The sequence below is a fragment of the Streptomyces sp. BBFR25 genome (assembly GCF_044590125.1).
Taxonomy (GTDB): domain Bacteria; phylum Actinomycetota; class Actinomycetes; order Streptomycetales; family Streptomycetaceae; genus Streptomyces; species Streptomyces canus_D.
The window spans coordinates 3,357,630-3,415,300 of record NZ_CP172447.1 but is presented as its reverse complement, the minus strand read 5'-3'; the positions used below and the strand labels follow the sequence as shown (position 1 = coordinate 3,415,300).

Genomic DNA, 57,671 nt, shown 5'->3' with positions numbered 1-57,671 from the left:
GTGGGCGGCGGCCGGGTAGGGCAGCTGGTCCACGCCCATGCGCTTGAGCGGGGTGCCGTGGTGGGTCTGGAGGTGGACGGTGCCGGGGCGTTTGACCACCGCGTCCGGGAAGTTGACGTTGTTGACCAGGTACTTGGCGCGGGCCAGCACCTCCCAGTAGCGGCGGGTGCCGGGCACGACGTGGTCGGTGCCGGGCGGCAGCAGGGCCGCGCCCTGCGCCGTGACCACCCACACGGGGTGGACGCCCGGGGCGAGTTCGGTGAGCTTGGCGGCGATCGCGGCCGGGTTGCAGGCCACCCCGCGGTTCCAGTACGCCGAGAAGACCGCGAGGTGCGGGTCGAGGGGCCGGGCCAGGGCGGCGCGGTACTGGAGGGTGCGCAGCCGCGTGCCGGCCCGGCGTCTGCCGGTGCGCACGGCGGAGCGCACCCCGCGGCGGGCGTGGTTGGCGCTCTGGAGGGCGCGGTACTTGCCGTAGGCGCCCTCCTCCAGGAGCGACCGGCGTACGCCCTCCAGACCGGCCGGGCGCCGCGGTTTCTCGGGGCGGTGGCGCCGGGCGGTCACGGACGCCCGGTGGAAGAACTCGCGCGCCACGTCGTCCGGCATCCCGGCGCGGGCGAAGGTGTGCAGGCAGTCGCGGACCAGCAGGTCGTACAGGACCCCCTGGACGGCGGGCCGGTCGGCGGCCAGGCCCAGGAGCGCCTCGTAGCGGTCGACCAGCGCGTACCGCTCGGCGGGCGTGGGCGGCGGGAGGCTCTCGGGGCGCAGTCGGCGGTCCTCGTACGCCGGGAGCGGCAGGCAGGCGACGCGGTCGGCGAGCAGCAGCGCGGCGTACGCGGCGAACGGCTCGTCCTCGGTGGTCAGGAGCCGCTCGCGGGCCCGCCAGAAGGCGGCGCGCACGACGCGGTTGCCCAGCAGCGGGGTCAGCCGGAGCAGTGCCGCGCGGTCGTCCAGGGCGAGGTCGGCGCGGCCCGCGCGGGCCAGCCGGGGGCCGTCGGGGGAGGGCAGGCCCGAGGCCCGCCACGAGCTGCGGACATGGTCGAGGAGCAGGACGTCCACGGTGTCGGGCAGGCCGCCGACGTGCTCGGCGACGGCGGGCGGGGCGCCGACCGGCAGCCCGTCCTTGGCGTGCACGAAGTGCAGCCACCGGCCCCGCGCCCGGGCCGCCCCCGCCGAGCGGGCCGCGGCGTCCCCCGCCCCGTCCGGCAGGGGCAGCACGGTGAAGGCCGGTGCGTGCCGCTCGGCGACTTCGCGCGCCCAGTCGCCGACGGCGGCGACGATCACCTCGACGCCGGTGAGGGAGTGGGCGTCCAGGGAGTCGAGGAGGGCGGGCAGGTGGTCCTCGACGTTGCGGCCGTGGACGATGACGCTGAGGTCGGGGCCCGGCTGAGGGGCCGTCTCGGGGACCGTCTCGGGCATCGCGGGGACTCCTTCGCCTCGGCCTTCGCTGCGTCGCTCCCGGTCGCTCCTGTGGGTCGGGTTCTATTCGGTCATAGTGACATCAATCGCGCAAAAGGCTTAATCGTGGGCGCCGTGCGTACGCCTCCCGGGGGACGGAGGGCCGGTCACGCCACCGCCTTCGCCCCGGTGGCGGGCTGGGGAGCCGTCTGGGAGGTCGCCTTGGGAGTCGCCTTGGGGGTCGCCTTGGCTTTCGCGGCCCGGTCCGGCCCGCCGGTGAACTTCTCGTACTCCTTCAGCACCTCCTCCGTCGGCCCGTCCATGCGCAGCTCGCCGCGCTCCAGCCACAGCACCCGGTCGCAGGTGTCGCGGATGGACTTGTTGCTGTGGCTGACCAGGAACACCGTGCCGGCGTGCTGCCGCAGCTCCCGGATGCGTTCCTCGGAGCGCTTCTGGAAGGAGCGGTCGCCCGTGGCCAGGGCCTCGTCGACGAGGAGGACGTCGTGGTCCTTGGCGGCGGCGATGGAGAACCGCAGCCGGGCCGCCATGCCGGAGGAGTAGGTGCGCATCGGCAGGGTGATGAAGTCGCCCTTCTCGTTGATGCCCGAGAAGTCGACGATCTCCTGGTAGCGCTCCTTGATCTGCGCGCGGGACATGCCCATCGCCAGGCCGCCGAGGTACACGTTGCGCTCGCCGGTGAGGTCGTTCATCAGGGCGGCGTTGACGCCGAGCAGGGAGGGCTGCCCGTCGGTGTAGATCCTGCCGTTCTCCACCGGGAGCAGGCCGGCGACCGCCTTGAGCAGCGTCGACTTGCCCGAGCCGTTGGTGCCTATCAGGCCGATGGCCTCGCCGCGGTAGGCCACGAAGGACACGTTCTTCACGGCGTGCACCCGGCGTACGCCGGCGGCCTTCTCGGTCTGCTTCCGGCGCAGGATGCGGTTGAGGGCGGCGGTCGCGGAGCCGCGCCCGGCCCCGGTGCCGTTGACCCGGTAGACGATGTCGACGCCGTCGGCGACGACGGTGGGTACCCGCTCGGCGGGGGTGTTGTCAGCCACGACCGTACGTCTCCTCGGCCTTCCAGAAGTAGATGAAGCCGCCGATCCCGGCGACCAGGGCCCAGCCCACCGCGAGCGCCCACACGTGCGGCGGCAGCTGGCTGCCCCCGAAGGTGTCGATCAGGGCGAAGCGCATCAGGTCGATGTAGACGACGGCGGGGTTGAGCTGGAGGGCGGTGCCGACCCAGGACGGCAGGCCGCTGTCCGGGCCGGTCATGTGCTCGATGCTGAACATGACGCCCGAGGCGTACATCCAGGTGCGCAGCAGGAACGGCATCAGCTGGGCCATGTCGGGGATCTTCGAGCCCACCCGGGCCATGACCATCGCCACGCCCGCGTTGAACACGAACTGCAGCACCAGCGCCGGGACCGCGAGCACCCAGGACGGGGTGGGCGGCACGCCGAAGGCCAGCAGGATCACGAGCAGGGCCGCCATCGAGAACAGCAGCTGCTGGAGCTGCTGGAGGCAGAACGACACCGGCAGCGCCGCCCGCGGGAAGTGCAGGGCGCGTACGAGGCCGAGGTTGCCGGAGATGGCGCGGGTGCCCGCCATGATCGAGCTCTGCGTGAAGGTCCACACGAACACGCCGGTGACCAGGAACGGGACGAAGTCCTCCACGCCGCGGCTGGTGTTCATCAGCATGCCGAAGATGAAGTAGTACACCGCCGCGTTGAGCAGGGGCGTCATCACCTGCCAGACCTGGCCCAGCTTGGCCTGGCTGTACTGGGCGGTGAGCTTGGCGGTGGAGAAGGCGCCGATGAAGTGCCGGCGCGCCCACAGCTGACGCACGTACTGGGGCAGGGAGGGGCGGGCACCGCTGACCGACAGCCCGTGCCGGGCGGCGAGCGCCGCGAGGTCGTGGTCGGCGGCGGGGCCGGGTGCGGTGGCGGAGGGGGCGGCGGCCTGGGCCGATGCCCGGGTGGGGGGTGGGGGATCGAGGACCTGGCTCACATCCGGTGCTTTCGCTCGGGGGAGGGGGCGAGAGGGCGACGCCCGTCGTTCACCTGGGTGACCGTGTGAGTTCACTTACGTCGGGACGGCACCGTATCGTCGTAACGTGAGCGTAGGGCGTGGTGACGCCGGAACGCAACCGTTTCGTCGTGACGCCCTATGCTTGCCCCGTATGACGACCAACGCCGCCGCCGACGAGCCGACGCCGCGCCCGCGCCGCCGGGCCCCCGCGGGGGCGGCGGTGCTCCGCGAGGACGTGACGGAGGCCATCCGGGCGGCGGTCTTCGAGGAACTGGCCGCGGTCGGCTACGCCCGGATGTCCATCGAGGGCATCGCGCGCCGCGCGGGCGTCGGCAAGACCGCCGTCTACCGGCGCTGGCGCTCCAAGCTGCACCTGGTGCTCGACATCGTCTCCGCCCTCGCCGTGCAGGGCCTGCCCGCGCCGGACACCGGCTCCCTGGAGGGCGACCTGCGGCTGCTGTACGAGGTGACGTCCCGGGCCCTGCGCCACCCGGTGGCCTCGCAGGTCATCCCCGACCTCCAGGCGGAGGCGGCCCGCAACCCGGACATCGCCGAGGCGCTGCAGAAGACCCTGCGGGAGGGCCAGGACGGCGTCGCCAGCAGGATCCTCGCCGCGGCGGCCGAACGCGGCGAACTGGATCCCGCCCTCGACACCGACCTGGCCCTCGACCTGATCTCGGGCCCGCTGTACTGGCGCTCGGTGGTCGTCCGCACCCCGAAGCTGCCGAAGGGCTACCTGGGCTCGCTGGCCCGGGCCACGGCGGAGGGCCTGAAGGCGCTCTGAGCCGGGACCGGCTGTCAGTGGCTCCTGCCAGGATGCGCCCATGGAACGTACGGAACCGATGGATCCTACGGGGATCGTGCAGGAGTTCTGGGCCCGCATGCGGGCCCGTGACTGGGAGGGCCTCGGCGCGCTGCTCGCCGACGACCTGGTGGTGGAGTGGCCGGTCAGCGCCGAGCGGATCGAGGGCCGCGCGGACTTCGTGAGCGTCAACGCGCGGTATCCGGAGGGCTGGTCGATCGAGGTGCTGCGCGTCGTGGCCGACGGCGGGACCGTGGTCTCGGAGGTGGAGGTCCCGCACGAGACGATGGGCGTCCACCGGGCCGTGTCGCTGTGGACGGTCCGGGACGGGCGGATAGCGGGCGGCCGGGAGTACTGGACGGCACTGGGCTCGGACCCGTCGCCGCAGTGGCGGGCGCCCTTCGTGCGACCGCTGTAGACGATGCCCGCTCCCGGCTCCCGGGCCGCCCGCATACGATCGGACCGTGACGATCACCTACCGGTGGCGAGGAGACGTCGACAACGCCCTCCTCGACGCCCTCCACGCCGACGCCTTCGGCCACCCGGCCGACGGGACCGACTGGCGGGCGCGACTGGAGCGGCACAGCCTGGGCTGGGTCTGCGCCCGGGAGGGCGGCTCGCTGGTCGGCTTCGTCAACGTCGTCTGGGACGGCGGGGCACACGCCTTCCTCCTGGACACGGTGGTGGCCCGGCACCGCCGGTCCCGCGGGGTGGGCGCCCGACTGGTCTCGGTCGCCGCCGAACAGGCCCGGGCGGCGGGGTGCGAGTGGCTGCACGTCGACTTCGAGGACGACCTGCGCCCGTTCTACTTCGACACGTGCGGGTTCAAGGAGACGACGGCCGGTCTCATCGCCCTGTGAAGCGCCGGGCGGACGGCACACTGGTCCGATGATCCCAACAGACCCCAAGGCCACTCTCCGCTTCTACCTCCAGTCCGCCCGCGACGCCCTGCTCTGGAAGCTCGAAGGGCTCTCGGAGTACGACATACGGCGCCCGGCCACGCCGACCGGTACCAATCTGCTCGGGCTGGTGAAGCACGTCGCCACCGTGGAGCTGGGTTATCTCGGCGAGGTCTTCGGGCGGCCGCCGGAGGAAGCGCTGCCCTGGATGGCGGAGGGTGCCGAGGCCGACGCGGACATGTGGGCCACCGCCGACGAGTCGCGCGAGTACGTAGTGGGGGTGTACCGCCGGGCGTGGGCCCACGCGGACGCGACGATCGACGCGCTGGCGCTGGACACGGTCGGCAAGGTGCCCTGGTGGGCCGAGGGCAGGGACGAGGTGACGTTGCACCACGCCGTGATCCGCGTGATCGCGGACACCCAGCGGCACGCCGGGCACGCCGACATCATCCGGGAGCTGACGGACGGCGCCGTGGGGATGCGCGAGGACAACGTCGGGCTGCCGACGGGGGATGCCGCGCGGTGGGAGGCGTACCGGGCCCGGATCGAGCAAGCGGCTCGGGAGGCCGGACGCCGGGGGGACTCGGGGCGGGCCCGATGAGGCGGGCGTGGACGGGCCCGGTGCTGCTGCTGATCGCCGGAGCGGGGGCCGCGACCGGGCCGTTCGTCCAGGGGCGTCCGGGGACGGGTGCCGTGCTGTCGCTGGTGTTCGTGCTGCTGGCGGGGCTGACCTCGCCGCTGGTGTTCCCCAGGTCGATCGGTGCGCCGGAGGCGCGGCGGCGCAGTGCCGTCGACGGGCGGCCGGTCGTCTTCTGGCGCCCGGGGTGCGCCTACTGCCTGCGGCTGCGCATCCGGCTGGGGCACAGGGCCCGGCGGCTGCACTGGGTCGACATCTGGCGGGACGAGGCCGGGGCGGAGCTGGTGCGCGGGGTCAACGACGGCAACGAGACCGTGCCCACGCTGCTCGTGGCGGGCCGGCCGTACACCAACCCCGACCCCGCCTGGGTGCGTGAGCAGGTCTCCTCGCCGCGCTGACCGGGCGTCAGTCCCGGGCCGCCTCGGGGTGGAGCCGCACCCAGCCCGCCCAGGCCGACGTGATCATGTCCTCGACGTCGTACTTGGCCTTCCAGTCCAGTTCGACGGCGGCGCGGTCGGCCGAGGCGACGACGCGGGCCGGGTCGCCGGGGCGGCGGGGCGTGACCGTCGGCGGCTGGTCGTAGCCGGTGAGGGCGTTGATGCGGTCGATCATCTCGCGGACGGAGACGCCCTCGCCCCGGCCGATGTTGAGGGTGAGGGCGCGGCCCGGGGAGGACTGAAGAGCGCGGGCCGCCGCCACATGGGCCTCGGCCAGGTCCACGACGTGGATGTAGTCGCGCACGCAGGTGCCGTCCGGCGTCGCGTAGTCGTCGCCGAAGATCCGGGGTGCCGCGGACTCCGTCAGCTTCTCGAAGACCATCGGGACGAGGTTGTAGACGCCGGTGTCGGCCAGCTCCGGGCTCGCCGCGCCCGCCACGTTGAAGTAGCGCAGGGACGCCGTGGCCAGGCCCGCGGCCTTGCCGGTGGCCCGGACCAGCCACTCGCCGGCCAGCTTGGTCTCGCCGTAGGGCGACATCGGCACGCAGGGCGTCTCCTCGGTCACGAGGTCGACGTCGGGCATGCCGTACACGGCGGCGGAGGAGGAGAAGACGAAGGACGGGACACCGGCCTCCGTGACCGCGTCCAGCAGGACACGCAGGCCCTCCACGTTCTCCCGGTAGTAGTGCAGGGGCAGGTCCACCGACTCGCCGACCTGCTTCTTGGCGGCCAGGTGCACCACGCCGGTGACCGAGTGGTCGGCCAGGGCGCGCGCGACGCGCTCGCCGTCCAGGACCGAGCCCACCACCAGGGGGACGCCGTCGGGCACGCGCTCGGCGATCCCCGTGGACAGGTCGTCGTAGACCACGGCCTTCTCGCCCGCTTCGGTCATCGCCCGTACGACATGCGCCCCGATGTATCCGGCGCCGCCGGTGATCAGCCAGGTCATTGCGGCCGTCCCCTTCGTTCAGTGTTCCTTGGTAGCCATGATCCGTCATCCGGCGCCCGCCGGGCGCCCGCACCCCTCAGGACGGATCGGGGGCCGGATCGGTGCCGTACGCGTCCAGCGCCGCCGTGAGCCGGTCGAGGCGGGCGCGCAGGTCCTGGACCTCGGTGAGGTCCAGGCCGGTCGCCGCGGAGATCCGGCGCGGCACCTCGACGGCCCGCTCGCGCAGCGCCACGCCCTGGCCGGTCAGCCGCACTTCCACCGACCGCTCGTCGCGGACGCTGCGCTCACGCCGGACCAGACCGGCCGCCTCGAGCCGCTTGAGCAGGGGCGACAGCGTGCCGGAGTCGAGACGGAGGTGCTCGCCGAGCTTCTTCACCGGCAGCTCGCCGTGCTCCCACAGCACCAGCATGACCAGGTACTGCGAGTAGGTGAGCCCCAGATCCTTGAGGGCGACGCGGTAGACGCCGCCGAAGGCGCGCGACGCGGCGTTCAGGGAGAAGCAGATCTGCTGGTCCAGGCGGAGCCAGTCGGTCGCGGGCGTGGTCATGCGCTCCAGGGTAACCGACCACCCCGGAGTGCGCTATTTAGTTGTGCACAACTTAGTTGCATTCAATTCAACAGCGTGCTCTACTTGTGGCTGTCAGGCACGCAGGTCTCCTCCCGAACTCCTGAAAGGGACGGTTCTCCCATGGACGCGCTCTACACCGCCGCCGCCACCGCCACCCACGGCCGCGACGGCCGCACCGTCAGCTCCGACGGCAAGCTCGACCTCGCCCTCGGCGTCCCCGTCGAGATGGGCGGCAACGGCGAGGGCACCAACCCCGAGCAGCTGTTCGCCGCCGGGTACGCCGCCTGTTTCGGCAGCGCCCTCGGTGTGGTCGGCCGGGCGGCGAAGGTCGACGTCAGTGATGCCGCGGTGACCGCCGAGGTCGGCATCGGCAAGCAGGGCGAGGGCTTCGCGCTGGCCGTCACCCTCCGGGTCGAGCTGCCCGAGGGGCTCGACGAGGAGACCGGCCGCAAGCTGGTCGAGCAGGCCCACCAGGTCTGCCCCTACTCCAACGCCACCCGCGGCAACATCCCGGTCGACCTCGTCATCGAGTAGCCGCCGGGACCCCGCTCACCCGACCCGCGCCAGCACCTCCCCGGTCCGTTCGCTCCACGCGACGACCACCGCCTCCGCGGGCACCGGGTGCCAGCGGGTCAGCAGCAGCCAGCGGACGTGGTAGCGGCGGGCGACGGCGGTGCGCTCGGCGCGGGTGGAGCCCGGCGCGAGGTACGCCTCGACGTCGGCCACCCGCCGCCCGCGCTCGCGCTCGTCCAGCGACGGGTCCGGCCAGGCGGGCGCCGCGAGGTTCGGCCCGTACCCGGCGATGGCGTGCCCGGCGTAGTAGCCGTCGGTGATCACGACCTCGCCGGGCCCGATGTGCCGGGCCGCCCACGCGTACGCCGGCCAGCTCGGCGGCTGCTCGAAGCCCACCGGGTCCAGCGCGCGCGGCACCACCGCCCCCGCGTGGACCGTGAGGAAACCGAGCAGGGCGCCCGCCGTCGCCGCCCAGCCCAGCGCCGCCCGCCACCGCCCCCACGGCCGGGGCGCCGCCAGCTCCACCGCCAGGGCGAACTGCAGGGGCACCAGCGTGAGCCCGAGGATCCGGCCGTAGGTGTAGTGGCCGCTCAGCCAGCCGTACGCGACGACCGCGCAGTCCAGCGCGAACATCAGCACCAGCGGGTCCCGCCGCGAGCGGCGGCCGCGCGCCCACAGGGCCGGCAGGCCGAGCAGCGCCAGCCAGAACTCCCCGGGCAGGTGGAGGTAGAGCACCCGGTGCATGGCGTCCACGCTGCCGTCGTCGGCCAGTGCGAACACGTCGAAGTACGGCCAGGCCGCGGCCGCCCCCACCGCCACGGCGCCCGTCAGCGCCCACCGCCCCACGACCGGCCCGCGCCACCCGCGCTGCCATCCGGCCACCAGCGCCACCGCACCGAGCACCGCCGCCACCGAGGTGATCGGGTGGACGAGGAGGATCAGGCCGTACAGGGCGCCGAGCCCCGCGTAACCGGGCAGACCGCGCAGTCCGCTCGGCCCCACGTACCGCACCCGGCGCCGGTCCCGCGCCCGTGCGCCGGTCAGGGCCCAGGCCCAGAAGGTGAGCCCGATCGCGCACGTCGACGGGTAGCCGAGGTTGCCCGTCAGCGACATCAGCCCGAGGTAGCCGCTCCACCAGGCCCGCTCGGTGCCCCACAGCAGCGTCATCGCGCCCAGCGCGAGGACCGGCGCCCACGGCCGCGGGGTCAGCACCCGCACGAAGCGGCCCAGGCCGGTCAGCAGCACCAGCAGGTTCAGCGGCCCGGCGAGCCGCACCACCTCCCAGCCGCCCAGCCCCGTCAGCCGGGCGAACGCGCCCTGGGCCACCGCGTACGGCGAGTAGTACGCGCTGCCCGCGCCCGGCAGGTCGGCCATCGGGTGCCGGGGGTGGAGGAGATTCTCCTTCAGGCGCTCGACCACGGCCGCGTGCTGCCCGGCGTCGCAGCACAGCGGCACCGCCCAGTAGGCCAGCGTCATTACCAGGAAGAAGAGGAAGCCGGCGGCCTGGTACGGGGTGGGGCGCCAGGCGCGTCCGCCGCGCAGTGCCGTCGCGCCGCGCACCGGCCGCCGGACGAGGACGTCGGCGCTCACGACACAGCGGGAGTGTGGGGCATTCGGGACATTTGGCGTATGTTCCCGGCGAGGTCGCCCCCGTCAATCCCTCAACGGCCCAAGTCACCCGGGTAGCGGACGCTCAGCCGACCGCGCCCGCCCGGTCCGGCTGGCCCTGCGCCGGCAGCGGCACCCGGGCGCCCCGCACCACCGGCTCCAGCAGCAGCGGCACCCCCACCACCGGCAGCAGCCACGCCAGTACGATCAGTCGCTCGCCCCAGATGTTGATGTCCGGGTGCCCGGCCTGGGTGAGGACCCCGGTGCACGCCGCCGCGACCAGGAAGCCGCCGACCGCGCCCCCGCGCCGCAGGGCGCCCCACGCCCCGGCGGCCAGCGCCGCCGCGAACAGCGGCTGCCACGCCTGCCTGCGCAGCCACTCCACCCAGAAGTTGCCCTGCAACTGCCAGAACTCCGGCCACGGGTGCTCCCGGTCGGGCCGGGCGAAGTGGCCGGTGAGCAGGTCCTGGAGGCTGTCCGCCTCGGACGGGTAGTGCAGCAGCCGCGCCAGCAGCAGGGTGCCGGCCGCCCCGGCCAGGCCCACGGCCCCGAGCGCCAGCACCTCCCGGGGCGCCGTACCGCCCCGCCCCCGAAGCCGCCGCCGGTACCGGCGCAGGGCGATCAGCGCGCCCGCCGCCGCCAGGCACAGGCCGAGGAACAGCGCCTGGGAGTGCTTGACCGTGAACAGGGCCAGCAGCGATCCGGCGACCAGCGCGAGCCCGGTCCGCCGCCGGCCCGCCCGCAGCACCAGCGCGCAGCCCCACACCGCCGCCAGGGTCAGCGCCATCAGCAGGCCCTCGGTCATCGGGCGCATCGCGGTCGTCCCGCACGGCAGCACGTAGTACAGCGCCTGCCCGGTCAGCGCGAGCGGCACCGGCACCGACAGGGTCCGCAGGAGCAGGAAGACCAGGACGCCGCCCGCCCCCGCGATCACGACGCCCGCCGACCACAGGCCCCACGTCGGCCCGAAGGCCAGGACGAACGGCACCAGAAAGGCGGGATACCCCGGCCGCGCCTCGAAGATCGCCATGAAGCGCTCCGGCATGTACGGCACCGTGTGCCCGCCGGTCTGCCCGGCCGCCAGCCGCGGCTCCACCACCGCCCACTCCCGCGCGCGGCACTCGGCCAGCACCTCGGCGGTGGGGTCGGGGCGGTGGAAGCGGACCACGTGCACGCTCTGGTCCCGCCGCGCCCGCTCCGCGCGGCTCGCGCACACGTAGTCGATGGTGGCCGTGGCCGCCGCACGCTTGCTCTCCCCGGTCAGACTCAGGGCGTACGACAGGTAGTTCTTGGTGTCGGGCGTGTCCCGGCCGGTGACGTTCGCCAGCTGGAGCGCGGCGAACACGGCGGCCAGGAGCAGCACACCCAGTACCCGGCGGCTCACCGGGCCGCGGGGTCTCATACGGAGGGCAGCAGGTCGCGTCCGGACGGGACGGCGCGGGCGCCGGGGACGCCGGAGGGCTCCGGCGCGGGCATCGGCTCGCCGAGCAGCAGCGTGCGCACCACCCGCTCGGCGGCCCTCCCGTCCTCGTACTCGCAGTACCGGGCCCGAAAGGACGCCCGCAGCCGCGCCGCCTCCTCGTCCCGCCACGCCCCGGACGCCAGCAGCCACGCCAGCTCCCGGTAGGAGCGCGAGACGTGCCCGGGTGCCTCCTCGGTGATGTCGAAGTACGTGCCGCGGGTCGCCGTGTACGGGCCCCAGTCGTCGGCGTGGACCAGGATCGGCCGGTCCAGGAGCGCGTAGTCGAACATCAGGGCGGAGTAGTCGGTGATCAGCAGGTCGGAGGCGAGCATCAGGTCCTCCACGTGCGGTTCGTCCGTCGCGTCGATCACCACGCCCCGCCGGTGCAGCTCCGCGAGGCCCAGGCCGCGCGCCGGGCCGGTGGCGAGGGACGGGTGCAGGCGCACCACCAGGGTGTGGCCCTCGCCGAGGTCGGCGGCGAGCCGGGCCACGTCCAGCCGCTCGACGAGCCCGCCGCGCCGGTACTCGCGGCGGGTCGGCGCGTACAGCACGACGGTGTGGCCCTCGGGGACGCCGAGCCGCTCGCGGACCCGGCGGCCCTCCTCGGGACCGGCGTCGACCAGGACGTCGTTGCGCGGGCTGCCGGTGCGCGCGGACGTGAAGTGGCAGGGGTAGGCCCGCTCCCAGATCCGCTCCGCGTACCGGCTCGCGACCAGGCTGTGGTCCCAGCGGTCGGCCCGGCGCAGCATCTGCGGCACGTCCAGGCCGTGCCGGGCGCCGGGCCTGCCCAGCAGGTCGACGCCCATGTACTTGAGCGGGGTGCCCTGGTGGGTGTGGATGTGGATGCTGCCGTCCCGCTTGGCCACGGTGCCGGGCCAGTTGACGTTGTTGACGAGGAACGCCGCCCGCTCGGTCACCCGGCGGTAGGCGGCACTGCCCAGGATCACGTGCTCGGTGCCCGGCGGCAGCAGGGCGGGGTCCGCCGCGCACTCCTCGTCCCGCACCACCCACACCCCGCGCAGGTGCGGCGCGAGTTCGCGGGCCGCGCGGTGGATCGCGGCGGGGTCGCCGAGCACGCCCCGGTGGGAGAACGCCGAGTACACGACGAGGTTGGGGTCCAGGGAGCGGCGGGGGAGCACGGCGGCGACCCGGCGTGCCCGCGCCGCGACCGCGCCGCGCGCCTGCCGCGTCCGGCGCTCCGCCTCCCGCGCCGCCCGCCCGGACTGCCGGCGCAGCCGGTAGGCGGTGTACGACCCCTCCAGCACCCGGAGTTCGGCCGGGACCGGGGCGTCCTGCGGCCGGTACGTGCGGAACATCTCGGCGGTGCGGTGGAAGAACTCGGCCCGGTCGGACGGCGGCAGCCGGTCCGGCTTGGACAGGATGTCCAGGCAGTGCTCGCCCATCTTGGCGTGCAGGAACGGCCGCCACCGGGCCGCCAGTTCCGGACGGGCGTCGAGGAAGGCGAAGACCCGCTCGTACTGCGCGTGGACGTCGAAGTGCTTGCGGCTGGTGGTGGACAGGATGTTGCCCTGGCGGCGCTGGCGGTAGTTCAGGCAGATCCGGTCCAGCGCGGCGATCCGCTCCGCGCTGAACATGACCGGGAAGGTCCAGGGCGTGTCCTCGTAGTAGCCGGGCGGGAAGGTGAAGCCCTCCCGTTCGACGAAGTCCCGCCGGTAGACCTTGTTCCACACCACCATCAGCAGGTCGAGGATCTCCGGGTGCCCGGCGGCCGTGAACGTGCCGTCGCCCGCCTCCGCGAGCACCCGGGCCAGGACGTTGCGGCGGGTGCCGCCCCACCAGTAGGTGCGCGCGTAGTCGAAGACCAGCACGTCCGGGTCGTCCGTCTCGGCGAGCCGGTCGGCCATGGCGCGCAGGGCGCCCGGGGTGAGGGTGTCGTCGCTGTCGAGGAAGAAGAGGTAGTCGCCACCGGCGTGCGGCAGCCCGGCGTTGCGGGCCCGGCCGAGGCCGACGTTCTCCTCCAGGTGCAGCACGCGCACCCGGTCGTCGCGGGCCGCGTACTCGTCCAGGATCGCCCCCGAACCGTCGGGGGAGCAGTCGTCGACGGCGATCACCTCGATGTCCCGGAAGGACTGGTCCAGGACCGAGTCGAGGCACTCGCGCAGGAAGCCCTGCACCTTGAAACAGGGGACGATGACGCTGAAGCGGGGCACGGCGGGGTCAGCTCCTTACGAGGGTGGCGGCGGGGGCCGGGACGCGCTCCGCGAGCGGGATCACCGGCGGCAGCGCCTCGGGCGGCTCGCCGAGCAGCACCCGGCGCACGACGCGCTCGGCGGCCCGGCCGTCGTCGAAGGCGCAGAACCGCTCCCGGAAGGCCGCCCGCAGCGCCGTCGACTCCGCGTCCGCGTAGGTGCCGTCGGCGAAGACGCGGGCCAGTTCCTCCGGGGTGCGCGCCACCGGTCCGGGCGGGGCCGCCATGAGGTCGAAGTAGACGCCGCGGGTCTCCCGGTAGACGTCCCAGTCCTCGGCGTACACGACGATCGGGCGGTCCAGGTTGGCGTAGTCGAACATGATGGACGAGTAGTCGGTGACCAGCGCGTCCGCGGCCAGGCACACGTCCTCGGAGGAGCGGTGCGCGGTCACGTCGATGATCCGGCCGGTGCGTTCCCGGCGCCCGCCCCGGTCGTAGAAGTAGTGCGCGCGCAGCAGCACCACGACGTCCTCGCCGGCCGCCTCGCAGAACGCCTCCAGGTCCAGGCCGCCCGCGCCGAAGCCGGTCTCCCAGTCCCGGTGCGTGGGCGCGTACAGGACCGCGGTCCTGCCGTCCGGGACGCCCAGTTCGCGGCGGACGCGGGCCACGTCCTCGGCGGTCGCGGTGCAGTAGACGTCGTTGCGCGGATAGCCGTACTCCAGGTGCTCGTAGGAGCCCGGGAAGGCGCGCTCCCACATCTGGGTGGAGTGCCGGTTGGCGGACAGGTTGAAGTCCCAGCGGTCCACGCGGCCCAGGAGCTTGGTGAAGCTGCCGGTGGCCGCCGCCACCACCGGGTACGTCGACTGGTCCACGCCCATGGTCTTCAGCGGCGTGCCGTGCTGCGTCTGCAGGTGCACGCTGCCGGGGCGCTTGACGACACCCTCGGCGAAGTTGGCGTTGTTCACCAGGTAGGTGGCGCGGGCCAGCACCTCCCAGTACCGATTGCTGCCGATGACGGCGTGGTCCACGTCCTCGGGGACGGTGTGCGCCTGGTCCGGTTCCACCAGGAACACCGACTTCAGGTGCGGGGCCAGCTCCCGGGCCCTGGCGTGGATCGCGGCCGGGTTGCAGGCGTAGCCGCGGCCCCAGTAGGCGCAGTACACGACCAGGTTCGGGTCCAGCGGGCGGCGCAGGTGGCGGCGGTAGCGCAGGCGGGTGCGCAGCCCGCGCGGCCACGGCAGTCGGCGCAGCAGGCCGGTCGCGGCCCGGTTGGCGGCGCGCAGCGCGCGGAAGCCGGTGTACGACCCCGACGCCAGCAGCCGGTGCTGTACGCCGAGCCGTCCGCCCGGTGGCCTGAAGCCCGCGGGGCGGTGGCGCCGGTAGAGGCGGCTCGCCCGGCGGTAGAAGGCGCGGCGCCCCCGGCCGGTCAGACGCCGGGGGTGGGTGGCCGTCTTCAGGACCACGGCGAACAGCTGCTCGAACAGCGGTCCGCGCCGCTCGGGCGGCAGGCCCAGCTCGGCGGCGTGGGTGAGCGCCAGTTCGGCCTGGTCGAGCAGGTCCGCGTGGTGCTCGCCGGGCAGGTTCAGCCGGTTGCCCTGGCGCCGCACCCGGTGCCGTACGACCACCTCGCGCAGCACCGCCACGCGCTCGGCGCGCGCCGCGACCCGGGCGCCGAAGCCGAGGTCGGTGTAGTGCCCGGCGGGGAAGTCCAGCCGGCGCTCGGTGAGGAAGGTGCGGCGGTGGACCGCGCTCCACGCGGGCAGGTGCACGCCGGTCAGCTGCGGGGCGCGGTCGGGGGTGAAGGCACCGTCCGGGGCCTTCGCGAGGAGCGGGGCGGCCGGGTTGGTGGTCTCGCCCTCCCACCAGGGCACACGCTCGTACTCGAAGTACAGGACGTCGACGCCTCCGGTGTCCGCGAGGCGCGTGTCGAGGGCCGCGAGCGCCCCCGGCACCAGGGTGTCGTCGCCGTCGAGGAACAGCAGGTACGCGCCGGTCGCCGCCCGCATCCCGGCGTTGCGCGCCCCGGCCAGACCGGCCGACGGCGGCGAGTGCACGGGCGTCACCCGGGAGTCCCGCTCGGCGTGCTCCCCGGCGACGTCCGCCGCGGTGCCGTCCGGGCCGTCGCAGACCGGGATCAGCTCGAAGTCGCCGAAGGACTGGCCGAGGACCGAGTCCAGTGCCTGGGAGAGCCGCCCCGCGACCCCATGGGACGGGACGATGATGCTGAAGCGGGGCATACTGCTCTTTCTCTCGTGATCCTGGTCCGACTCGTGCCGTCCGGACTCGTGCCGTCCGACTGGTGCTGTCCGACTCGTCCTGGCACCAGGGGGGACTCCCCGTGGGCAAACGGTGGTCAGAGGCTGTCGGTGACGGTGCGGGGCCCCGCGGGTTGCGGCACCGTGGCCAGCGGGGCGCGGGTGAGGACGGCCGCGGCCGAGGGAGCGGGGCGGCGTTCGGTGAGCGGGACGACCGGCGGCAGGTCCGTCTCGCCCAGGACGACCCGGCGCACCACGCGTTCGGCGGCGCGGCCGTCGTCGTAGGGGCAGAACCGCTCGCGGAAGGCGGCCCGCAGCCGCGCCGACCGGGCGCCGTGCCACTCGCCGCTCGCGAACAGGCCGATCAGCTCGTCCTCGTCCCGCGCGACCGCGCCCGGCGGGAAGGAGCGCAGGTCGACGTAGGTGCCTCGGGCCTCCTCGTACGCCTGGGGCTCATGGGCGTGGATCACGATCGGGCGGTCCAGCCCCGCGTAGTCGAACATCAGGGACGAGTAGTCGGTGACCAGGGCGTCCGAGGCCAGGCAGAGCGACTCCACGTGCGGGTGGCCGCTGACGTCCAGCACCCGGTCGGCGCAGGCCGTGAGCGGGCCGCCGTGCCGGGGGTGGGCGCGGGCCAGCACCGTGAAGCGCGGTCCGAGGCGGCGCACGACGCGCTCCAGGTCCAGGGCGGCGCGCTGGGTGCGCCGGTAGTCGCGGTGGGTGGGCGCGTACAGGATCGCGACCGTGCCCTCGGGGATGCCGAGGGTCTCGCGCAGCCGGACCACGTCCGCCGCCGTCGCCCGCTGGAGGACGTCGGTGCGCGGCTGACCGACCTCCAGGGTGGTCCAGCCGCCGGGGTGGACGCGCTCCCAGGTCAGGGTGGAGTGGCGGTTGGCGGAGACCACGTAGTCCCAGGAGTCGGCCTCGCGCAGCAGCCGGGCGAAGTCGGTGCCGTGGGCGGCGGCCGGGCGCTCCTGGAGGTCCAGGCCCATGTGCTTGAGGGGGGTCCCGGACTGGGTCTGCACGAGGATCTGCCCCCGGCGCCTGACCAGGCCCGCGCCGAAGGGCGCGTCGCACACCAGGTAGCGGGAGCGGGCCAGAGCGGTCCGGTGGGCGGCCGTGCCCGGGGTCAGGCGGCGGGTGCCGGGCGGGACGGTGTGGTGGTGCACGGGGTCCGCGGCCCACGCCGTGCGCACGTGCGGCGCGAGGCGGCGGAACGCCTCCTCCAGCGCGCCCGGGTCGCGGCCGTACCCCCGGTGCCCCTCGACGGCGAAGACGGCGCGGTCGGCGCGCAGCGGGAGGCAGCGCTGGACGCGGTAGTGCAGGCGGAGGACGCCGGACCGGGCGGCGCGCAGCAGCCTCCCGGTGAGCCTCGCCGTACGGCGGCGCAGGGCCGACGCCAGCCGCAGGGCCCCGTAGGTGCGGCGCAGGCCGAGGCGGAGCAGGGCGTGGCGGAGGCGGACGGGCAGCGGGGCGCGGGCGCCGGGGACCCGGTAGCGGCGGCAGTGGACGCGGGCCCGGCGCAGGAACTCGGCGCGCAGCGAGCGCGGGAGGCGGTCGGGGCGGGTGTACACCGTCGTCAGGTGGTCGGCCATGCGCCGGTACAGGACCGGCCGCCAGCGGTCCAGTTCCCGGGCCGACTCGGGATGCGTCTCCCGGCGCGCCTCCAGGAAGGCGAAGACGCGGTCGTACTGGGTGAAGACGTCCAGGTGCCGCTCGCTCGGCGTGCCCAGGATGCTGCCCCGCAGGCGCTGCCGGTAGTGGACGCAGACCCGGTCCAGGGTGGCGACGGAGCCCGCCGTCATCAGGACCGGGTACGTCCACGGCGTGTCCTCGTAGTAGCCCGGCGGAAAGGCGAAGCCCTCGCGCACGGCGAACTCCCGCCGCACCGCCTTGTTCCAGGCCACCATCAGCAGCTGCAGCAGCCCCGGCCGGTCGGCGAGCCGGAACGGCGCCGGGCCCTGCTCGGAGAGGTGCGCGGCGGCCTGGTTGCGGACCGTCTCGCCGGTCCAGTACGTGCGCGCGTAGTCGTAGACCAGGACGTCCGGATCGCCGGTCTCCTTGATCCGGTCGGTGATGCTCCGCAGCGCGTGCGGGGTGAGGGTGTCGTCGCCGTCGAGGAAGACCAGGTAGTCGCCGCCCGCCCGTGCCATCCCGGCGTTGCGGGCGGGTCCCAGCCCCTCGTTGCGCGGCAGGCGTACGACGCGGACCCGCGGGTCGAGCACCGCGAACTCGCCGGCGATCGCGCCGCAGGCGTCCGGGGAGCAGTCGTCGACCACGATCACCTCGAAGTCCGGGTACGACTGGGCCAGCACCGACTCCAGGCACGCGTGCAGATAGGCCTGCACCTGGTACGCGGGAACGATGACACTGAACCTGGGCACGGGGACATCCATCGGTCGGCGGGATCGGTGCGGGCGTTCGGCCCGGCAACGGCCGGTGGAGCGACTTGGTTACGGTCCCCGGGGCATTCGGGGGACGTTGTGCCCGTACGGATGAGGGGGCGGACCGGAGACCGGCCCGCCCCCTCAAGGGTGTTTTCGTTTCCGCCTACTTGACGGCGCCCGCCATGACGCCGGAGACGAACTGCCGCTGGAACGCGAAGAACACGGCCAGCGGGATCACCATGGAGATGAACGCGCCCGGCGCCAGCACGTCGATGTTGTTGCCGAACTGCCGTACCTGCGTCTGCAGGGCGACCGTGATCGGCTGGCTCCCGGAGTCCGAGAAGATCAGCGCGACCAGCATGTCGTTCCACACCCACAGGAACTGGAAGATGCCCAGGCTCGCGATCGCGGGCCCGCCGAGCGGCATCACCACCCGGACGAACAGCCGCAGTTCACCGGCGCCGTCCAGACGGGCCGCCTCCAGCAGCTCCCTCGGGATCTCCGCGAAGAAGTTCCGCAGCAGGAACACCGCGAACGGCAGACCGAAACCGACGTGGAAGAGGATCACGCCGATCATCGACCCGAACAGGCCGATCTTTCCGAAGAGTTCGGCGATCGGGATCAGGGCGACCTGCACGGGCACGACGAGCAGCCCGACCACGGCCAGGAACCACCAGTCGCGGCCCGGGAACTCCATCCACGCGAAGGCGTATCCGGCCAGGGCCCCGATGACCACGACCAGGACGGTCGCGGGGACGGTGATCAGCGCGGTGTTGAGGAGGGAGGAGGTGATGTCACCGTTCTCCAGCAGCTCCTCGTAGCTCCGGAAGGTGAGCTGCGACGGCTCGGTGAAGACCTTCCACCAGCCGCTCGCCGCCATGTCCTCGGGCGTGCGCAGCGAGGACAGCAGCAGCCCGATCGTCGGGACCAGCCAGAACAGGCCCACCACGATCAGGAACACCCTCACGAGACCGCCGCTGACGGCCTCGGCGAGCCGGGAGCCCAGGGACCGCTTCGCCTTGACGGCCGTCTCGGTCATCGCCGCACCTCCCGCCGCAGCCGCCGTACGTTACTGCTCCATCCCGGGGGATAACCCCCGGACCCCCAGCCGCCCCACCGCAGACGCGACTTCATCGCCGCACCTCCCGCCGCAGCCGCCGTACGTTGAACCACATCACCGGGATGACCAGGAGCAGCAGGAACACCGCGATGGCGCTGGCGACGCCCGGCTGGTCCGAGGCGAAGCCCTTGCGGTACAGCTCCAGGGCGAGCACGTTCGCGTCGTCCTGGGAGGAGCCCGGGGCGATGATGAAGACCAGGTCGAAGACCTTCAGCACGTTGATCATCAAGGTGACGACCACCACCGCGAGGACCGGTGCCAGGAGCGGCACCGTGACCCGTCGGAAGACCTGCCACTCGTTGGCGCCGTCCACCCGGGCGGCCTCCAGCAGCTCCCGGGGCATGCCCGCCAGTCCCGCCGCGATCAGCACCATCGCGAAGCCCGCCCACATCCACACGTACGATCCGATGATCGCCGGGGTGACCAGGGAGGGGCCGAGCCAGTTCAGGCCGTTGTACGGCTCCTTGAAGTTGTCGGCGGGCAGCCGGAGCAGCGCCCCGTCGGCCGCCGCGGGCAGCGTGAAGGTGCCGTCCCCGGCCGCCGTCGCCGACGCCACGACCTCGCCGTCCTTGACCGCCTCGATCTTCATCCCGGCGTAGCCCAGCTCGGCCGTGTCGACGCCGCCGAGCTTGCCGACGCCCTTGCCGCGGGTGAAGTCCTGCCAGGTGGTGCCGGTGACCTTCCCGTCCGCGGGCTCTGCGGTCGCGGCCTTCTCGGCGCCGTCGGGCATCAGGTCGGGGGCCACGCCCACCAGGGGCAGGACGACCGGGGTGCCCGCGGTGACCGGCTGCTTCGTGATGAACGCGCCGCCGCCCGCGGGCTTCAGCGGCGAGTCGCGGCCCGGGTGCGCCTTCGGGAACGCGGACGACTCGGCGAAGGTGTCGTGCACCCCGACCCACACCGCGTTCGCGACGCCCTTGTCCGGGTCCTGGTCGTACACCAGGCGGAAGATGATGCCGGCCGCGAGCATCGAGATCGCCATCGGCATGAAGACGACCAGCTTGAACGCCGTGCCCCAGCGGATGCGTTCGGTCAGTACCGCGAAGATCAGACCGAGCGCGGTGGCGACCGTCGGCGCGAACACCACCCAGATGACGTTGTTCTTCAGGGCGGTGCGGATGCCGTCGTCGGTGAACAGCGTCTCGTAGTTGTCGAACCCGGCGAAGGAGTCGCCAGACTGGTCGTAGAAGCTGCGGATCAGCGAGTACCCGATCGGGTAGACCACGAGCGCGCCGAGCAGCACCAGGGCGGGCAGCAGGAACAGCACCGCCACGGACTTCCGGGTGCCGGACACGCTCTTGCGCGACTTGGGTGACTTGGGGGCGGCGGGGCCCCGCGAGGCTCCCGCCGCCGTCGCCGACGCCATCGCGTCAGCCGCCGTAGGCGGCGGCCGCGTCCGCCTCCAGCTTCGCCTGGGCACCCGCGACGTCCTTCGGGTTCTTCAGGAAGTCCTGCAGCGCCTTCCACTCGCCCTTGCCGGGGGTGCCGCCGAAGGCCTGCGGGGCCTGGTCCGACATGTCGAAGCGGAAGTCGTCACCGGCCGCGACCAGCGCGTCGGCGATCTTCTTCTGCACCTCGTTCGGATACACCGAGGAGTCGATGCTCTTGTTGGGCGAGAGGAAACCGCCGAGCTTCGCCTGGATCGCCGCCGCGTCGGGCGAGGCCAGCCAGGTGGCCAGCGCCTGCGCCGCCTTCGAGTCCTCCAGGACCACGGCCGCGTCGCCGCCGGACACCACCGGCGCGGTGTCGCCCACGGCCGGGAACGGGAACACCTTCGCGTCCGTGCCGATCTTCGCCTTGGTCTCGCCGATGTTGACCTGGGCGAAGTCGCCCTCGTAGACCATGCCGGCCTTGGGCTGGTCGCCGCCGGTGAAGGTCTGCGTCACCGACGCGGGGAACTCCGTCTGGAGCGCGCCGGACGCGCCGCCCGCGACGAAGTCCTTCTTGCCCCAGATCTCCGCGAGGGTGGTCAGCGCCTCCTTCACGGACGGGTCGGTCCACTTGATCTCGTGCTTGGCGAGCTGGTCGTACTTCTCCGGGCCCGCCTGCGAGAGGTAGACGTTCTCGAACCAGTCGGTGAGCGTCCACCCGTCCGCGCCGCCCACGGAGAACGGGGTGACGCCCGAGTCGTAGACCATCTGGGCCGTGTCGAGCAGCTCGTCCCAGGTCTTGGGCTCGGCGGCGCCCGCGTTCTCGAAGACCTTCGCGTTGTACCAGATCAGCGACTTGTTGGCGGCCTTGTAGTACACGCCGTACTGCTTGCCGCCGACCTTGCCTATGTCCTGCCAGCCCGGCGAGTAGTTCTCGCCGAGTTCCTTGGTCGCCTCGGCGCCCAGCGGCTTGGCCCAGCCCTTGTCGACGGCCTGCTTGATGGCGCCGGGCTGCGGGAGCATCGCCACGTCCGGCGGGGCGCCGCCCGCGATCTTCGAGCCGAGGAAGTTGATGATCGGGTCCTGGGCGGGCACGAAGGTCACCTTGGCGCCGGTGCGCTTCTCGAACTCGGCGAGGACCTGCTTGAAGTTCTTCTGCTCGGTGCCGGTCCAGACGGCGGCGACCTCCAGGCTCTCGCCGTCCAGCTTCGGAAGGGTGACGGAGGCGGCCGGCTGCTTGTCGCCGCCGCTCTTGTCGCCGTCGTCACTGCCCTTGTCGTCGTCGCCGCCGCACGCGGTGAGCGAGAGCGCGAGTGCTCCCGCGGCGAGGACGGCGGACATCCTGGTCGCCCTCTTGACGGTTCCGCGTGTCCGGATGGTGCTGCTCGTGCGCATCACTGCCCCGTTCTTCGTTCCTCGTCGAACGCTCGGCGCTGTCCCGTGGGCTCTGGTGTACGCCAGGGGGGTGAGGGCGGCAAGGGCGCGTCCGCGGTCAAGTGGGGTTTTGTGACCGCGTCGTGACCATGATCAGGCGTCCGGCGCCGGTGCGGGCGACTCGGGGGCTGCCGCCCCCGGCCCCCGCTTCGGCCTGGACGGCCTCGTTCTCAAGCGCCGGACGGGCTGTCGGGGACCGCCGTTCACAGGAGGGACGGGACCTCCGCGGCCGAGACCTCCCTGGCCGCCCGCTCCAGGGCGCTGGCCAACAGGGCCAAGTCGGTCGGGCCATTGCCCAGTTCGCGTACCGGGCGGCGGGTGGGCGGGTCGCCCATGCGGTGCCACTCCAGGGGGACCACGGTGGGGCGCAGGGTCGCCGTGCGCGGGATGCGGCCCGTGACACGGCCGCCCTGGAAGGCGGTGGTGCGTCCGTCGGCGTGCGCCAACCGTCCGCGTCCGGGCGCCGGTTCGTCCGGGCCCGGTGCGGGCGCGTCCAGGGTGATGCGCAGGGTCGCGCGCAGTGCGGGCTCGGTACGGTCCGTACGGCCGCCGGGCGCGGTGGCGGCCACCAGGTGGACGCCGAGCCGCTCGCCCTCCCGCGCGACGGCCTCCAGCGCCCGCATCACCGAACCCGCCGCGGGCCGCCCGGGGGAGCCGAGCGGGGGCGTGACGAGGGCGTCGAGGTCGTCGACGACCACGACGAGGCGGGGCAGCGGCGGGACGGCACCGGTCCGGCGCCTGGCCGCGGCCGGGCGCAGCCGCAGGGTGGAGCTGGGCGGGGACTCGACATCCCCGGAGTCGGAGACCGGCGCGGGCCCCCCGGGCGTCGGCGAGCGCTGGGCGACGAGCCGGCCGGACACCTCGCGCCCGGTGTGCCACTCGGCGAAGTCCGACCGCCCGAGCAGCTCGGCGCGCCGCTTCAGCTCGGCGCTCAGGGACTGGGCGAACTCCCGCATCCGTACGGGGTCGTTGGCGGTGAGGTGGGTGGTGACGTGCGGTACGTCCGTGCACACGCGCAGGCCCTCGCCGTGGGCGCCGCCCGAACTCACGCTGTCCCGGCCGTCCATGAGGACGACACCGAGCCGGTCGGGGCGCTCGGCGGAGGCGAGCGAGGCGACGAGCGCCCGCAACAGCTCGGTGCGGCCGCTGCCGGGCGGTCCCTCGATCAGCAGGTGCGGGCCCTCGGCGGCCAGGTCCACCAGGACGGGGCCGCGCGGACCGGCGCCCAGCACCGCCTGCGCGCGCCCTCCGAGGGACTCCGTGTCGTCGGCCGCGGCGGCCCAGCGGGCCATCAGGGAGGCGGGGGTGGCGCGGGCCAGGCCCAGCTCGTCGAGGAGCCTGGCCGCCTGGGGCAGCGGCGCGGACACACGCGTGTGCCGCTCGCCGCCGGTGGCGCTGTCGGTGCGCAGCGGGGCCAGGGCGCGCGCGAACCGCTCGGCCCAGGGCGGGGAGACGGCGTCCACCGTGCCGAGGGTGCCGTGACCGACCGGACCGGCCGGGGTGCCCGGGGCCGCGCCCGCGCGGGCGACGCGCAGCAGACGCAGGGTCGTCGCCACGTCGCCGCTGAGCAGCGCGACGGCACCGCACTCGCGGAAGACCGGTGACACCGCGCAGGCCGCCTCGTACGTCCGCGTCACCGGGGAGGTGGGGGAGGCGGCGGCCGTCTCGGCGAGGCACACGACGTGGACACCGGCCCGCGGTCCCTCCAGGGCCAGCCGCGCCACCGCCTCGCGCACGTCGGCGCCGCCGGGGTCCCCGTCCACCACGACCACCGTGTACGGCCCGGTGAAGCCGCCGGAGGGGTCGTCGCTGCCTGGGTCGGGCCGTGCCCACGAGGGCTGCGGGCGGACGGTGCCGCTGGTCGCGCCCGGGTCCGCGTCCGTGACCTGGTGCGTGCCCGTGGTCGGGCCTTGGGGGCGGGCTCCCGACCGGGCTTGGTCGGCGAGGTGGTCGTCCAGGCGGCGGAGGAGTTCGGCGGCGCGGGCCGTGGCCTGTTCGCGGTCGTGGGCGAGCAGCAGGCGGCAGTCCTGGCCGTGTCCCGGGCGCACCTGCGGCAGCCAGCCCAGCCAGGACCACTCGGCCGTCCGCTCGGCGAGCGGACGGGAACGGTCCGCGCTGATCAGGACGATCTCCAGGGTGTCCGCGGAGTGCAGCGCGGCAAGCTGCGCCAGCACCGCACGGGCCAGCCCGCCGAGCCGCTCCCGCGGACCCGCGAGGCCGAGCGCGCCGACCTCGCGCAGGTCGGCGGTCACCGGCACGGCGGGCAGCGGGGCGTCACCGCCCGGCACCACCCGGTCGGCCGTACCGAGCCGCACGGTCAGCGCCTCCGGGTGGCCCGGGCCGCGCTCCCACAGCCGCGGTCCCGGCCCCAGCGCCGTCAGCAGCAGCGACGCGGGGTCCGGCCAGGTCTCCTGGGCGTACGAGGCGCCGGACGGGGACGCCGGTACCGGTCCGGAGCCGGCGTCCTCGGGCGCGTACGTGCCGGGCACGGTGGCCTCCGGAGCGGCTCCGCGCCCGCCGGTCAGCCGCCGCGCCCACGCCCCTATCCCCCCGCGCCTGCGCACCTCCTGCGGCACGTCGGTACCCCGCAGGGGAGTCCCCTTGCGCCCGGAGCGGGCGCCCGGAGCGCCGCCACGGCCGGTGCGGGGGTCCGTGCCGACGCCGTCGTCCCGGCCGGGGGCGGCGGCGGGACGACGAGCCGCCGCACCGGCCGCACCCGTACGGGTGGCCGCGTCCGGTGTGGCGGGGCCCTCGCCGTACGGGTCCCGGTCGGGTGTCCGTGAGGCGGGGGCGCCGTATGCGTCCGCGCCGGTCCCGCCGGTCGGGTATGCCGCCGCGCCCGGCGCGCCGCCGCGCGGGGCGCGCGCGTCGGCCGCGTCCGTACGGGTGGCCGCGTCCGGTGTGGCGGGGCCCTCGCCGTACGCGTCCCGGTCGGGTGTCCGTGAGGACGGGGTGCCGTATGCGTCCGCGCCGGTCCCGCCGGTCGCGTACGCCCCCGCGCCCCGCGCCCCGCCGTGGGTCTCGCCCCCGGTGGGGGACTGCTGGGGCAGCCCCGCCGTGGGGCCGGTGCCGTGGGTCTCGATGCGGGGCGCGCCGCCCTGGCCGGGGACCTGCGGCGGCTCGGCGGGCACCCGGCCCGTCGCGTAGCCGGAGGTGCCGTACGCGTGATGGGTGCGGTCGTGGGGGCGGGGCGTGCCGTCCGGGCCGGTGCGGTGGGGCGCGGTGTCCGGTGCGGTCCCGTCCGCCGCGGCGGTCCGGCGTCCGGCTCCACCGCCCGCGCCGGTCGCCCGGGCGAAGCCGGTCGGTCCGTCCGGTGCGCCCGGTGCGTCACTTCCGAACGGCCGGTCCGCGGGGCCGCGGGACGGGCCCGTCGGGCGGGAGCGGCCGTCCGTGTCGCGCACCTGCCCCTCGGTCCCGTCGGCCACGCGCGCGTGGGCCACCGCGTCGCCGTCCCCGCCGCCCGACGAGGGCGCCGGGAGCCCGGACAGCCGTACGTGCCCCTCCCCGTCCGGTGTCGTCTCCACCCGCGCCTCCGCGGCCGGCGGCACCGGCACGAGCCGCAGGGCCGACTCGCCGATCCGCAGCAGCGCACCCGGCGCGAAGCGCACCGGGCGGTCGCCCACGCGGGTGCCGTCCAGGGTGGTGCCGTTGGTGGAGCCGAGGTCGGCGACCGAGACGCGGGCGTCGGGGCCGACGGTCACGGCGCAGTGCATCCGGGAGACGTCCGGGTCGTCGAGCGCCACATCGGCGTCGGCGGAGCGGCCGAGCCGGATCTGTCCGCCGTGCAGCAGGTGGACGCCGCCCGCGTCGGGGCCCGCGACCACGTGGAGCTGGGCGGGGACGTCGGCCGGCTCGGTGTGCGGGTCGGGCTCGCCCGGGGCGCCCAGGCAGAGCACGGCACCGTCGATCAGCGGGGGCTCGCCGAGGGTGCTGCGCTGGGCGTCGAGGCGCTGCGCACCGGCGTACAGCACCACCTGGCCGGAGCCCGAGCCCGGGCCCTCGCCGGGGAGCGCGGCGGCCAGCGCGGAGGCGACCGCGGCCAGGGCGGTGCCGGCCGGAGCGGTGACGAGTACGTCACACCGCGCGGCGCGGTCCCCCACCGGAGCAGCCGCGGCATGCGGGCCCAGCGGGTCTACGACGGTCAGCCGGATCTGCATCGCCGTAAGCGGTCCCTTCGCGCGGGCGCCCGCACGCCGGGACAGAAGCCCTCACCGCGGTCCCCCACCGCGGACTTCCCCCACCGTCACACGAGCACGTCGGCCAGTACTGCAGGCATCCTCGCACCTGCCACTGACAACGCGCCCGCCCCCCGCCTTCAAATGATCTTGATTGGTCGGCTCTGCCCCCAAAAATGCCTGACAGGTGCCCTCCGGATGATCGGATGCCACCCGCTTGAGATCGGTCACGTACGGGCAGCGGCAACCAAGGGACCGGGTCGAGCGTCTTTCCTTCGAACGTGGTCCGGGGGGCGGCACTACAGTTGTTCCGACCGGGACCGACCGGTTCTGGGACAGTGGGTCCGAACAGCCAGCAAGCAACTAGGAGCGCATGACGTGCGGCCGGTAGGCAGCAAGTACCTCCTCGAGGAGCCCCTCGGCCGCGGCGCCACGGGCACCGTCTGGCGTGCCCGCCAGCGCGAGACCGCGGGCGCCGAGGCGGCCGTGGCCGGGCAGCCCGGCGAGACCGTCGCGATCAAGGTCCTCAAGGAAGAGCTCGCGAGCGACCCCGACATCGTGATGCGCTTCCTGCGCGAGCGCTCCGTCCTGCTCCGGCTCACCCACCCCAATATCGTCCGGGTCCGCGACCTGGTCGTCGAGGGCGAGCTGCTGGCCCTCGTCATGGACCTCATCGACGGTCCCGACCTGCACCGTTACCTGCGCGAAAACGGGCCGCTCACCCCGGTTGCCGCCGCCCTGCTCACCGCGCAGATCGCCGACGCGCTCGCCGCCAGCCACGCCGACGGCGTCGTCCACCGCGACCTGAAGCCGGCCAACGTCCTGCTGAGGCAGACCGGCGGCGAGATGCACCCGATGCTCACCGACTTCGGCATCGCCCGCCTCGCCGACTCGCCCGGCCTCACCCGCACCCACGAGTTCGTCGGCACGCCCGCGTACGTCGCGCCGGAGTCCGCCGAGGGCCGCCCGCAGACCTCCGCCGTCGACGTCTACGGCGCCGGCATCCTGCTGTACGAGCTGGTCACCGGCCGCCCCCCGTTCGGCGGAGGCTCCGCCCTGGAGGTGCTGCACCAGCACCTGAGCGCCGAACCGCGCCGCCCCTCCACCGTCCCCGACCCGCTGTGGACGGTCATCGAGCGCTGCCTGCGCAAGAACCCCGACGACCGCCCCAGCGCCGAGAACCTCGCCCGCGGCCTGCGCGTCGTCGCCGAGGGCATCGGCGTGCACGCGAACAGCGCGCAGATCGGCGCCGCCGAGAACGTGGGCATGCTCCTGGCCCCCGACCCGGCGCCCGCACCGGTCCCGGACGCCCCCGGCGCCGCCTACGACCCGAACGGCGCGACCAGCGTCCTGCCGCACACCTCGGGCCCGGCGGGCGCCGCCGACCCCACCGCCGTGCTCCCGAACACCGGCGCCCCCGACCCCACCGCCGTCATGCCGCCGGTGCCGCCGGGCCGGCCGGGTGCCCCGGGGCAGGGCGGCCCCGAGGACCCGCACCCCTGGCAGAACCAGCTGCGCGCCGCCCGCGACCGCAACGAGCAGACGCAGGTCCAGTACCTCGACCCGAACCAGGACCCGCTGCGCCGCCGCCCCCAGCGGCAGGTCTCCCGGCCGCCGCAGCAGCCGCGCCAGGCCCCGCCGCCCCAGCAGCCCGGCTACGGCTACCCGCAGCAGCAACAGCCGCAGCGCTACGCCACCCCGCAGCCCCAGCCCCAGCAGCCGCAGCGCCCCCAGCCGCAGCGGTACGCCCCGCCGCCCACGCCCGAGCCGCAGCCGCCCCGGCGCGAGCCCAGGCCGCCGCGGCAGCGCAGCGCCAACCCGATGCGCATCCCGGGCCTCGGCTGCCTCAAGGGGTGCCTGTTCACGCTCGTCATCCTGTTCGTGGCCGGCTGGCTCGTGTGGGAGCTGAGCCCGCTGCAGGACTGGATCGGCACCGGCAAGGGCTACTGGGACCAGCTCACCGACTGGTTCACCACCGTGACCGACTGGATCGGGGACCTGGGCGGCTCCGGCGGAGGCTGAGTCTGGAGACTTGTCGACATCCGGAGGGTGATTTCCGCCTCCGCGGTGAAGGCCGGCTCCTCGGACGCGTACTTTTAGGCGCAACACGCGTCGGTAGGAGCAGTCTTGGCACGGAAGATCGGCAGCCGGTACACCGCCCACCAGATCCTCGGACGGGGCAGCGCCGGCACGGTGTGGCTGGGCGAGGGTCCCGACGGGCCCGTCGCGATCAAGCTGCTGCGCGAGGACCTGGCGTCCGACCAGGAACTCGTCTCCCGCTTCGTGCAGGAGCGCACCGCGCTGCTCGGCCTGGAGCACCCGCACATCGTCTCCGTGCGCGACCTGGTCGTCGACGGCAACGACCTCGCGCTGGTCATGGACCTGGTCCGGGGCACCGACCTGCGCACCCGCCTCGACCGGGAGCGGCGCCTGGCGCCCGAGGCCGCGGTCGCCGTCGTCGCGGACGTCGCCGACGGACTGGCCGCCGCGCACGCCGCCGGGGTCGTGCACCGCGACGTCAAGCCCGAGAACGTGCTGCTCGACATGCAGGGCCCGCTCGGCCCCGGCGGCGCGCACCCGGCGCTGCTGACGGACTTCGGGGTGGCCAAGCTCATCGACACCCCGCGCCGCACCCGCGCCACGAAGATCATCGGCACGCCCGACTACCTGGCCCCGGAGATCGTCGAGGGCCTGCCCCCGCGCGCGGCGGTCGACATCTACGCGCTGGCCACGGTGCTCTACGAGCTGCTCGCCGGCTTCACCCCGTTCGGCGGCGGCCACCCCGGCGCGGTGCTGCGCCGCCATGTGACCGAGACCGTCGTCCCGCTCCCCGGCATCCCCGACGAGCTGTGGCAGCTCCTCGTCCAGTGCCTCGCCAAGGCCCCGGCCTCCCGGCTGCGCGCCTCCGAGCTGAGCGCCCGGCTGCGCGAGCTGCTGCCGTTGCTCGCCGGAATGGCCCCGCTGGACGTGGACGAGCCCGACGCCGAGGAGCAGGAGGACGACTCCGACGGGGCCGCGGCGTCCCCGGCCGCCCCCGCGTCCGCCGCCGAGCCCGTACGGCGCCGGGGAGCGGTGCCGCTGGTGCCGGGGGCCAAGCCGGCCGACTCCAACCGCGACACGCACACCTCGATGCGCGTCCCCGCCCCGGACGAGCTGGCCGGCGGCGCCCGCGGCACCGCCCGCGCCCCTCGCGCGGCAGGGGCCCCGCGCCCCGGCTCGGCCCGCAACCGCGCCACCGCGCGGCGGCGCAGGATCGCGGTGGGCGCGGGCGCCCTCGCCCTGGTGGCGGCGATCGGCGTCGGTACGTGGCTGGCCACGGGCGGTGACGAGGACGGCACCGGACCCCAGGACACGCGGAACTCGGCACCCGCCGCTCCCTGAGGCCGGGCCCGCCGCCGGAGGCCGCACCCGCACCCGCCCGGCGTGGGCCGGCGAGCGGAGCCGTTACGCTGGACGCGTGGCAGTCGTCGATGTATCCGAAGAGCTGAAGTCCCTCTCCTCGACCATGGAGTCGATCGAGGCCGTCCTGGACCTCGACAGGCTGAGGGCAGACATCGCCGTGCTCGAGGAGCAGGCGGCAGCGCCCTCCCTGTGGGACGACCCGGAGGCGGCGCAGAAGATCACGAGCAAGCTCTCCCACCTCCAGGCCGAGGTGCGGAAGGCCGAGGCCCTGCGCGGCCGGATCGACGATCTCGGCGTGCTCTTCGAGATGGCCGAGGAGGAGGACGACCCGGACACCCGTGCCGAGGCCGAGTCCGAGCTCGCGGCCGTCCGCAAGGCGCTGGACGAGATGGAGGTCCGCACCCTGCTCTCGGGCGAGTACGACGCGCGTGAGGCGCTCGTCAACATCCGCGCCGAGGCGGGTGGCGTGGACGCCGCCGACTTCGCCGAGAAGCTCCAGCGCATGTACCTGCGCTGGGCCGAGCAGCACGGCTACAAGACCGAGGTCTACGAGACGTCGTACGCGGAAGAGGCCGGCATCAAATCGACCACCTTCGCCGTGCAGTCGCCGTACGCCTACGGCACCCTCTCCGTCGAGCAGGGCACGCACCGGCTGGTGCGCATCTCGCCCTTCGACAACCAGGGGCGCCGCCAGACCTCCTTCGCGGGCGTCGAGATCCTCCCCGTGGTCGAGCAGACCGACCACATCGAGATCGACGAGTCCGAGCTGCGGGTGGACGTGTACCGGTCCTCCGGCCCCGGCGGCCAGGGCGTCAACACCACCGACTCGGCGGTGCGCCTGACCCACATCCCCACCGGCATCGTCGTCTCCTGCCAGAACGAGCGCTCCCAGATCCAGAACAAGGCCACCGCCATGAACGTCCTCCAGGCCAAGCTCCTGGAGCGGCGCCGCCAGGAGGAGCAGGCCAAGATGGACGCCCTCAAGGGCGACGGGGGCAACTCCTGGGGCAACCAGATGCGTTCGTACGTGCTGCACCCGTACCAGATGGTCAAGGACCTGCGCACGGAGCACGAAGTGGGCAACCCCGAGGCCGTGTTCAACGGCGAGATCGACGGTTTCCTGGAGGCCGGCATTCGCTGGCGCAAGCAGCGGGAGAAGTAGCGCGAAGCTCAGTCGCCGCTTTGTCGACAAGGCAACTGCCGCCCTTCCGGCGGCGGTTGCCTTTTGTCTGCCCCTTGTTCACCGGTGATGTCTGGGTTCTGCGTCACAGTCGCATCCTTTGTGTCCGGCATACGTCCCGTACCTGGACATCGCGTACGCAATGGCCTTGACGTTGCTTTGAACATTCGGAATGGTGAGGCTCGGCATGCGTATTTCTGGGGCGCATGTGAACCGGGGGACTTGAGCACACACGCAGCCACCCCCGTCGATCACGGCCCCCGAGTGCGGCCTCACCGACTAATTGGCTACTGGGGGTAGCAACTACATGACGAAGAAGACGCGCATCCGTGTCGCGCGCATAGCGGCCGGCGCCGTGATCGCGGCCGGTGCCTCCCTGACCGCCGCGGGTGCCGCTTCGGCGCTCGACATCGGCGTGAACGCCAGCGCCGACGGCGACGGCGTCGGCCTCGGCGTCAGCGTCCAGGGCGGCGAGGGGGACACCGAAGGTACGACCGAGGGCAACGCCATCGTCGGCGTGACCGAGGGCGCCTCGCAGGGCACCTCCGAGGGCACCTCGGAAGGCACGTCCGAAGGCACTTCGGTGGGTACGTCCGAGGGCACCTCCGAGGGCACTTCGGTGGGTACGTCCGAGGGCACTTCGGTGGGCACCTCCGAGGGGACCTCGGTGGGTACGTCCGAGGGCACCTCCGAGGGTACGTCCGAGGGCACCTCCACCGGCACGTCCGAGGGTGGTGACAACGGCGGCAACGGTGACAACGGCGGTAACGGCAACAACGGCGGTAACGGCAACAACGGCGGTAACGGCAACAACGGTGGCGCCGGTGACAACGGCGGCAACGGTGACAACGGCGGTTCCGGCGACAACGGCGGAAACGGCAACAACGGTGGCGGCAACAACGGTGGCGGCGGCAACGGCGGCAACGGTGGTGGCGGCAACGGTGGAAACTCCGGCGGCACCGGTGGCGGCGACAACACCACCCCTGACGGCGGTGGCAACGACAACGTCGCTCAGGAAGAGGGTTCCTCCGCGCTGACCGACACCGGCGAGGAGGCCCCGGCCTCCGACGCCTCCGCCCAGGGCAGCGGCGAGGAGCTGGCCGAGACCGGCGCCGCGGAGACCACGTTCCTGCTGGTCGGCGCCGCGACGATGATCGCCGGAGGCATCGGCTTCCGCTTCCTGCCGCGCCTGATGAACGGCCGCGGCGGGGCCACTGCCTGACGGTAGCGGTCCGCGTACGCACCGCGCACGCAGACGAAGGGGCCCGGAGCGTCATCGCTCCGGGCCCCTTCCGCGTCTTCCGGGTGGGCGTCCTGGCGGGCCTCAGGGCCGCTCCTGGCGCCTCAGACGGTCTGGTGGGCCAGCAGGGCCACCGCCGCGATCAGCACCGCCAGCAGCGCGATCAGCGTCGTCGGATTCAGCCCCGCGAAGAAATTGCTCTCCTGCTGCAGCCGCTCGCGGTTGGCCCGGCACACCGGGCACCTGCCCTCACTCACGGGCGCCGCGCAGTTCGCGCACACCAACCGGTCGTACGTCATGCGCTCGCCCTCCTTGCCACCGGCTCCGTTCGGAACAACGCCCGCGACAACACGAACGTTCCCCCTCCACTGTGCCAGGTTCCGAGGGGCCCCGCGCGCCCTCCCGTGGGGACAAAACACACAACTGATACGCAACCCCGACCGGTGACTGCGGTCGGCTCCCCGGTTCGCGTATGGTCACGCTCATCTACCCCCGGCGACCCGTGGTGCATCCGTGATCCGATTCGACAACGTCTCCAAGGTCTACCCCAAACAGAGCCACCCAGCCCTCAGGGACGTCTCCCTGGAGGTCGAGAAGGGCGAGTTCGTCTTCCTCGTGGGGTCCTCCGGCTCCGGAAAGTCCACCTTCCTGCGGCTGATCCTCCGCGAGGAGCGGTGCAGCCACGGACAGGTGCACGTCCTCGGGAAGGACCTCGCCCGCCTGTCCAACTGGAAGGTGCCGCAGATGCGGCGCCAGCTGGGGACGGTGTTCCAGGACTTCCGCCTGCTGCCGAACAAGACGGTCGGCGAGAACGTCGCCTTCGCCCAGGAGGTCATCGGCAAGTCCCGCGGCGAGATCCGCAAGTCCGTGCCGCAGGTCCTCGACCTCGTCGGACTCGGCGGCAAGGAGGACCGCAGGCCCGGCGAGCTGTCCGGCGGTGAGCAGCAGCGCGTGGCCATCGCGCGCGCCTTCGTCAACCGGCCCAAGCTGCTGATCGCCGACGAGCCCACGGGCAACCTCGACCCGCAGACCTCGGTCGGCATCATGAAGCTGCTCGACCGGATCAACCGGACGGGCACCACCGTGGTGATGGCCACGCACGACCAGAACATCGTGGACCAGATGCGCAAGCGCGTCATCGAGCTGGAGAAGGGCCGCCTCGTCCGGGACCAGGCACGCGGTGTCTACGGCTACCAGCACTGACGACGAGGAACGAAAGGCTTAACGAGACGCCATGCGCGCCCAGTTCGTAGTCTCGGAGATCGGAGTCGGTCTTCGCCGCAATCTGACGATGACCTTCGCGGTCATCGTCTCGGTCGCCCTGTCCCTGGCCCTGTTCGGCGGTTCGCTGCTGATGAGCGACCAGGTCAACACCATGAAGGGCTACTGGTACGACAAGGTCAACGTCTCGGTCTTCCTCTGCAACAAGAGCGACGCCGAGTCCGACCCCAACTGCGCCAAGGGCGCGGTGACCGAGGACCAGAAGAAGCAGATCATGTCCGACCTCGACGAGATGGCCGTCGTCGAGAAGGTGACCTACGAGTCGCAGGACGAGGCGTACAAGCACTACAAGGAGCAGTTCGGCGACTCGCCGCTGGCCAGCTCCCTCACGCCGGACCAGATGCAGGAGTCCTACCGGATCAAGCTGAAGGACCCGGAGAAGTACCAGGTCATCGCCACCGCCTTCGACGGCCGGGAGGGCGTGCAGTCCGTGCAGGACCAGAAGGGCATCCTGGACAACCTCTTCGGCCTCCTCAACGGCATGAACTGGGCCGCCCGCGCGGTGATGGCCCTCATGCTCGTGGTCGCCCTGATGCTGATCGTCAACACCGTGCGCGTCTCGGCGTTCAGCCGGCGCCGCGAGACCGGCATCATGCGCCTCGTCGGCGCCTCGGGCTTCTACATCCAGGCGCCGTTCATCATGGAGGCGGCGGTCGCCGGTCTGATCGGCGGTGGTGTCGCCTGCGGATTCCTGGTCATCGCCAGGTACTTCATCATCGACCACGGACTCGCCCTGTCCGAGAAGCTGAACCTGATCAACTTCATCGGCTGGGACGCCGTCCTGACGAAGCTGCCGCTCATCCTGGCCACGAGCCTGCTGATGCCCGCGTTGGCGGCGTTCTTCGCGTTGCGCAAGTACCTGAAGGTGTGACGCATACCAAGGGGGCCGCGCGGTCAAGGGACCGTGCGGCCCTTACGCGTTGTCCTAGACTCACCGGCATGTCAGGTCGTGACCTGTTCTGTCAGCCCCGTCGCGTGCGCCACGGGGCCGCCCTGACCTTGGTGTTCGCCGGCGTGCTCGTCGCGGGCGCGGCCACCGGCTCGCTCCCCGGGCCGGACCGGAAGTCCGCACCGGGCGCCGCCCGTTCGGCCGCCCCGGCCGGTCAGCAGGCCCGCCACGACGACGTGGCCCGCGCGGCGGCCGAGGCCATGGCCGACGGCAAGTCTCCCGTGGAGGCGGCCGAACGCGCGGTCAGCCGCAGCGGGGACCGCTGGGGCGCCGTCTACTCCGAGGGCGAGTACGAGGAGTTGGAGGACGCCCTCGACGGCCGGTACACCGGCGTCGGGCTCTCGGCGCGCCGCGAACGGGACGGCCGCATCGAGGTGACCAGGGTGCGCTCCGGCTCACCCGCCGCCGACGCCGGGATCCGCGAGGGCGACCGGCTGCGCAGCGTCGACGGCGAGAGAGTCGACGGGCGGCCCGTCACCGAGGTCGTCTCCATACTGCGCGGCGACGCCGAGCCGGAGCCCGCCGGCACCGCCGTCCGGCTGGGCCTGGAGCGCGGCACGCGCGCGTGGACCGAGACCGTGCGCCGCGCCCGGCTGTCCACGGACCCCGTGACCGTCCGCACGCCCGCCGACGGCCTCACCGTCGTCAAGGTCGCCTCCTTCACCAAGGGCGTCGGCGCGCAGGTGCGCGAGGCCGTGGCCCGGGTGCCCTCCGGCGCCGGGGTCGTCCTCGACCTGCGCGGCAACTCCGGCGGCCTGGTCACCGAGGCCGTCACCGCCGCCTCCGCCTTCCTCGACGGCGGCCTGGTCGCCACGTACGACGTCGACGGCGACCAGCGGGCCCTGCACGCCGAGAGCGGCGGTGACACCACCAGGCCCCTGGTCACGCTCGTCGACGGCGGCACGATGAGCGCGGCCGAGCTGCTCACCGGGGCGCTCCAGGACCGCGGCCGGGCGGTCGTCCTGGGCTCCCGCACCTTCGGCAAGGGCTCGGTGCAGATGCCGAGCCGGCTGCCCGGCGGCTCGGTGGCCGAGCTGACCGTCGGGCACTACCGCACCCCCTCCGGGCGCGGCGTCGACGGCACGGGCATCACGCCCGACCTGGAGGTCGACCCGACGGACGCGGCCGCCCTCGCGCGGGCCCGGACCGTGCTGAGCGGGCTCGGGCCGACCACGTAATCGGCTTTCCACCAGGCCCCTCCGTAGTGCCAAAATGGACCGCACTATGGCTAAGGAAAAAGGGCGCAAGCTGATCGCGCAGAACAAGAAGGCGCGGCACGACTACCAGATCCTCGACACCTACGAGGCCGGCCTCGTGCTGTCCGGTACCGAGGTGAAGTCGCTGCGCCAGGGGCGGGCCTCGCTGGCCGACGGATTCGTGCAGCTGGACGGTCACGAAGCGTGGCTGCACAACGTGCACGTGCCGGAGTACAGCCAGGGCACCTGGACCAACCACAGCGCCCGCCGCAAGCGGAAGCTGCTGCTGCACCGCGTGGAGATCGACAAGCTGGAGTCGAAGTCCCAGGAGACCGGTCACACGATCGTGCCGCTGGCGCTCTACTTCAAGGACGGGCGGGCCAAGGTCGAGATCGCGCTGGCACGCGGCAAGAAGGAGTACGACAAGCGGCAGACCCTCCGGGAGAAGCAGGACCGCCGCGAGGCGGAGCGGACGATCTCGGCGATCCGGCGCAAGCAGCGGGCCTGAGCCCCGCCAGGAATAGGCTGGCACCTGTACGCGTTGGTCACGTACGATGGTGCCTGCACCCCACAGAGGGTGCGCGCCCCTCTTCGGAGGACTTGAAAAATCAACATGGGGATGATCGGTTTCGACAGCGGCTGTCGAAGCAGGGGAAGCGTGTCGAGGAAGCGGCCATGATCTCGTAAACCACAGGCCGAAAAAATAATCGCCAACACCAAGCGCGATTCCTCCCAGCAGGCCTTCGCCCTCGCTGCCTGATCTCAGGTAGCGAAGCGAGCCTCCTACTAAGGGAGTGTCAGCCCGGGGCTGTTCCCGACCCGGATCCTGGCATCAGCTAGGGGACTAAACCTTGATCCCGGTCACGGGGTGAAGAGGGAAACCAAACAGTGACTGAGCCCGTCGGAGACTTGTCCGCGTGATCTCCGGGGCTGAGAAAATCGAAGCGGACTGCACACGGAGAAGCCCTGATTCCGCACCGTTGGACGCGGGTTCGATTCCCGCCATCTCCACGAGGTCGAGGGCGACGTGTGCTCGCGGTAAGCGCGAGCCACGTCGCCCTCGTCGTTTTTTGCGCGGCTGCGCCGCGCGCCGCGGGGGCTGCGCCACCCGCACCCCGTACGGAGGGAACCCCCTGGTCACCGGCACTCTGTCGGGGACCAGGGGGTTTTCCGCGTTCACAGGGTTCGCCGGGGTGGCAGCAGGGTCAGGAGAAGGGCCGTGGCCGCCGCTGTGACCGGGATGCCGTAGGCCGCGGTGGGGGAGAGGTGCTCCACCGTCCAGCCGCCCGCCGCGCTGCCGCAGGCGATGCCGCCGAGCAGGCCGGTCACCGCGAGGGTCATGCCCTCGTTCAGGCGGCCCTCCGGGGTGCGGTGCTGGACCAGCGTCATCGTGGTGACCATCGTCGGGGCCGTCGCCATCCCGCCGATCAGCAGGGTGAGCGCCAGCAGCGGCAGGGAGCCGCTGAGGGAGGCCGCGAGGAGCGGCAGCGTCAGCAGGGCGGTCATCGCGGCCACGCACCATGGCAGCCGGTGCTCGGCCGGTCCGGCGGGCTTGATCGCGCCGTAGAGCAGACCCGCCGCGCAGGAACCGGCCGCCTGCAGGGCGAGGACCACCCCGGCCGCCGCGCGGTGGCCCTGTGCGTCCGCGAAGGCGATGGTGACGACCTCCATGGCGCCGAACACCCCGCCCATCGCCAGGCACACCACGAGCAGCGACGGGATGCCCGGCGCCCGGAAGGGAGCCTTCGCCGTCGGGCGCGGCCGGGCCGGGGGCTCGGTCGAACGCCGGGCGGTGAACAGCAGCATGCCGGTCACCAGCAGCACCACGCCCACGAGCGTGCCCGCCTCCGGGAACAGCGCGGTGCACAGGAACGCCGCGAGGACCGGCCCGAGCATGAAGCACAGTTCGTCCGTGGCCTGTTCGAAGGAGTTCGCGGTGTGCAGCGCGTCGGCGTCCCCCTTCAGCAGGTGGGCCCACCGGGCGCGGGCCATGCCTCCGGTGTTGGGTGTCGTCGCGGTCGCGGTGTACGCGGCGAACAGGGTCCAGGCGGGCGCCCCGTACCGCACGCACAGCAGCAGCGCGACGGAGCCCAGCGCGGCGAACAGCGTGGCGGGTACGGCCACTCTGGCCTGGCCGTACCGGTCCACGAGCCGCGCGGTCCACGGGGCGACCAGCGCCGTCGCCGCAAGGCCGGTCGCGGTGACGGCGCCGGCGAGGGCGTAGGAACCACGGGTGCCGGCGATCATCACAACAGCGCTGACGCTGAACATGCCCATGGGCAGCCGGGCGATGAGATTCCCGATCGTGAACGCACGGGCGCCGGGCGTGGCCAGGAGGCGCCGGTACGGGCCGGGCGGCCGGCGCCGGACGCGGGGGCGGAAGTCGGCCGCGACCAGGGTGTCGGCGGTGACGGCCAGGAAGGGGGCGGGGTGAGGGGGACGGGAGCGGTGCGGGGGAGTCGGTTGCGGCATGCGTCCACCGTCGCCCGGGGGCGGTCAGGGGGTCCAACACCTACTCCGTGGCCATTCACGCACCGGAGTTGTAAATTCGCCGGATGCCCGCACCCGCGCACCTCGACCCCCGCCTCCTGCGCGCCTTCGTCGCCGTCGCCGAGGAGCTGCACTTCACCCGCGCCGCCGCCCGCCTCTACGTCGCCCAGCAGGCACTCAGCAGGGATGTGCGGCGCCTGGAGCGGGAGTTGGGTGCCGAACTGTTCGTCCGGACCACCCGGCAGGTGACGCCGACGGCCGACGGCGAGCGGCTGCTGCCGTACGCGCGCCGGGTCCTCCAGGCGCAGGACGACCTGCTGGCCGCCTTCGGGCAGGCCCGACCGCTGCTGGTCGACCTCAACTCCCCGGGTCTGGTCACCGGCCGCCTGGTCCTGGAGCGGGCCCGGGCGCTCGCGCCGGAGCAGGAGCTGATGGCGCGTTACGAGAGCGGACTGACCCACGCCGCGGGTGAACTGGTCGCGGGCCGCCTCGACGCCTCCTTCGGCCGGTTCGCGGGGCTGCCCGCCGCGCTGCGGGCCGGACTCGGCCACCAGCCGGTGCGCCTGGAGCCCATGGCGGTCGTCCTGCCCGAGGACCACCCGCTGGCCCGGCTGCCCGAGGTGCCGCTGACCGCACTCGCCGGAGAAGTCGTGTACGCCGGGGCCGGCAACCCGCGCACGCCGGAGTGGACCGACCTCGCGCACCGCCTGTTCGAGGGGCGCGGCATCCATGTGGCGCCCCCCGCGCCGCTGGCGGTCGGCGAGGAGGAGTTCCAGCGCATCATGGACAAGACGCGCAATCCGATCCTCGCCGTGGAGAGTTTTCCGGCCATGGCCGCGACCGTGGTGCGCCCCCTCGTCGACCCCGTGCCGCTGTCGCCGGTCTCGCTCGTGTGGCGAAAGGGGCTGGCGCATCCCGCGCTCGACGCGCTGCGCCGGGCGGCGTCGCAGGTCGCGACCGAAAAGGGTTGGTTGGAGGTCCCCGACGACGGATGGATTCCGGCCGTCGACGCCGCTGTGATGTGCGTCCACAAGTGACACTCGGCCACCACACATCCTCCGCGTGCGCTACATTCTTTGCCTGAGCACGGTGTGATACAGGGGGCGCTCGAACCTGGTGGGGGCCGGTTCGGCCGACGAGTGCTCGGAGTCGTATGCGCACCCGGAAGTGTCCCGTGGGGGGAAGTGCGCACGCGTGAAGAATTGGCAAAAAGACGCCCAACCGGAGTGGCCCGAGGCCGAGTCCGGAGCTCGTGATCTCCCGGAGGCGAGACGAGATGCTGACGCCACCGAGATGCTGCCCCCGACCCGCTCCCTGCCTCCGGCCGGGGAACCCCCGGTGACCGCGCCGGGTTCGGGGTGGTTCGGCGATCCCGGTGCGGGCCCGCGTGCCCGCGGGGGTTCCGACGCCGACCGTACGGAGGTCCTGGGCTCCCGAATAGGCGGCCTCCCTCCCCACGGACGAGGCCAGGGCCCGCTGGCCCAGGGGCGGATAACCTGGGGCACAACCGACCCGGCCGGGGCGACCCCCGGCCACGGCCGCGCGCCTGGCCCCCGCCCGCCCCACGGCACCGGCCACGGCCTCGGTCCCGGCACCCGTCCCGGCCCCGCCCCGGACCCCGACCGTACGGACGTCCTCCCGTCGGCCCCTCCCGCCGCCCCGGTCGCCCCCACCCGCGCCTTCCCCGCACCTGCCTCCCCGCCCTCGCCCGTGCCCCCGCCCGGCCCCGCCACCGCCGTACTCCGCGACCCCTGGCAGGAGTTGCCGGACGCGGAAGGCGACGCGGGCGCCGCCGCCGGGCACACCCACGACCCGCACGAGGTCACCGTCCAGCTCGACGCCGTCCACCTCGGCGACGGCGTGCTGCTGCGGGCCGACGGCGGACACCGCAAGAGCGGCCCGGAGGCCTCCGACGGGCCCGTCTTCGTCGACGCGTCCGGCCGCCGCAGCCGCCTGTACCGCCGCCTCGGCATCCTGGTCGGCGTCGCCTGCGCGGTCTACGCCGTCGTCATCGCCTCCACGCTGTTCTCCGGCAACTCCGACGCGCCGTGGAAGCCCGTACCGGGCCAGGAGGAGGGCGCACCGGCCGGTCGGGTCGACACCACTCCGCAGCCCTCCCGGTCGGCGCCGCCGCCCTCCGGCGCCGCGGCCCCGCAGGCCACGCCCTCGGCCGGCGCCGGGGCGGCGACCGAACCGGGCGACGAGGCACCCGCGTCCGGTACGTCCGGCGTGGCCGGCGGCTCCACGGAGCAGGCCGGTACGACCGTCGACCCCGAGTCCTCGGTGCCCGGGACCGACCGGACTCCGGGCGACGGCGGCGCGACCGGTCCCGACCCGACGCAGTCGACACAGGTCCCGCCCCCCGACAGCACGGACCCGTCGGCCCCGGCGGGCGGCAGCGGCACCTCCGTCGACCCGACCGGGCCCACCGGCGGCTCCACCACGGGCACCGACCCGGGGGCGGGCGGCTCCGACGGCGCGGCCCCCCTCGCCGGTCGGGCCGGCACACCCGTCGTGCTCGCCGGCCCCGGCGACATCTCCACGTCCCCTCCCCCTCCCCCGTCCCCGGAGAACCACCTCTGATGGCATCCCGCACCCGCCGTCACGGGGCCGCGCGCAGCGCCCGTGAGGGCTCCCGCCGTCGTGTGCCCCTGCGCCTGCTGCTCCCGCTGCTCCTCCTGGTCGCCCTGGCCGCGATGCTCATGCTGCGCGGCTACGTGCACAGCGAGATCCTCGCCGACCACCGCGTCCAGCCACCCGCCGCCACCACCCACGTTCCCGAGGAGATCCTGGAGGGCGGTCCGGTCATCGACACGCGCGGTGGCCGCACCGACAGCCTCAGCGTCCCCGACCACCGGCTCGTCCTCACCTTCGACGACGGCCCGGACCCGACCTGGACCCCGCGCGTCCTCGACGTGCTGAAGAAGCACGACGCGCACGCGGTCTTCTTCGTCACCGGCACCATGGCCTCCCGCTACCCCGACCTCGTCGAGCGCATGGTCGACGAGGGCCACGAGGTGGGCCTGCACACCTTCAACCACCCCGACCTCTCCTTCCAGTCCGAGAAGCGCATCGACTGGGAGCTGTCGCAGAACCAGCTGGCGATCACCGGCGCGGCCGGGGTGCGCACCTCGCTGTTCCGCCCGCCCTACTCCTCCTTCGCCGACGCCATGGACGACGAGTCCTGGCCGGTCACCGAGTACATCGGCAGCCGCGGCTACCTCACCGTCGTCAACAACACCGACAGCGAGGACTGGAAGAAGCCCGGCGTCGACGAGATCATCCGCCGCGCCACGCCGCACGGCGGCAAGGGCGCCATCGTCCTGATGCACGACTCCGGCGGCGACCGCCACCAGACCGTCCAGGCCCTGGACCGGTTCCTGCCCGACCTGAAGAAGAAGGGCTACGAGTTCGACAACCTCACCGAGGCCCTGGACGCGCCCAGCGCCATGACCCCGGTGACCGGTGCCGAGCTGTGGAAGGGCAAGGCGTGGGTCTTCCTGGTCCAGGCCTCGGAGCGGCTCACCGACATCCTGGTGGTGGGCCTGGCGATCATCGGCACGCTGGTCATCGGACGCTTCGCCCTGATGCTGCTGCTCTCCGGCGTGCACGCCCGCCGGGTGCGCCGCAGGCGCTTCCGCTGGGGACCGGCGGTCACCGAACCGGTCACGGTGCTGGTCCCGGCGTACAACGAGGCCAAGTGCATCGAGAACACGGTGCGTTCCCTGGTGGCGAGCGACCACCCGATCGAGGTCGTCGTCATCGACGACGGTTCCAGCGACGGCACCGCCCGCATCGTGGAGGGGCTCGGCCTGCCCGGCGTCCGGGTGATCCGGCAGCTCAACGCGGGCAAGCCCGCCGCGCTCAACCGGGGCCTGGCCAACGCCCGGCACGACATCGTCGTGATGATGGACGGCGACACCGTCTTCGAACCCTCCACCGTCCGCGAACTCGTCCAGCCCTTCGGCGACCCGAGGGTGGGCGCCGTCGCGGGCAACGCCAAGGTCGGCAACAAGGACAGCCTCATCGGCGCCTGGCAGCACATCGAGTACGTGATGGGCTTCAACCTGGACCGCCGGATGTACGACGTCCTCGGCTGCATGCCGACCATCCCCGGCGCGGTCGGCGCCTTCCGCCGCTCCGCCCTGGAGCCCATCGGCGGCATGAGCGACGACACGCTCGCCGAGGACACCGACGTCACCATGGCGCTGCACCGCGCCGGCTGGCGGGTCGTCTACGCCGAGAACGCCCGCGCCTGGACCGAGGCCCCGGAGTCCGTCAGCCAGCTGTGGTCCCAGCGCTACCGCTGGTCGTACGGCACCATGCAGGCGATCTGGAAGCACCGCCGCGCGGTGGTCGAGAAGGGCCCCTCGGGCCGCTTCGGCCGCGTGGGCCTGCCCTTCGTCTCGCTGTTCATGGTCGTGGCCCCGCTGCTGGCCCCGCTGATCGACGTCTTCCTGCTCTACGGCCTCGTCTTCGGCCCCACCGACAAGACGATCGTGGCCTGGCTCGGCGTCCTGGCCATCCAGGCGGTGTGCGCGGCGTACGCCTTCCGGCTCGACCGGGAGAAGCTGACCCCGCTCATCTCGCTGCCCCTCCAGCAGATCGTGTACCGCCAGATCATGTACGTGGTGCTGCTCCAGTCCTGGATCACGGCGCTCACCGGCGGCCGGCTGCGCTGGCAGAAGCTGCGGCGCAGCGGCGGCGTCTCCGCCCCGCCGCCCGGCGCCGACGGCGTCCCGTCCCAGCGGCGGTCCGGCGCCATGGACGGGAGGCCGGTCGGATGACCACCCCGCCGTACGACCCGACGCGGCCGGTCCCCGCGCCCGCCATGCCCGCCCCGGCCCCGCCCGGTCCGACCCGGAGCGCCCCGCACCCGACCGCACCGCACCCGGTCGTCGGCGCGGACACCGCCGTACCGGTGACGCCCGAGCCGAAGCGGGCCCGGCGCGCTCCCGTGCGCGACCGGTACTTCGACCTGCTGCGGGCGGTGGCCCTCTTCCGCGTGGTCCTCTACCACCTGATGGGCTGGGCCTGGCTGCCGGTGGTGTTCCCGTCCATGGGCGTGATGTTCGCCCTCGCGGGCAACCTGATGGCCCGCAGTCTCGAGCGGCCGGCCGTCCAGGTCGTCCGCAGCCGCATGCGCCGCCTGCTGCCTCCGCTGTGGCTGCTGGGCGCGGTGGGCGTGACCGGCATGCTGCTGCAGGGCTGGGGACCGGGCGACGAAGGGCACCCGGGCTGGTGGTGGCTCCACCTCTTCTTCTGGGTCCTGCCGCTGAGCGACCCGCCCTTCGCCGCGAGCCTGCCGGGCGTCCACGGCGTCCTCGGCGAGGACTGGGCCGCGGAACTCGCCGGGCCGCTCTGGTACATCCGCGCCTACCTCTGGTACGTCCTGCTCTCCCCGTTCCTGCTGCGCGCGCTGCGGGCCCTGCCGTGGCCGACGATCCTCGCGCCGCTCGCGCTGTCGGCCGCCTTCCAGTTCGGCTACCTCGACCTGCCGGGCGAGCGCGTTCCGTCCGAACTCACCGACTTCAGCACCTTCGGCGCCTGCTGGATCCTCGGCATGGCCCACCAGCAAGGCATCCTGAAACGGCTGCCGAGCTACGTCGTGCCCTCTGTCGCCCCGGTGATCGCCGCGCTGGGCCTGTGGTACGCCTTCCGGGAGGGCTTCAGGACCGGGTACGACCTGGACTCCATCCCCTTCGCGCAGGCCGTCTGGTCCTTCGCGACGGTGCTGCTGCTCCTGCACGTCAGCCCGTCGTGGACCGAGTGGCCGCGCCGGCTGCGCCGCTGGGACCGGCTGATCACCCTGCTCAACTCCCGCGCGGTGACCGTCTACCTGTGGCACAACGTCTGCATCCTCGTCGCGGCCACGCTGTGGGACCGGCTGTGGGGCTTCGACGTCCTGGGCGAGCACGTCCCGTGGCTGCTGGAGAGTTCCTGGCCGGTCCTGGCCGTCGCCTGGCTGCTGATCGGGAGCTGCGTCGTCTGGTTCGGCTGGATGGAGGACGTGGCCGCCAAGCGCCCGCCCCGGCTGTGGCCGGACGGCGGCAGGCGCCCGGCACCGAAGCGGTCCAGGGCCCGTGCCGCGCACCGGGGCTGAGGCACACCGGGGCTGACGGCTGTCGGCCCGCCGTGCGAGACTGCCCCGGTTGCGGACGTGAACAGGGTGGCGTGAGCCGGTCAGGGGGAGCAGCGGGATGAGCAAGCGGCAGACACAGAAGATGCTGCAGTTGATGGCGAGCGGGGAGCCGGTCCAGCTCACCAGCCGGATGTCGTCCGTGAAGAAGCTCGCCAAGCTCGCCTTCGTCGCCCAGCAGTTCGGGTACGAGTACGCCGACGTGCGCCAGAGCGGCGGGAACAACGCGGCGCTCACCATGCTGCTGGTCCCCGACCCCGGCCCGCAGGCCCGCACCCGGGCGGCGCAGAACTGGGCGCAGTACCCGAACGCCGGTGACGGCGTGTCGCTGCCGCCGCTCGTGCCGGACGCCTTCGAACTCCTCAAGGCGCGGATCAACTTCGACCTCACCGGCAAGAACGCCCAGAAGAACATGGGCTACGGCGCGCTCGGCGGCACCGTCGCGTGTGCGGTCCTCGCCTTCCGCGAGGGCGGTTCGTCCGACGACTTCGTCCTCTCCGGGATCATCTGGGTGGTCCTCATGGCGGCCCTGGGCCTCGGCTTCCTCGTCACCCGCAAGCGCAACGCCAAGTTCGCGGCCCGGCTGCAGGCCGCCGGGTTCGTGCCGATGGCCGACGAGACGGGACGGGTGCGGTACCTGCCGCCCGGCGGTCAGCTGCCGGGGCACGGGAACCCGTTCGGCGGCCCCGCACCCGGCGGCTACGGACAGCCGGCCCCCGGCCCGTACGCCCCCCAGCCGCCGCAGCAGCAGCCGTACGGTGCGCCGCCGCAGGCCCAACCGTACGCACCGCAGCCGGTCCCGCAGGCCCACCAGCCCTACGCACCCCCGCAGCCCCACCAGCCCTACCCGCCGCAGCAGCCCCCGCAGCCCTACGGCCAGCCGCAGCAGCAGCCGTACGGCGGGCCGCCGCAGGCCCAGCAGCCCTACCCGCCGCAGGCCCACCCGCAGCAGAACCCGCACTGGCAGCCCCGGCCCCCGCAGGGCTGACCGCGATCTCTCACCCCGCACCGGCGCCGGGTGAGAGCAACGTTCCCTTCCGGTCATCCACAGCCCCACCGGCCCGAAACGCGTCCTGCCTAGCGTCGGCGCAACCGAGCTGTGGAGCACCGTGGAGGCGCGATGAAAGCCCGTGGCGGACGCTGGATCGAGCACTGGGATCCGGAGAACGAGACCTTCTGGAAGGAGACGGGACGGCGAACGGCCCGGCGGAACCTGTTCTTCTCCGTGCTCTCCGAGCACATCGGGTTCTCCGTCTGGACGCTGTGGTCCGTACTGGTGCTCTTCATGGGCCCGGAGTACGGGCTGTCACCCGCCGACAAGTTCCTGCTGACGTCCGTGGTGACCCTGGTCGGCGCCGTCGTGCGGGTGCCCTACACCTTCGCCGTCGCGGTCTTCGGCGGCCGCAACTGGACGATCGTCTCGGCGAGCATGCTCCTGGTCCCGACGGTCGCGGCCTTCGTCGTGATGGAGCCCGGGACGTCCTTCTCGACGTTCCTGCTGATCGGGCTGCTGGCCGGGATCGGCGGCGGCAACTTCGCCTCGTCCATGACCAACATCAACGCCTTCTTCCCGCTCAGGGAGAAGGGGTGGGCGCTGGGCCTCAACGCCGGCGGCGGAAACGTCGGCGTGCCCGTCATCCAGCTCGTCGCCCTCGCGATCATCGGGGCGAGCGGTGGGCCACGGGTGCTGCTGGGCATCTACATCCCGCTGATCCTCGTCGCCGCCGTCCTCGCCGCGCGCTTCATGGACAACCTCACCACGGTGAGGAACGACACCGGAGCCGCCAAGGACGCGGCCCGGGAGGCCCACACCTGGATCATGTCGGTGCTGTACGTCGGCACCTTCGGCTCGTTCATCGGCTACAGCTTCGCCTTCGGACAGGTGCTGACGACCCAGTTCGGGCGGACGCCGCTCCAGGCCGCGTACCTCACCTTCATCGGCCCGCTGCTCGGTTCCCTCGTCCGTCCGCTGGGCGGGAGGCTGGCCGACCGGTACGGCGGTTCGAAAATCACCCTGTGGAACTTCGTCGCCATGGCCGCCGCCACCGCGGTGCTCGTCCTGGCCAGCATGGAGAAGTCGCTCGCGCTGTTCGTGACCGTGTTCGTGGCGCTGTTCGTGCTCAGCGGGCTCGGCAACGGCTCGACGTTCAAGATGATCCCGGGCATCTTCCACTCCAAGGCGCTGGCCCGCGGGCTGACGGGTGAGGAGGCCGTACTGCACGGACGGCGCCTGTCGGGCGCGTCGATGGGGCTGATCGGTGCGGTGGGCGGCCTCGGGGGCGTCGGGATCAACCTCGCCTTCCGCCAGTCCTTCCTCTCCTCCGGATCGGGAACCGGTGCCTTCGTCGCCTTTCTGGCCTTCTACGCCGTGTGCATCGTGGTGACCTGGGCGGTATACCTCCGCCGCCCCGCGGCGCAGGGCGGGACGGCGGCGGGAGCGGCGAAGACGGAGGCCCGGCTCAGCTATGCCGAGGTGTGACGTAACACTGGTGACATGCGGCGGAACCGAGCCTGTCACGCACGGTTGACAGGCTCGGTCGCCACGTGACTGTGCGCGTGGACGGGAACGGATCGGAGCGCGGCGAGCGATGGACGACGTAAGCGAGGTGGGCGGCGTGGGCGGCGTGGGCGACGCACCGCAGCGACCCGGCCACGGCCCGCTGGCCGGGTTCACCGTGGGCGTGACCGCCGCCCGCCGGGCCGACGAACTGGGCGCGCTGCTCCAGCGGCGCGGTGCCAGCGTCCTGCACGCACCGGCGCTGCGGATCGTGCCGCTGGCCGACGACGGCGAGCTGATGGCCGCGACCGAACGCATCGTCGACCAGGCACCGGACGTCGTCGTCGCCACCACCGCCATCGGGTTCCGGGGCTGGATCGAGGCCGCCGACGGCTGGGGGCTCGGCGAGGCCCTGCTGGCGCGGCTGCGCACGGTGGAGCTGCTGGCGCGCGGGCCCAAGGTCAAGGGCGCGGTGCGGGCCGCGGGACTGACCGAGCGGTGGTCGCCCGCCTCGGAGTCCATGGCCGAGGTCCTGGACCGGCTCCTGGAGCAGGGCGTGGAGGGCCGCCGGATCGCCGTACAACTGCACGGTGAGCCGCTGCCGGGGTTCGTGGAGGCGTTGCGGGAGGGCGGCGCCGAGGTGCTGGGCGTGCCCGTGTACCGGTGGCTGCCGCCGGAGGACCTCGGCCCCGTGGACCGGCTGCTGGACGCCGCCGTGTCGCGGGGCGTGGACGCCGTGACCTTCACCAGCGCGCCCGCCGCGGTCTCCCTGCTGGGCCGGGCCGAGGAGCGGGGCCTGCTGCCGGAGCTGCTCGCCGCGTTCGGCCACGATGTGCTGCCCGCCTGCGTCGGCCCGGTCACCGCGGTGCCGCTCCAGGCGCACGGCGTCGACACGAGCCGGCCGGAGCGCTTCCGGCTCGGGCCCCTCGTCCAACTGCTGTGCCAGGAGCTGCCGGCCCGCGCCCGTGCCCTGCCGGTCGCCGGGCACCGGCTGGAGATCCGCGGCCACGCGGTGCTCGTCGACGGGGAGTTGCGGACCGTGCCGCCCGCCGGCATGTCCCTGCTGCGCACGCTCGCCCGGCGGCCCGGCTGGGTCGTGCCCCGCGCGGAGCTGCTGCGCGCCCTGCCGGGCACCGGCCGCGACGAGCACGCCGTCGAGACGGCCATGGCCCGCCTGCGCACGTCCCTCGGCACCCCGAAGCTGATCCAGACGGTGGTGAAACGCGGCTACCGCCTCGCCCTGGACCCGGCCACGGACGCCAAGTACACGGACGGGTGATCCGGCGCGGGCGGTGCGCCGGTCAGCGGGAGTCGACCATGCGGTACTCGAGGGCGGTCACCCGGGGCTTGCCCGCGGGGTCCAGCACGGCGAGCCCCTGGCCCTGGAACTCGTCGGTGACCACGTCCCGCTTGGTGCCGTCGTAGAGGGACTCCTCCTCGGTGGGGGTGATGTCGAAGCCGCTCATGTACCGCGGCTTGAGCATCAGCTCGTTCGTGTGCGCGGTCGGGAAGACGGTGAGCGTCTTCCCGTCGGCGAGACGCAGCGCGTACACCTTCGGGTGGGCCGGCTGTGCGGCGAAGAACTTCTTGGTCGCGTACGCCTTCACGTCGTCGTCCGGGCCCTCCTTGGAGATCTTCACCGAGGTCCTGGAGGTGTCGGTCGACGCGAACGTCCTGGCGGCCTTCTCCTTGCCGCCCGTCTCGAAGAAGTCCTCGTACGCCTCGCCGAGCCGGTCGGGGGCGAGCGCGCCGACCTTCTTCGACGGGTCGGCGGGCGTGACGAATCCCTGCTCGTCGACGGCGACCTCGGGGATCGGGCCCTCGTCGGCGTAGACCGCCATGGTCATCCGGTAGGTGTCGCCGCCCTCCTTGTCGAAGACCAGCAGCGCCCCCTCGCCGTCCGGGTCGGCGCTCGCCCGGGTCTTGACGGCGAACCAGGTCACCCCGCTGTCGGCGGCCGGGATCAGGTACTCGCGCTTCGTGTAGTGGAACGAGGACGCGTACTCCTTCTGGTCCTTCTTCGACCAGGTCTTCCACTGCGTGTAGTCGGCCTTGGACTGCTCGTGGAGCTGTCCGGCCTCCACCGTGCCCAGGAGCTTCTCGTCGCGCTTCGCGTTCGCCCGGTTGTTCACCTGCTCGTAGGTGTCGACCACCTTCTCGGCCGCCTGCTCGGTGACAAGGCCCTGGCGGGCGGCCTCCTCGCTCCTGGCGGGCGCGTCGTCGGTGTCCTTGGCGTCCTCGTCCGAGCCGCCGCCGCAGGCGGTGAGGGTGACGGCGGCGGTCACACCGACGGCGAGCGTGGTCAGACGGCGCAGCCGGGCGGACCGGCCGGTGGGGCGGCGGTACATGGGCGGGGTTCCTCCTCGCGGAACGGCGGACGTGGGAGGCCGACGGCCGCGCCACGGCCCGGCCGCGCCGGCCCCCGGACACCCGCCTCACGGTATAAGGCGCCCTCCGGGGCGCCGAGTTGGGGTGAACGGCGGCCTCGCACCGCGCGGAGACCGTCGTACCGCCACCGGGTCCGGTGGTACGAGGGGTTCCGGGCGCGGAGACGGGCAGGCACTGTAAGAGGGAGCGGTTCCCCTGCTCCCCTCTCCGGCCCGCCCCACCGGGCCACCCAAGGCGGTGACAGGAACATGGCACTGGGTACGGCCACCGACCCGTACGAGCTGCGCTTCGACACCGGGCGGATCTGTCTGGACCTCATCGCCACCACCCACCCCGCGGAACGCCTCGACTCCCTGGACGCGCTGCGCGCCTGGATCACCGGCTCCGGACTCGTCCCGCCCGGCACCCCGCTGGCCCACGCCGACCCCTCCTGGCTGACCGCCTTCCGCGAACTGCGCGGCGAGACCGCGCGGTTGGTGCGCACCCGGCCGGTGCCCCGCACCCGCCCCTGGGACCTCGCCCTCGCCCGCGTCAACGACCTCGCCCTCGCCGCGCCCCCCGCGCCCCGCGCGGTGCCCGGCGAGGACGGCGCCCTGGTGCGGGAGCTGACCGGGCCGCCGCGCTGCGCCGCGCTGCTCGGCGCCCTCGCCCGGGACGCCGTGGAACTGCTCACCGACCCCGTCGCGCGGGCGAGCCTGAGGCAGTGCGCGGGCGACAACTGCCCCATCGTGTACGTCGACACCTCCCGCGGTCGCCGCCGCCGCTGGTGCTCCAGCGAGATCTGCGGCAACCGCGAGCGCGTCGCCCGCCACCGCCGCCGGGCCGCCCTCGCCCGGTAAGTACCCCTAGCGTCCCTCGCGCCCCGTTCGTCACACCGCCCCCGGGAAATCTTTCATCTCGTTTTGAACACGCCGCACTTGGCGTCCGTACCGGATGGGCGAGCGACCGACTGGGGGATCCCCCGGACACCGGAGGTGGGCGTGCGCAAGGATTCCGTCGTGGCCAACGAACGTGGTGCGAGGGCCCGACATCGCATGTCGCAGTCGTCCTCGGAACCCGACGAGGAGCTGATGCGCGCGCTGTACCGCGAGCACGCCGGCCCCTTGCTCGCCTACGTGCTGCGGCTGGTCGCGGGGGACCGCCAGCGCGCCGAGGACGTCGTCCAGGAGACGCTCATCCGTGCCTGGAAGAACGCCGGTCAGCTCAACCGTGCGACCGGATCGGTACGCCCCTGGCTGGTGACGGTCGCCCGGCGCATCGTCATCGACGGCCACCGCAGCCGGCAGGCCCGGCCGCAGGAGGTCGATCCGTCGCCGCTGGAGGTCATCCCCGCGGAGGACGAGATCGACAAGGCGCTGTGGCTGATGACGCTGTCGGACGCGCTCGACGACCTGACCCCGGCCCACCGGGAGGTCCTCGTCGAGACGTACTTCAAGGGGCGTACCGTCAATGAGGCGGCGCAGACACTGGGCATACCCAGCGGCACCGTTCGCTCTCGGGTGTTCTACGCCCTGCGTTCGATGAAGCTGGCTCTGGAGGAGCGGGGGGTGACGGCGTGATGAGCGGGTACGGGGGCGCTCAGGGATTCGGCGGGGGATTCGGCCCGGGGGACACGGGTAATCCTGTCCCCATGCAGGGATCACCGGCGCCGAACGAGCACGAGACCGTCGGCGCCTACGCCCTCGGGATCCTCGACGACGCCGAGGCGACGGCCTTCGAGGCCCACCTCGCCACCTGCGAGTGGTGCGCCCAGCAGCTCGACGAACTGGCCGGCATGGAGCCGATGATGGCGGCGCTCGCCGACCTGCCGGGCACCGGTACGCCCGCGATCGCCGAGTCGCTCGCGGCGAAGCCCAGCCCACGGCTGTCGGAGAAGCTCGTCGACGAGGTCGCCGAACGCCGCGCGAGCAAGCGCCGCCGCAACTTCTACCTGGTGGGCACCGCGGCCGCGCTGATCATCGGCGGCCCGTTCGCCGCCGTGGCGACCACGGGCGGCGGCGGTGGCGACGACGACGGAGGCGGCGGCCGCAGGGCCGAGGCGACGCAGCAGGCCGCGAGCCCGGCCGAGTCCGCCTTCGCCGCCATGCCGGACCGGGTCACCGCCACCGACCCGGCCACCCAGGTCAGCGCGACCGTGGCGCTGGAGAAGAAGGCCTGGGGCACCGAGACGGTCCTGGAGCTGAAGAACCTCAAGGGCCCCCAGAAGTGCTCCCTGATCGCCGTCGGCAAGAACGGCGAGCGGGAGACGCTCACCTCCTGGACGGTCCCCGACTGGGGCTACGGCATACCGGGCGCCACCACCGAGAAGGGCAAGAAGCCGCTCTACGTGCACGGCGGCGCCGCCTTCGAACCCAACCAGATCTCCCACTTCGAGGTCATGACCTTCGACGGGAAGCGACTGGTGGAGGTCGACGCGTAGCGCCGACACCAGGCGCGGCGTAGCTTCCCGGGCCCCCTTCGCGTATTTTTGACGGCTGCCCAGCACGTCAGAAGGGGGCCCGGTGGCCGCACAGGCTCAGCAGGACTCGGCGGTCGACTCGGAGCACGACTCCGTGCGGGACCGAGAGATCGCCGTGGAACAGGCGCACCTCGACCGGGTGTACCGACGTCTCGAGGAGAAGATCCACGAGGCGGAGTTCCTCATGCACGACGCCGCCCAGCGCGGCCACGTCGGCACGCCCGGCGCCCTGGCCGAGCGCGACGCGCAGGTCTTCCGGGCCGGTATCCACCTCAACCGCCTGAACAACGAGTTCGAGGACTTCCTCTTCGGCCGCATCGACCTGCTCCTCGGCAAGGACGGCAAGAAGGGCCCGGACGGTGCGTACACGGCCGTGGAGCCCGCCGAGGGCGCCCTCGGGCCCGACAACACCGCCGACATCGCCGAGACCCTGCACATCGGCCGCATCGGTGTCCTGGACGAGGACTACGCCCCGCTGGTCATCGACTGGCGGGCGCCCGCCGCCGCCCCCTTCTACCGGTCCACGCCGGTCGACCCGGGCCGGGTGGTGCGCCGCCGGGTGATCCGCTCCAAGGGGCGGCGCGTCCTCGGCGTCGAGGACGACCTCATGCGGCCCGAGATCACCGCCCGGCTGGACGGCGAGGAGCTGGCCGTCGTCGGCGACGGCGCCCTGATGGCCGCCCTCGGCCAGGCCCGCACCCACTCCATGCGGGACATCGTGGCCTCCATCCAGGCCGAGCAGGACCAGGTGATCCGCGCCCCCGCCGCCTCCGTGACCTACGTCGAGGGCGGCCCCGGCACCGGAAAGACCGCCGTCGCCCTGCACCGGGCGGCGTACCTGCTCTACCAGGACCGGCGCCGGTACGCGGGCGGCATCCTTATCGTCTCGCCGACACCGCTGCTCGTCGCGTACACCGAGGGCGTGCTGCCGTCCCTGGGCGAGGAGGGCCAGGTCGCGATCCGCGCGATCGGCTCCCTGGTCGACGGCGCGGAGGCCACGCTGTACGACTCCCCGGCCACCGCCCGCGCCAAGGGCTCCTCCCGCATGCTCCGGGTGCTGCGCAGGGCCGCGCGCGGAGCGCTGGAACCGGCCGACTCGCCGACTCTGCTCCGGGTCGTCGCCTTCGGCCGCCGCCTCGAACTGGAGGCCGAGGAGCTGGCCGGCATCCGCCGCACCGTCCTCGGCGGCACCGCGCCGGTCAACCTGCTGCGCCCCCGCGCCCGCAGGCTGCTCCTGGACGCCCTGTGGGAGAAGTCGGGCGCCGGTGCCCGGCACAGCGACCCCGAGCTGGCCGCCGAGCTGCGCTCCTCCTTCGACGAGGACATCACCTCCGAGGACTCCTTCATCGCCTTCCTCGACGCCTGGTGGCCCGAGCTGACCCCGGGCGCCGTGCTGGCGGCCATGGCGGACGAGCGCCGCCTGGGCCGCTGGGCGCGGCGCGTGCTGAACCCGGGCGAGGTCCGCAAGGTGGCCCGCTCACTGCGCCGCGAGGGTCATTCCGTGCACGACATCGCCCTGCTCGACGAGCTGCAGGCGATCGTCGGCACCCCGGCCCGCCCCCGCAAGCGGCGCGAGGCGGACCCGCTGGACCAGCTCACCGGCCTTGAGGAGCTGATGCCGCAGCGCGAGGAGACCCAGTGGGAGCGCGCCGAGCGCCTCGCCCAGGAACGCACCGAGTACGCCCACGTCATCGTCGACGAGGCCCAGGACCTCACCCCCATGCAGTGGCGGATGGTCGGCCGCCGCGGCCGGACCGCCACCTGGACGGTCGTCGGCGACCCGGCCCAGTCCTCCTGGTCCGACCCCGACGAGGCCGCCGCCGCCCGTGACGAGGCCCTCGGCACCCGTCCGCGCCGCCGCTTCGAGCTGACCGTGAACTACCGCAACCCGGCCGAGATCGCCGAGCTGGCGGCCAAGGTCCTCGCCCTGGCCATGCCCGGCTCGCCGTCCCCGTCGGCCGTGCGCTCGACCGGCGTGCGGCCGCGCTTCGCGGTGGTGGAGGACTCCCTCGCCCGGACGGTCCGCGCGGAGGCGGCCCGGCTGCTCGACCTCGTCGACGGCACCGTGGGCGTCGTGGTCGCCATGAACCGGCGCGAGGAGGCCAGGCGCTGGCTGGCCGGGCTCGGTGACCGGGTGGTGGCGCTGGGCAGCCTGGAGGCGAAGGGCCTGGAGTACGACGCCACGGTCGTCGTCTCCCCGGCCGAGATCGCCGACGAGTCGCCCGCCGGGCTGCGCGTGCTGTACGTCGCCCTGACCCGGGCCACGCAGCAGCTGACCGTCGTCTCGTGCGAGCGGGACGAGCCGGACGCCTCGGGGGTGCCGGACCTGCTGCGCGACTGAGGCGCCGGGACGTGCGAGAGGCCCGCACCGTGGGACGGTGCGGGCCTCTCGTCTTCTTCGTTTAAGTGGCACCGACCCGCCATGCTCGCCTCGCGGCAAGTGGTCGCTCGTAGCGACGAAGGTTGGGCCCGGGGGCTTGGATCGAGCCGGTGCCACGTCCAAGGTAACAAACGATCCCCGCAAGACAATTCCCGTCCCGCGGGTTCCTTCCGCGTCCCGGGCGCGTTCCGCCCGCCGCTTCCGGTGACCCCTTCCCCCGACGGGCTACTTCTCGTATGGTGGAAGTCGTTTTCCGAAATCGGAGCGAACAAAAAGTTCGCAATCCGGGGCGGCTACCGCGTACCCAGTGGTAGGTGCGACGATCGGACGGCACAACCCAGTTACACGGTGAAAGCAGAGGAAGTCGGCCATGGCAACGGCGCCCAGCGTCTCCTACTCGATGACGGTCCGGCTGGAGGTGCCCGCGGGCGGAACCGCCGTCTCGCAGCTCACCACAGCGGTGGAGTCCGCCGGCGGCTCGGTCACCGGCCTCGACGTCACGGCCTCCGGCCACGACAAGCTCCGCATCGACGTCACCATCGCGGCCGGCTCGACCTCCCACGCCGACGAGATCGTCGAGCAGCTGCGCGGCATCGAGGGCGTCAGCCTGGGCAAGGTCTCCGACCGTACCTTCCTGATGCACCTCGGCGGCAAGATCGAGATGGCGTCGAAGCACCCCATCCGCAACCGTGACGACCTGTCCATGATCTACACGCCGGGCGTGGCCCGCGTCTGCATGGCGATCGCCGAGAACCCCGAGGACGCCCGCCGCCTGACCATCAAGCGCAACTCCGTTGCGGTCGTGACGGATGGTTCCGCGGTGCTGGGCCTGGGCAACATCGGCCCCAAGGCCGCGCTGCCGGTCATGGAGGGCAAGGCGGCCCTCTTCAAGCGCTTCGCCGGCATCGACGCCTGGCCGCTCTGCCTCGACACCCAGGACACCGACGCGATCGTCGAGATCGTCAAGGCCATCGCCCCGGGCTTCGCCGGCATCAACCTGGAGGACATCTCCGCGCCGCGCTGCTTCGAGATCGAGGCCCGGCTGCGCGAGGCCCTCGACATCCCCGTCTTCCACGACGACCAGCACGGCACCGCCATCGTCGTGCTCGCCGCACTGACCAACGCCCTGCGCGTGGTCGACAAGCCCATCGAGAACGTACGGGTCGTCATGTCCGGCGCCGGTGCGGCCGGTACGGCCATCCTCAAGCTGCTGCTCGCCGCCGGGGTCAAGAACGCCGTCGTCGCCGACATCCACGGCGTCGTGCACACCGGCCGCGCCGACCTGGTGGACGCCGCGCCCGAGTCGGCCCTGCGCTGGATCGCCGACAACACCAACCCCGAGGGCCTCACGGGCACCCTCAAGGAGGCCGTGCACGGCGCGGACGTCTTCATCGGCGTCTCCGCCCCCAACGTCCTGGACGGCGCGGACGTGGCCGCCATGGCGGACGGTGCGATCGTGTTCGCGCTCGCGAACCCCGACCCCGAGGTCGACCCGGCGATCGCCCGCGAGACGGCCGCGGTCGTCGCCACCGGCCGCAGCGACTTCCCGAACCAGATCAACAACGTGCTGGTCTTCCCCGGTGTCTTCCGCGGCCTGCTGGACGCCCAGTCCCGCACCGTCAACACCGAGATGATGCTCGCCGCCGCACACGCCCTCGCGGACGTGGTGACCGAGGACGAGATCAACCCGAACTACATCATCCCCAGCGTCTTCAACGACAAGGTCGCCGGTGCCGTCGCGGGCGCCGTGCGGGAGGCGGCGAAGGCCGCCGGAGTGGTGGCGTAGGTTCCGCCGGCCGGGGAAGGCGGTCCGTGGCGTGGTGGTGAGGATCACCACGGCGGGCCGCCCCTCCGGCGCGTCGCGGGATGTCGGGCCTCGGATCGCCCTCTAGGGTTGCGCAAGGCTCAGGCCCTCTCGGCGTGTGACTCCCAAGGGTGTTCTCACGACTCCTGGGGGTGCCGGATTGGCTTTACCGCCGCAGGTGGAGGCAGGATGCCTCCCTGGGCGCGAGGGTCTGACGACCGACCCGGGTCCGGGGAATGTCAGAGGGCCCTGGCAGCATCGGCATCGCTGTGCCCAACATGCGGCTCCGCCGCGTGGCACGCCTCAACGGCAAGAAGAACACGGGAGTAACAACATGAACCGCAGTGAGCTGGTGGCCGCGCTGGCCGACCGCGCCGAGGTGACTCGCAAGGACGCCGACGCCGTGCTGGCCGCGTTCGCCGAGGTTGTCGGCGACATCGTCTCCAAGGGCGACGAGAAGGTCACCGTCCCCGGCTTCCTGACCTTCGAGCGCACCCACCGTGCCGCTCGCACCGCCCGCAACCCGCAGACCGGCGAGCCGATCCAGATCCCGGCCGGCTACAGCGTCAAGGTCTCCGCGGGTTCCAAGCTCAAGGAAGCCGCCAAGGGTAAGTAATCGCTCCGCTTTGAGCGCCGGGGACTGCGCGGATCGTTCGTTCGGGGTGCGGTCGTTTCGCGGCTGCGGGCCCGTTGTGGCTGGTCGCGCAGTTCCCCGCGCCCCTTTGGGGCGTTCGACGTAACGCCGATGGGGCGGTCACCCGAGATCGGGTGCCCGCCCCATCGGCGTTTCCGCGAGGTGTCTAGCCGAGGGCCTTGCCCGGGAGTTCCACCTTCGCGCCCAGCTCCACGAGCTTGTCCATGAAGTTCTCGTAGCCCCGGTTGATCAGGTCGATGCCGTGGACCCGGGAGGTGCCCTGGGCCGCGAGGGCGGCGATCAGGTACGAGAAGCCGCCGCGCAGGTCGGGGATGACCAGGTCGGCGCCCTCCAGCTTGGTCGGTCCGGAGACCACGGCCGAGTGCAGGAAGTTGCGCTGGCCGAAGCGGCAGTCGGAGCCGCCGAGGCACTCGCGGTAGAGCTGGATGTGGGCACCCATCTGGTTGAGCGCGGAGGTGAATCCCAGCCGGGACTCGTAGACCGTCTCGTGGACGATGGACAGGCCCGTGGCCTGCGTCAGGGCGACCACCAGGGGCTGCTGCCAGTCCGTCTGGAAGCCGGGGTGCACGTCCGTCTCCAGGGCGATGGACTTCAGCCGCCCGCCCGGGTGCCAGAAGCGGATGCCCTCGTCGTCGATCTCGAACGCGCCGCCCACCTTCCGGAAGGTGTTCAGGAACGTCATCATCGAGCGCTGCTGGGCGCCGCGGACATAGACGTTGCCCTCGGTGGCCAGCGCCGCGGAGGCCCAGGAGGCCGCCTCCAGGCGGTCCGAGAGGGCACGGTGGGTGTAACCGCCCAGCTCGTCCACACCGGTGATACGGATCGTGCGGTCGGTGTCCATGGCGATGATCGCGCCCATTTTCTGCAGGACGCAGATCAGGTCCTCGATCTCCGGTTCCACGGCCGCGTTGGACAGCTCCGTGACGCCCTCGGCGAGCACCGCCGTCAGCAGCACCTGCTCGGTCGCGCCGACGGACGGGTACGGCAGCCGGATCTTGGTGCCGCGCAGCCGCTGCGGGGCTTCCAGGTACTGGCCGTCCGCCCGCTTCTCGATCTTCGCGCCGAACTGGCGCAGCACCTCGAAGTGGAAGTCGATGGGCCGGCCGCCGATGTCGCAGCCGCCCAGGCCCGGGATGAAGGCGTGCCCGAGGCGGTGCAGCAGCGGGCCGCAGAACAGGATCGGGATGCGCGACGAGCCCGCGTGGGCATCGATGTCGGCGACGTTCGCGCTCTCCACGTGGGAGGGGTCGAGGATCAGCTCGCCGGGCTCCTCACCCGGGCGGACGGTCACCCCGTGCAGCTGCAGCAGTCCGCGTACGACCCGCACGTCGCGGATGTCCGGCACGTTGCGCAGCCGGCTCGGCGCACTGCCCAGCAGGGCGGCCACCATCGCCTTCGGCACGAGGTTCTTCGCACCGCGGACC

General features: G+C 73.1%; 45 protein-coding genes and 1 other RNA gene (2 of these 46 cut by a window edge). 28 read left to right on the top strand and 18 right to left on the bottom strand.

What is annotated here, in order from left to right; genetic code table 11:
• The 3 genes from ACGH52_RS15455 to ACGH52_RS15445 form a co-directional block, all read right to left on the bottom strand.
• Positions 1 to 1,416 carry the 5' portion of a CDP-glycerol glycerophosphotransferase family protein gene (locus tag ACGH52_RS15455; protein ID WP_121700795.1) on the bottom strand. The gene continues 828 nt to the left of window position 1, outside the view, so 1,416 of the gene's 2,244 nt are visible here — the first part of the coding sequence; its start codon is at positions 1,414 to 1,416; its stop codon lies beyond the left edge, outside the window.
• A 146-nt stretch (positions 1,417 to 1,562) separates the two neighbouring features.
• Complete coding sequence (locus ACGH52_RS15450; protein ID WP_399939865.1) at positions 1,563 to 2,450, bottom strand: ABC transporter ATP-binding protein; 888 nt, start codon at positions 2,448 to 2,450, stop codon at positions 1,563 to 1,565.
• Positions 2,443 to 3,402 (bottom strand): ABC transporter permease, encoded by a 960-nt coding sequence (locus ACGH52_RS15445; RefSeq protein ID WP_210976289.1) that lies wholly within the window; start codon positions 3,400 to 3,402, stop codon positions 2,443 to 2,445. Before ACGH52_RS15445 ends, ACGH52_RS15450 begins: the two co-directional genes overlap by 8 nt.
• Before the next feature lie 172 nt (positions 3,403 to 3,574).
• On the opposite strand from ACGH52_RS15445, the gene ACGH52_RS15440 reads away from it, so the two are divergent.
• From ACGH52_RS15440 to ACGH52_RS15420, 5 genes are read left to right on the top strand one after another with little or no spacing between them, the layout of a single operon-like run.
• Positions 3,575 to 4,207 (top strand): TetR/AcrR family transcriptional regulator, encoded by a 633-nt coding sequence (locus tag ACGH52_RS15440; RefSeq protein ID WP_059301623.1) that lies wholly within the window; start codon positions 3,575 to 3,577, stop codon positions 4,205 to 4,207.
• Between the two features lie 40 nt (positions 4,208 to 4,247).
• On the top strand, positions 4,248 to 4,643 hold the full coding sequence (locus ACGH52_RS15435) for a nuclear transport factor 2 family protein (protein ID WP_367115519.1): 396 nt from the start codon (positions 4,248 to 4,250) through the stop codon (positions 4,641 to 4,643).
• Between the two features lie 46 nt (positions 4,644 to 4,689).
• Positions 4,690 to 5,085 carry a GNAT family N-acetyltransferase gene (locus ACGH52_RS15430; protein ID WP_399939860.1) on the top strand — a complete coding sequence of 132 codons (396 nt, stop codon included), beginning with the start codon at positions 4,690 to 4,692 and terminating at the stop codon, positions 5,083 to 5,085.
• Positions 5,086 to 5,113: 28 nt separating this feature from the next.
• On the top strand, positions 5,114 to 5,725 hold the full coding sequence (locus tag ACGH52_RS15425; protein ID WP_076974623.1) for a DinB family protein: 612 nt from the start codon (positions 5,114 to 5,116) through the stop codon (positions 5,723 to 5,725).
• Complete coding sequence (locus tag ACGH52_RS15420) at positions 5,722 to 6,159, top strand: glutaredoxin domain-containing protein (protein ID WP_059301620.1); 438 nt, start codon at positions 5,722 to 5,724, stop codon at positions 6,157 to 6,159. Before ACGH52_RS15425 ends, ACGH52_RS15420 begins: the two co-directional genes overlap by 4 nt.
• A gap of 7 nt (positions 6,160 to 6,166) precedes the next feature.
• Here the strand turns inward: ACGH52_RS15420 and galE are convergent, their stop codons facing one another.
• On the bottom strand, positions 6,167 to 7,147 hold the full coding sequence (gene galE / locus ACGH52_RS15415; protein ID WP_076974621.1) for a UDP-glucose 4-epimerase GalE: 981 nt from the start codon (positions 7,145 to 7,147) through the stop codon (positions 6,167 to 6,169).
• A gap of 76 nt (positions 7,148 to 7,223) precedes the next feature.
• A complete protein-coding gene (locus tag ACGH52_RS15410) occupies positions 7,224 to 7,694 on the bottom strand; it encodes a MarR family winged helix-turn-helix transcriptional regulator (RefSeq protein ID WP_121702388.1) in 471 nt (156 codons plus the stop codon).
• A 141-nt stretch (positions 7,695 to 7,835) separates the two neighbouring features.
• Between ACGH52_RS15410 and ACGH52_RS15405 the strand changes: the two genes are divergently transcribed.
• Positions 7,836 to 8,249 carry an organic hydroperoxide resistance protein gene (locus ACGH52_RS15405; protein WP_076974620.1) on the top strand — a complete coding sequence of 138 codons (414 nt, stop codon included), beginning with the start codon at positions 7,836 to 7,838 and terminating at the stop codon, positions 8,247 to 8,249.
• Positions 8,250 to 8,264: 15 nt separating this feature from the next.
• Here ACGH52_RS15405 and ACGH52_RS15400 read toward each other — a convergent pair whose 3' ends face one another.
• From ACGH52_RS15400 to ACGH52_RS15360, 9 genes are all read right to left on the bottom strand, one after another.
• Positions 8,265 to 9,818, bottom strand: a complete 1,554-nt coding sequence (locus ACGH52_RS15400; protein ID WP_399939854.1) for a hypothetical protein — start codon at positions 9,816 to 9,818, stop codon at positions 8,265 to 8,267.
• Positions 9,819 to 9,921: 103 nt separating this feature from the next.
• Complete coding sequence (locus tag ACGH52_RS15395) at positions 9,922 to 11,238, bottom strand: hypothetical protein (protein WP_399939851.1); 1,317 nt, start codon at positions 11,236 to 11,238, stop codon at positions 9,922 to 9,924.
• On the bottom strand, positions 11,235 to 13,469 hold the full coding sequence (locus tag ACGH52_RS15390; RefSeq protein WP_399939848.1) for a CDP-glycerol glycerophosphotransferase family protein: 2,235 nt from the start codon (positions 13,467 to 13,469) through the stop codon (positions 11,235 to 11,237). The genes ACGH52_RS15395 and ACGH52_RS15390 overlap by 4 nt, the downstream gene beginning before the upstream one ends.
• Positions 13,470 to 13,476: 7 nt before the next feature.
• On the bottom strand, positions 13,477 to 15,684 hold the full coding sequence (locus tag ACGH52_RS15385) for a CDP-glycerol glycerophosphotransferase family protein (RefSeq protein WP_399939845.1): 2,208 nt from the start codon (positions 15,682 to 15,684) through the stop codon (positions 13,477 to 13,479).
• Between the two features lie 116 nt (positions 15,685 to 15,800).
• Positions 15,801 to 18,086 (bottom strand): CDP-glycerol glycerophosphotransferase family protein, encoded by a 2,286-nt coding sequence (locus tag ACGH52_RS15380; RefSeq protein ID WP_399939842.1) that lies wholly within the window; start codon positions 18,084 to 18,086, stop codon positions 15,801 to 15,803.
• A gap of 166 nt (positions 18,087 to 18,252) precedes the next feature.
• Positions 18,253 to 19,128 (bottom strand): carbohydrate ABC transporter permease, encoded by an 876-nt coding sequence (locus ACGH52_RS15375; protein ID WP_076974614.1) that lies wholly within the window; start codon positions 19,126 to 19,128, stop codon positions 18,253 to 18,255.
• Between the two features lie 91 nt (positions 19,129 to 19,219).
• Positions 19,220 to 20,575, bottom strand: coding sequence for a carbohydrate ABC transporter permease (locus ACGH52_RS15370; protein WP_399939837.1), 1,356 nt, complete (start codon positions 20,573 to 20,575; stop codon positions 19,220 to 19,222).
• Between the two features lie 4 nt (positions 20,576 to 20,579).
• Positions 20,580 to 21,977, bottom strand: coding sequence for an ABC transporter substrate-binding protein (locus ACGH52_RS15365; RefSeq protein WP_374103210.1), 1,398 nt, complete (start codon positions 21,975 to 21,977; stop codon positions 20,580 to 20,582).
• Between the two features lie 239 nt (positions 21,978 to 22,216).
• A complete protein-coding gene (locus ACGH52_RS15360; RefSeq protein WP_399939834.1) occupies positions 22,217 to 26,170 on the bottom strand; it encodes an FHA domain-containing protein in 3,954 nt (1,317 codons plus the stop codon).
• 396 nt (positions 26,171 to 26,566) lie between these two features.
• Here ACGH52_RS15360 and ACGH52_RS15355 point away from each other — a divergent pair, with 396 nt between their 5' ends.
• The 4 genes from ACGH52_RS15355 (at position 26,567) to ACGH52_RS15340 (ending at position 31,992) form a co-directional block, all read left to right on the top strand.
• Positions 26,567 to 28,210, top strand: a complete 1,644-nt coding sequence (locus ACGH52_RS15355) for a serine/threonine-protein kinase (RefSeq protein WP_399939831.1) — start codon at positions 26,567 to 26,569, stop codon at positions 28,208 to 28,210.
• Between the two features lie 105 nt (positions 28,211 to 28,315).
• Positions 28,316 to 29,569, top strand: coding sequence for a serine/threonine-protein kinase (locus ACGH52_RS15350; protein ID WP_076974610.1), 1,254 nt, complete (start codon positions 28,316 to 28,318; stop codon positions 29,567 to 29,569).
• Positions 29,570 to 29,645: 76 nt separating this feature from the next.
• On the top strand, positions 29,646 to 30,752 hold the full coding sequence (gene prfB / locus ACGH52_RS15345; RefSeq protein ID WP_003975840.1) for a peptide chain release factor 2: 1,107 nt from the start codon (positions 29,646 to 29,648) through the stop codon (positions 30,750 to 30,752).
• A 325-nt stretch (positions 30,753 to 31,077) separates the two neighbouring features.
• Positions 31,078 to 31,992: a hypothetical protein gene (locus tag ACGH52_RS15340; protein WP_399939826.1), complete on the top strand. Its 915-nt coding sequence runs from the start codon at positions 31,078 to 31,080 to the stop codon at positions 31,990 to 31,992.
• A 122-nt stretch (positions 31,993 to 32,114) separates the two neighbouring features.
• Here the strand turns inward: ACGH52_RS15340 and ACGH52_RS15335 are convergent, their stop codons facing one another.
• Entirely contained in the window at positions 32,115 to 32,309 is a 195-nt protein-coding gene (locus ACGH52_RS15335; RefSeq protein WP_003975842.1) for a hypothetical protein, read from the bottom strand.
• Positions 32,310 to 32,523: 214 nt separating this feature from the next.
• On the opposite strand from ACGH52_RS15335, the gene ftsE reads away from it, so the two are divergent.
• From ftsE to ssrA, 5 genes are all read left to right on the top strand, one after another.
• Positions 32,524 to 33,213, top strand: a complete 690-nt coding sequence (ftsE, locus tag ACGH52_RS15330; RefSeq protein ID WP_003975843.1) for a cell division ATP-binding protein FtsE — start codon at positions 32,524 to 32,526, stop codon at positions 33,211 to 33,213.
• 31 nt (positions 33,214 to 33,244) lie between these two features.
• Positions 33,245 to 34,162 carry a permease-like cell division protein FtsX gene (gene ftsX, locus ACGH52_RS15325; protein ID WP_059301605.1) on the top strand — a complete coding sequence of 306 codons (918 nt, stop codon included), beginning with the start codon at positions 33,245 to 33,247 and terminating at the stop codon, positions 34,160 to 34,162.
• A 68-nt stretch (positions 34,163 to 34,230) separates the two neighbouring features.
• Positions 34,231 to 35,418, top strand: a complete 1,188-nt coding sequence (locus tag ACGH52_RS15320; RefSeq protein ID WP_399939821.1) for a S41 family peptidase — start codon at positions 34,231 to 34,233, stop codon at positions 35,416 to 35,418.
• 46 nt (positions 35,419 to 35,464) lie between these two features.
• Complete coding sequence (gene smpB, locus ACGH52_RS15315) at positions 35,465 to 35,944, top strand: SsrA-binding protein SmpB (RefSeq protein WP_052841735.1); 480 nt, start codon at positions 35,465 to 35,467, stop codon at positions 35,942 to 35,944.
• 107 nt (positions 35,945 to 36,051) lie between these two features.
• Positions 36,052 to 36,450: a transfer-messenger RNA gene (gene ssrA, locus ACGH52_RS15310) on the top strand.
• Between the two features lie 162 nt (positions 36,451 to 36,612).
• On the opposite strand, the gene ACGH52_RS15305 is transcribed toward ssrA, so the two are convergent.
• Positions 36,613 to 37,908: an MFS transporter gene (locus tag ACGH52_RS15305; protein WP_399939817.1), complete on the bottom strand. Its 1,296-nt coding sequence runs from the start codon at positions 37,906 to 37,908 to the stop codon at positions 36,613 to 36,615.
• Between the two features lie 83 nt (positions 37,909 to 37,991).
• Between ACGH52_RS15305 and ACGH52_RS15300 the strand changes: the two genes are divergently transcribed.
• The 7 genes from ACGH52_RS15300 to ACGH52_RS15270 all read left to right on the top strand — a co-directional run bounded on the left by ACGH52_RS15300 (position 37,992) and on the right by ACGH52_RS15270 (position 47,841).
• Positions 37,992 to 38,963 (top strand): LysR family transcriptional regulator, encoded by a 972-nt coding sequence (locus tag ACGH52_RS15300; protein WP_210976300.1) that lies wholly within the window; start codon positions 37,992 to 37,994, stop codon positions 38,961 to 38,963.
• Between the two features lie 673 nt (positions 38,964 to 39,636).
• A complete protein-coding gene (locus tag ACGH52_RS15295; protein WP_399939814.1) occupies positions 39,637 to 40,509 on the top strand; it encodes a hypothetical protein in 873 nt (290 codons plus the stop codon).
• Positions 40,509 to 42,713 (top strand): polysaccharide deacetylase family protein, encoded by a 2,205-nt coding sequence (locus ACGH52_RS15290; protein ID WP_361465179.1) that lies wholly within the window; start codon positions 40,509 to 40,511, stop codon positions 42,711 to 42,713. The genes ACGH52_RS15295 and ACGH52_RS15290 overlap by 1 nt, the downstream gene beginning before the upstream one ends.
• Positions 42,710 to 44,029: an acyltransferase gene (locus tag ACGH52_RS15285; protein WP_399939811.1), complete on the top strand. Its 1,320-nt coding sequence runs from the start codon at positions 42,710 to 42,712 to the stop codon at positions 44,027 to 44,029. The genes ACGH52_RS15290 and ACGH52_RS15285 overlap by 4 nt, the downstream gene beginning before the upstream one ends.
• 97 nt (positions 44,030 to 44,126) lie before the next feature.
• A complete protein-coding gene (locus ACGH52_RS15280; RefSeq protein ID WP_399939809.1) occupies positions 44,127 to 45,053 on the top strand; it encodes a hypothetical protein in 927 nt (308 codons plus the stop codon).
• Positions 45,054 to 45,185: 132 nt separating this feature from the next.
• Complete coding sequence (locus ACGH52_RS15275) at positions 45,186 to 46,544, top strand: nitrate/nitrite transporter (RefSeq protein ID WP_121700602.1); 1,359 nt, start codon at positions 45,186 to 45,188, stop codon at positions 46,542 to 46,544.
• Positions 46,545 to 46,653: 109 nt separating this feature from the next.
• Positions 46,654 to 47,841: a uroporphyrinogen-III synthase gene (locus ACGH52_RS15270; protein WP_247700633.1), complete on the top strand. Its 1,188-nt coding sequence runs from the start codon at positions 46,654 to 46,656 to the stop codon at positions 47,839 to 47,841.
• 22 nt (positions 47,842 to 47,863) lie between these two features.
• Here the strand turns inward: ACGH52_RS15270 and ACGH52_RS15265 are convergent, their stop codons facing one another.
• Positions 47,864 to 48,910 carry a hypothetical protein gene (locus ACGH52_RS15265; protein WP_399939804.1) on the bottom strand — a complete coding sequence of 349 codons (1,047 nt, stop codon included), beginning with the start codon at positions 48,908 to 48,910 and terminating at the stop codon, positions 47,864 to 47,866.
• Positions 48,911 to 49,198: 288 nt separating this feature from the next.
• Here ACGH52_RS15265 and ACGH52_RS15260 point away from each other — a divergent pair, with 288 nt between their 5' ends.
• The 6 genes from ACGH52_RS15260 (at position 49,199) to ACGH52_RS15235 (ending at position 56,208) form a co-directional block, all read left to right on the top strand.
• A complete protein-coding gene (locus ACGH52_RS15260; protein ID WP_059301596.1) occupies positions 49,199 to 49,789 on the top strand; it encodes an ABATE domain-containing protein in 591 nt (196 codons plus the stop codon).
• A gap of 195 nt (positions 49,790 to 49,984) precedes the next feature.
• Positions 49,985 to 50,509 carry a sigma-70 family RNA polymerase sigma factor gene (locus tag ACGH52_RS15255; RefSeq protein WP_007450155.1) on the top strand — a complete coding sequence of 175 codons (525 nt, stop codon included), beginning with the start codon at positions 49,985 to 49,987 and terminating at the stop codon, positions 50,507 to 50,509.
• Positions 50,510 to 50,580: 71 nt separating this feature from the next.
• On the top strand, positions 50,581 to 51,369 hold the full coding sequence (gene rsuA / locus ACGH52_RS15250; protein WP_121702081.1) for an anti-sigma U factor RsuA: 789 nt from the start codon (positions 50,581 to 50,583) through the stop codon (positions 51,367 to 51,369).
• Positions 51,370 to 51,451: 82 nt separating this feature from the next.
• Positions 51,452 to 53,749, top strand: coding sequence for a HelD family protein (locus ACGH52_RS15245; RefSeq protein ID WP_399939799.1), 2,298 nt, complete (start codon positions 51,452 to 51,454; stop codon positions 53,747 to 53,749).
• A gap of 409 nt (positions 53,750 to 54,158) precedes the next feature.
• Positions 54,159 to 55,574: an NAD-dependent malic enzyme gene (locus tag ACGH52_RS15240; protein WP_059301593.1), complete on the top strand. Its 1,416-nt coding sequence runs from the start codon at positions 54,159 to 54,161 to the stop codon at positions 55,572 to 55,574.
• Between the two features lie 352 nt (positions 55,575 to 55,926).
• Positions 55,927 to 56,208, top strand: a complete 282-nt coding sequence (locus ACGH52_RS15235) for an HU family DNA-binding protein (RefSeq protein ID WP_004987462.1) — start codon at positions 55,927 to 55,929, stop codon at positions 56,206 to 56,208.
• 184 nt (positions 56,209 to 56,392) lie between these two features.
• Here the strand turns inward: ACGH52_RS15235 and murA are convergent, their stop codons facing one another.
• A protein-coding gene (gene murA, locus ACGH52_RS15230) for a UDP-N-acetylglucosamine 1-carboxyvinyltransferase (protein WP_059301592.1) crosses the window boundary here: on the bottom strand, positions 56,393 to 57,671 show its 3' portion. The gene runs 68 nt beyond the window's last position; 1,279 of the gene's 1,347 nt are visible here — the last part of the coding sequence; the start codon falls outside the window, past its right edge; it ends in the stop codon at positions 56,393 to 56,395.

Bases quoted from the DNA above. Each gene is read 5' to 3' on its own strand.
- ACGH52_RS15410 (WP_121702388.1), bottom strand. From the start codon at position 7,694: ATGACCACGCCCGCGACCGACTGGCTCCGCCTGGACCAGCAGATCTGC.
- ACGH52_RS15440 (WP_059301623.1), top strand. From the start codon at position 3,575: ATGACGACCAACGCCGCCGCCGACGAGCCGACGCCGCGCCCGCGCCGC.
- ACGH52_RS15275 (WP_121700602.1), top strand. From the start codon at position 45,186: ATGAAAGCCCGTGGCGGACGCTGGATCGAGCACTGGGATCCGGAGAAC.
- ACGH52_RS15265 (WP_399939804.1), bottom strand. From the start codon at position 48,910: ATGTACCGCCGCCCCACCGGCCGGTCCGCCCGGCTGCGCCGTCTGACC.
- ACGH52_RS15395 (WP_399939851.1), bottom strand. From the start codon at position 11,238: ATGAGACCCCGCGGCCCGGTGAGCCGCCGGGTACTGGGTGTGCTGCTC.
- ACGH52_RS15375 (WP_076974614.1), bottom strand. From the start codon at position 19,128: ATGACCGAGACGGCCGTCAAGGCGAAGCGGTCCCTGGGCTCCCGGCTC.
- ACGH52_RS15370 (WP_399939837.1), bottom strand. From the start codon at position 20,575: ATGGCGTCGGCGACGGCGGCGGGAGCCTCGCGGGGCCCCGCCGCCCCC.
- ftsX (WP_059301605.1), top strand. From the start codon at position 33,245: ATGCGCGCCCAGTTCGTAGTCTCGGAGATCGGAGTCGGTCTTCGCCGC.
- ACGH52_RS15305 (WP_399939817.1), bottom strand. From the start codon at position 37,908: ATGCCGCAACCGACTCCCCCGCACCGCTCCCGTCCCCCTCACCCCGCC.
- ACGH52_RS15405 (WP_076974620.1), top strand. From the start codon at position 7,836: ATGGACGCGCTCTACACCGCCGCCGCCACCGCCACCCACGGCCGCGAC.
- ACGH52_RS15420 (WP_059301620.1), top strand. From the start codon at position 5,722: ATGAGGCGGGCGTGGACGGGCCCGGTGCTGCTGCTGATCGCCGGAGCG.
- rsuA (WP_121702081.1), top strand. From the start codon at position 50,581: ATGCAGGGATCACCGGCGCCGAACGAGCACGAGACCGTCGGCGCCTAC.
- ACGH52_RS15425 (WP_076974623.1), top strand. From the start codon at position 5,114: ATGATCCCAACAGACCCCAAGGCCACTCTCCGCTTCTACCTCCAGTCC.
- ACGH52_RS15320 (WP_399939821.1), top strand. From the start codon at position 34,231: ATGTCAGGTCGTGACCTGTTCTGTCAGCCCCGTCGCGTGCGCCACGGG.
- ACGH52_RS15435 (WP_367115519.1), top strand. From the start codon at position 4,248: ATGGAACGTACGGAACCGATGGATCCTACGGGGATCGTGCAGGAGTTC.
- ACGH52_RS15280 (WP_399939809.1), top strand. From the start codon at position 44,127: ATGAGCAAGCGGCAGACACAGAAGATGCTGCAGTTGATGGCGAGCGGG.
- smpB (WP_052841735.1), top strand. From the start codon at position 35,465: ATGGCTAAGGAAAAAGGGCGCAAGCTGATCGCGCAGAACAAGAAGGCG.
- galE (WP_076974621.1), bottom strand. From the start codon at position 7,147: ATGACCTGGCTGATCACCGGCGGCGCCGGATACATCGGGGCGCATGTC.
- ACGH52_RS15235 (WP_004987462.1), top strand. From the start codon at position 55,927: ATGAACCGCAGTGAGCTGGTGGCCGCGCTGGCCGACCGCGCCGAGGTG.
- ACGH52_RS15290 (WP_361465179.1), top strand. From the start codon at position 40,509: ATGGCATCCCGCACCCGCCGTCACGGGGCCGCGCGCAGCGCCCGTGAG.
- ACGH52_RS15270 (WP_247700633.1), top strand. From the start codon at position 46,654: ATGGACGACGTAAGCGAGGTGGGCGGCGTGGGCGGCGTGGGCGACGCA.
- ACGH52_RS15240 (WP_059301593.1), top strand. From the start codon at position 54,159: ATGGCAACGGCGCCCAGCGTCTCCTACTCGATGACGGTCCGGCTGGAG.
- ACGH52_RS15255 (WP_007450155.1), top strand. From the start codon at position 49,985: ATGTCGCAGTCGTCCTCGGAACCCGACGAGGAGCTGATGCGCGCGCTG.
- ACGH52_RS15260 (WP_059301596.1), top strand. From the start codon at position 49,199: ATGGCACTGGGTACGGCCACCGACCCGTACGAGCTGCGCTTCGACACC.
- ACGH52_RS15285 (WP_399939811.1), top strand. From the start codon at position 42,710: ATGACCACCCCGCCGTACGACCCGACGCGGCCGGTCCCCGCGCCCGCC.
- ACGH52_RS15300 (WP_210976300.1), top strand. From the start codon at position 37,992: ATGCCCGCACCCGCGCACCTCGACCCCCGCCTCCTGCGCGCCTTCGTC.
- ACGH52_RS15385 (WP_399939845.1), bottom strand. From the start codon at position 15,684: ATGCCCCGCTTCAGCATCATCGTCCCGTCCCATGGGGTCGCGGGGCGG.
- ACGH52_RS15335 (WP_003975842.1), bottom strand. From the start codon at position 32,309: ATGACGTACGACCGGTTGGTGTGCGCGAACTGCGCGGCGCCCGTGAGT.
- ACGH52_RS15340 (WP_399939826.1), top strand. From the start codon at position 31,078: ATGACGAAGAAGACGCGCATCCGTGTCGCGCGCATAGCGGCCGGCGCC.
- ACGH52_RS15360 (WP_399939834.1), bottom strand. From the start codon at position 26,170: ATGCAGATCCGGCTGACCGTCGTAGACCCGCTGGGCCCGCATGCCGCG.